Genomic DNA, 57,671 nt, shown 5'->3' with positions numbered 1-57,671 from the left:
TCCCATTTTGTTTGTACAAGCAACTGAGTAGAAATTTTTACACATTGATCGTATTTTTAACATATCTTTACTTGTAGTTTCAACGAACATATTTAGCTCGAAGCTACACTTTTACACCATTATCACCAAATCACTCACACTTTCTGGTGACCATCGATATTTTTTTATCGGTTGTGTTTTTTTAATTTCTAATTTTGATCTAATATAACACTATATATTACGTTTAATTTAAGTAATTTAGTCAACTTTCATTTGGGGGACAACGTGAGCACTTATTTTGCACAATTACTCGCCGTCAAATTAAAACAAAACAAAAAGTCGTTCAAAATGGCGATGCTAGCGTTGCTTCTGTTTCCCTCTGCTCAATTGATGGCTGAAACTCAAAATAAAGCAGTATGGTATCGTTATTATGATCAAAAAGGCGTAGCCAATATTAGCAGCAATGTGACCCCAAATCATATCCGCTATGGCTATGAGGCTTTGGATCGGAACATGCAAGTGATTCAGCGTGCTCGTCCCTATAATACTGAAACCGATATTAAAAAAGCACCACAACGTGCTGCTCAAGCACGTCAGAGTGAGTCGGACCAGCGTCTAAAAAAAGCCTATACCAACAGTCAAACTGCCACCATTAAGAGAAATAACACTTTAGCGCACATTAAAAAGCAAATTAGCTTTCAACAAGAACAACTCAAGCAACTCCAAACTGACCGTATTAGTTTTAAACGTCAGGAAATGGAGTATTTACGTAAAGTTAAGCCTGTACCACCACAACTGAAAACCAATTTAGACAATAACTTAAAAAATATTGAATTAAAAAAAGACATGATTCAATCTTTACAAACAAGCTATCGAAATACCCAAGCAGAATACGACAGAATTATTCAACGCCTCAGAGTCCTAGAATAGGGTCGGCTTTCTTTGCGTTGTCATTTTGACATTAAAATAAGGACAAATATGCATGCACATTGCACAGCGTATCGCATTCATTTTTAATCAACAACCTTTGCCACTTCTTCGGATCAGTACACTTGGATTATGTGTATTTCTTGCTGCCTGCCAAAAAAATGAAACAGAAAATGTTGCTCCAACACCAGAAAAAATAGAATTAATTCAACAAGATTTAGTTACCATCCAGCAAGGCAGTGCCATCAAAAAAACTGCCTTTACAGGCACCGTGCGTGCGGTCAATCAAAGTAGTATTCAATCGCAAGTCAGCGCCACTGCCACATCCGTGAATGTGAAAGTGGGTGATGCAGTGCAACGTGGGCAAACCTTGGTTCGTCTGAACAATCAAGACAATGCTGCACGCTTGGCGCAAACACGCGCCAATTTGGCCGCAACCCAAGCTCAAGCCAACCAAGCTCGGAATATGATGCAGCGAAAAAAACGCCTGCTCGATCAAGGTTTTATTTCACAGGTTGAATATGAACAAAGTCAGTTGGACTATCGTGCGCAAATTGAAAATGTGCGGGTACAACAAGCCAATGTAGATATTGCACTCAAAGCCGATCAAGACGGCACGATTACAAGCCCTATACGTGGCGTTATTACTCAGCGTCAAGTAGAACCAGGGCAAACTGTTGCTGTAGGACAGACTTTATTTGAAGTGGTCGATCCTTCACGCTTAGAAATTCAAGCCAAATTACCAAGTGACTTACAGGCAGCCCTGAAAGTGGGACAAAAAATTGAATATCAATTGCAAGGTCACAACAACACACTCAATGCCCAGATTAGTCGTGTTTCTCCTGTTGCAGATTTAGCCAGTCGTCAAATTGAGTTTTTTGCCACTCCATTAGAAGCCCTCCCCTCACTCAGTATTGGTGCTTTTGTAGATGGTCATATTTTGGCAAGCAATCAAATTTCAGGGCAAATTATTCCACTTAACACCATCCACAATATAGAAAACAAGCCTTATGTATGGGTTATTCGTGATCAAAAAATTGCACGTATAGACGTTACTGTTTTAGAACAACGCTATAGCGACAATACCGCTGTGATTCAAGGCTTACAACCCAATGACTTGGTCAGTCGTGTTAGCTTTCAGCCTGATCAAATTCAGCAACCTGTAATCATTCAAAAACAGCCGCAATAGTTCGCAAATATTGTATTGAATCTGTCCAATAAATAAAAAATCAGGATCGTTGTTATGTGGTTTACCCGAGTTAGTGTCAAGTACCCTGTTTTTACCATCATGATGATGTTTTGTCTTATGGTGCTTGGCTTGGCCTCATGGCAACGTATGGGTGTAGAAGAATTTCCTGATGTCGACTTCCCTTTTGTGGTGGTTTATACCAGCTATCCGGGCGCCTCACCTGAAACAGTCGAGTCTGAAATTACCAAGAAAATGGAAGATCAGATCAATACCATTTCTGGACTAAAACAACTAGTTTCACAATCTAGTGAAGGACTGTCTACCATCATTGCCGAATTCAATTTGGATGTTCCTTCAGCAGTCGCGGCACAAGATGTACGTGATAAAATTTCTTCAGTCAGTGCAGAGTTTCGTGATGAAATTCAAGACCCTGTGGTAGAGCGATACGATCCAACAGCCAATGCGGTCATGTCGATTGTATTTGAATCATCACAAATGTCTCTGCGGGATTTGAGCTCCTATTTAGATCAACAGGTTGTGCCACAACTGCGTACCGTGTCAGGCGTGGGCACAGTCAATTTACTGGGCGATGCACAACGACAAATTCGGATTGAGGTTGATCCACAAAAATTAATGAGTTTTGGCATAGGAGTTGATCAGGTCATCAATACCCTTAAAGCTGAAAATATTGAGGTTCCTGGCGGCACGCTCAAGCAGGCCAACAGTGAGTTGGTGGTCGAAATCCAATCCAAAGTTATCCACCCATTGGCTTTTGGCGATTTGATTATTGCCAATAAAAATGGCGCACCGATCTTTTTAAAACAAGTGGCGACCATTCAAGACAGCCAAGCCGAGTTGGAAACCAGTGCATTTTTAAATGGACAAACTGCCGTTGCAGTCGACATTTTACGCAGCTCCGACTCCAACGTCATTGAGGTGGTGGATAACACCTACAAAACTCTGGATCGCATTCAAGAGCAACTCCCTGCGGACATTACCGCAAAAGTCGTGGTGGATTCTTCTAAAGGCATTCGTGGCAGTATTCGTGATGTCGCTCGTACGATTATTGAAGGTGCCATACTTGCAGTCCTGATTGTACTGCTGTTTCTAGGTTCATTTCGTTCTACAGCCATTACAGGGCTGACCTTACCCATTGCCCTACTGGGTACACTAACCTTTATTTGGGCATTTGGTTTTACCATCAACATGATGACCTTGCTGGCGCTCTCGCTCAGTATTGGCTTATTAATTGATGATGCGATTGTGGTGCGTGAGAATATTGTACGTCACGCCGATATGGGTAAAGATCATGTTACTGCAGCTTTAGATGGCACCAAGGAAATTGGCTTAGCTGTTCTCGCTACAACCTTGACCATTGTAGCGGTATTTTTACCCGTTGCATTTATGGGCGGTATTATTGGGCGTTTCTTTTATCAGTTTGGTGTGACGGTAAGTACCGCTGTACTCATTTCCATGTTTGTCAGTTTTACCCTAGACCCAATGCTATCAGCACATTGGGCAGAAAAAACCAATCCATATAAAAAACCAGGTCGTATAAAACGCTTCCTCAATTGGATTTCCAACAAGCTGGATAACTTAAGCGCACATTACGAAAAATTATTAAAACTGGCACTACGTTTTCGGGTCATCACCTTATTGATTGCTGTAGGCTCTTTGTTCGGCGCGCTCGGATTATCCAAACTGATTGGCACTGAATTTGTTCCTGTACCAGATAAAGGTGAAATTCGGATTAAATTTGAAACCCCTGTAGATGCCTCTTTGGAATATTCACAGGCCAAGCTACAACAAGTGGATTACATTGTCCGTCAACACCCCGAAGTTCGTGCAACTTATGGCGTTATCAATAGCGTAACAGATCGGGGGAAAAACCATGCTAGTTTACGTGTTACCGTTAGCCCGCGTAATGAACGCCAACAAAGCCTGACTGATCTCAACAATGAATTCCGTCAGCGTTTGCAAAGTGTTGCAGGCATTAGTATTACCTCGGTGGCTTCTGCAGACGAAACAGTGTCGGGTGGTCAAAAGCCCGTGATGATTTCCATTAAAGGCCCAGATTTAGCCGAACTACAAAAAATTTCTGACCGTTTTATGTCCGAAATTGCACAGGTAGAAGGGATTGTCGATTTAGAAAGTTCACTGAAAGCGCCTAAACCTACGCTTGGTGTGCATATAAATCGTGTCTTAGCCAGTGATTTAGGATTATCAGTCAATCAAATTGCCAATATTATCCGACCACTCATCGCTGGGGATAATGTTACGACATGGCAAGATGAACGTGGTGAAACCTATGATGTGAACGTGCGCCTAGCCGAAAACCAACGCAGTCTGCCAAGTGATGTACAAAGCATGTATTTGACTTCACAAAAAACTGATTCCAATGGACAAAGCATTCTAGTGCCTTTGGCGAGTGTTGCGAGCTTTGAAGAAAGCCTCGGTGCAGCACAAATTAACCGAAGAGATTTAGCTCGTGAAGTTTTGGTAGAAGCGAACACCGCAGGTCGACCTGCAGGTGACATTGGTGCCGACATACAAAAAATTCAGGATAATTTTAAGCTCCCTGTGGGCTATAGTTTTGACACCCAAGGTTCCAATGCCGATATGGCCGAATCTGCGGGTTATGCACTGACAGCAATTACACTTTCCATCGTATTTATTTATATTGTTTTAGGCTCGCAATTTAACAGCTTTATTCACCCCGCAGCAATTATGGCTTCTTTACCGTTGTCGCTCATTGGTGTGTTCTTGGCGCTGTTTATTTTTAATTCCACCATGAACCTATTTTCTATTATTGGCATTATTATGCTGATGGGACTGGTGACCAAAAATGCGATTCTACTGATTGATTTTATAAAGAAAGCCATGGATCAAGGTGAGTCACGTTATGACGCTATTATTGCGGCAGGTAAAACCAGACTACGCCCTATTTTAATGACCACTAGTGCCATGGTAATGGGGATGGTACCCCTCGCACTTGGACTAGGTGAAGGCGGTGAGCAAAGTGCACCTATGGCACATGCTGTTATTGGTGGTGTGATTACGTCTACACTACTGACCTTAGTTGTTGTACCCGTGATTTTCACTTACTTAGATGACTTTAAAAACTTTATGCTGCACCAAACCCGCAAATTGCTTTCATAGCATCAAACGACATTGACGCATAATGGAGGGGCTAAATTTTAACGCAAGCTTAGCCCCATTTTTATTGTATAATCTGGCTCTGAAAAAATTCCATTTTAACGCTTCTTTATTTAGGACAGTTTCCATGCGCGCGAGTCGCTTTTTATTTGCTACGTTAAGAGAAACCCCAAACGATGCCGAGGTGATTTCTCACCAACTGATGTTACGTGCGGGTATGATTCGTAAATTGGCTTCAGGTTTATATACTTGGCTGCCAATGGGTGTGCGTGTGCTAAATAAAGTTGAAGCAATTGTTCGTGAAGAAATGAACCGCTCAGGCGCTTTAGAAACCTTTATGCCTGTTACACAACCTGCTTCTCTTTGGGAAGAGTCAGGTCGCTATGTGCAATATGGCCCAGAATTACTGCGCTTCAATGACCGCCATAACAACCCTTTTGTACTTGGCCCAACCCATGAAGAAGTAATTACCGACCTAGCACGTAATGAATTAAAAAGTTATAAGCAATTGCCAATTAACTTTTATCAAATCCAAACCAAATTCCGTGATGAAATTCGCCCTCGTTTTGGGGTGATGCGTTCACGTGAATTTATGATGAAAGATGCATACTCTTTCCATAACGATCAAGCATCTTTACAAGAAACTTACGATGTCATGTACGACACTTACTGTCGTATTTTTACACGTTTAGGTTTAGATTTCCGCCCAGTACAAGCCGATACAGGCTCTATTGGTGGTTCAGGCTCGCATGAATTTCATGTTTTGGCATCGAGTGGTGAAGATGATATCGCTTTCTCTACCGAATCTGATTACGCAGCAAACATTGAAATGGCAGAAGCTATTTTAGTGGGTGAACGTGCGGCAGCAACACAAGAACTAAAAGTTGTAGATACACCAAATCAAAAAACCATTGCCGATGTCACTGCATTTTTAGGTGCAAACAGCAATCAGTCTATAAAAGCACTTTTGGTGCAAGGTGTTGCCAATGAATCAGGACAAGTTCCTGTAATTGCTTTATTCTTACGTGGCGACCATGAGCTGAATGAAATTAAAGCAGAAAAACACCCACTGATTGCAGCTCCACTTACTTTTGCAACAGAAGCACAAATTGCAGATTTAGGCTTAACTGCAGGTTTTGTTGGCCCACAAGGTTTACTTGAAAAAGGCATCACGGTGATTGTCGACCGTGCTGCATCAGTACTTTCAGATTTTATTGCGGGTGCAAACCAAATTGACCAACATGCAACAGGTGTAAACTGGGAGCGTGATGCGCAATATACTGAAGTTTATGATTTGCGTAACGTCGTTGAAGGCGATCCATCTCCAGATGGTAAAGGTACCTTACAAATTAAACGTGGTATTGAAGTCGGTCATATTTTCCAGCTTGGCACTAAGTATTCAGAAGCTTTGGGCTGTAAAGTTCTTGGTGAAGATGGTAAGCCGTTTACCGTAACTATGGGATGTTATGGTATTGGTGTTACCCGTGTGGTTGCCTCTGCCATTGAACAAAACTTTGATGAAAAAGGAATTATTTGGCCTGCTGCCATCGCACCATTTGAAATTGCGATTGTGCCAATGAATGCACATAAATCACCACGTACATTAGAAGCAGCAGAAGCACTTTATGCTGAACTTCAAGATGCGGGTTATGATGTCTTACTAGATGACCGTAATGAACGTCCTGGTGTGAAATTCTCTGACCTTGAGCTTACAGGTATTCCGCACCGTATTGTGATTGGTGAGAAAGGTTTAGATGCAGGTACTTTTGAATATAAAGGTCGCCGTGATGCTGAATCTAGCAACCTGACGAAAGAAGAATTACTCATCAAAATTGCTAAAGAAGGTTAAACACTAAGCATAAAAAATCCCGCACAAGTTGCGGGATTTTTTTCATTTGAGATTAACAGAATTTCATACCACCATAACAGTTAGGGGTGACGTTCTGGTTTTGTAAAACCTTATCCGTTAATGTAATCGTAGCAGGGTTCTGAGTAGTATATTGCCCCACATTAATATTTAATTTTTTCTCTACAGGTATTCCAGCTAAAGATCCTAACGCAGCAAAAAAACCAACATCAATTGGTTCAGATTTATAAAGTAAATAATCACTAATTGCTTCAGCTACTTGTGGTAATACCGCAGAAATATCAACCTTATCTGTTGTTGCTAAATATCCCAGTTGTATAGGTTCTTTAAAAGACATCCACCACCCTTGTTGTGCAACATCGCCCTGATCAGCCCCCTGCCAATGCACAGGTTTACTTTGCAAAGATAAATAGCCCCCCGTACCATTGAGTGGAATATTGTGAATCATATTTAAAGCTTGAACAAAAGTAATATCCATATTAAGTTCATCCAAACTCGAACCTGCTGCCATTTTAAAGAATGAGTGCGTACCAACCGTACCTAATAAAGCCGGGAATTCCACATAAAGCTGGTCTTTTGAGAAGTCAGGAGTTCCCTGAACACTACCTGGTAAACTCTTACCCGACTCTGCAGCAGCTAAAGGAATAGAAGGAATAGATGAGCGAATACCACTCACTTTGGCAGCAGTCATACGTTGACCCGTAACCACCGTTTCTGGCATAGTAAAATCTACTTTCATAGAAGGAACTGTAATCCCTGTATGCCCTTCTGTTCTAACACCATTTGTAAATGGCTTACTATCAAACTGTCTTGTTTGCCCCAAAGCCTTTAAACGACCAGAAATAATTTCATCCTCGGTCATACCAAATGTCGCTTGCTCAGTAAATGAATGACCTTGAGTTTGTGCCATTTTCATATAACCACTAAAACTTTTAATCCCGTCATTTGGGTTTTGTACGTTATCTGTACCCAAAGTTAGTAGACCTAAAATTTCTTCAGCACCTAAACGAAAACCAACCACTTCACGTGTTGACGCACTATTTCCACTAATTGCAAACTCAATAAATGGATTGGTAATTTGCGCACTAGTACCCGCACGTTCACCATTAAACTCTGGACTACCTGTTGAATCATGGGACTTATTCAAACCACTTAGTGCAATATTAGAAATATCAATATCACATCCCGCTTTACCACCAATCGCATTATTTACACCACCACAACCTAATTGTAGTGTTTTAATGTTGGCATTAAGCTCCATGAGTGCATCAACACTCAGTTTATAAAAGTTTAACCCTTGTGATTGATCTGTCGCAGTCATCAGATTCAAAAGTGCCTGACCTTGTACATGAGATAACTGATCATCATTTAAAGCCTGCATCGCTTGAGCAGAATTGAATGAAAAAGCTGTACTTAAAATAGATGCAACTAAAATCGGTTTTTTCATTTTATTTCTATCCTTTAGCGTGGCGTAATGCCCAATGTACTGCGCATGGTTCCACCTGTAAGCGCGACAGATGCGATTTTCTGCATATTGCCATTGGTAGACATTGCAAAGTCTGTTTTAAAGGGTTGAGCAATATCATTTTTATAATTAAATTTAACTTGATTGTCTAAAGTAACCGTATCTGCACTAACGACGACTTTTCCTTTAACACCTAAATGCCCTTCCATACGATTCAAGTTAATTGAAGAAGTTTGAACAGTTTCATGATTCACTTGATCTTCATTAATCAAACTAAAATAACTACCTAAATTATTCGGATCTGCCTGTTCTGTGCTATCTAGACTTCTAAACTTAAAGTTCGCATCAAAAGACAAAAAATTTGAGTTCGGATTAGTAGCGGTTGGATCCATTCCAGGAATTACCAACAATTCACCATTTCCATCTAATTTAAACGCAATTGTGGTTAACACATCATCTTTCTTAGAGAAATTGTCGTAGGGTACAAAGCTACCGCATTTCGTTGATTCTGTGACGCAATTGTATTTTGAACCTGGTAATTGCCCAATCGCTAACTCTGCTTTTGCTGCAACCAATAAATGATCTGCACGAATATAAATCCCATCATCTTCATAACCAATCACACCGTCGGACTGAATTAATGCATCAATATTTCTTAAACCAGCATAATAGTTAACAGTTTCTCCTGCATGCAGGCTGTTTTGCCCATCAATTAGGATAATAGAAGTGGTACTGGGCAAGCCTGTTTTTGAATCTATGCCATAACCTTCGGTAGAAACCATGGCGTTATAACCAATTCCCGTTTTATTCGTTCCATCATAAGGTGACAAATATTGTTTACCCGACAAGGCCACATTGGCATTTAAATTATAAATTGGAATTCCAATACCCCAAGAACCACCATCCCCTGTCAATTCATTTAAAGAGTTATCAGAAATAATTCTCGCTTTGGCCGCAATAGACTGAAAGTCCATACCACGAACAGCAATGAGTGAGAACTGATCACCTTCAAGCTCACTCGATAGCAACTGGTTTAAAATAGGACTGGTTGCACCAATGGTATTTTTAATATTTTCATTGACTAAAAAATTGAGATTTTTCGCTTGTACGGTATTAATATAAATATCGCCAAAATCGATATAGGCATTTTTATTGTGTAAATTACCTTGTGCATCACGGGTAGTTAGCGGTCTTAAATTCGAAAACTCAACCGCATAACTGCCTTTTCCTGTGTGCCCAATTTCTAAAGTTGTTGGTAATTGTCCTGCGGTCAAACCTGTCGTATTTTGATTGGTAAAATCAGCAGATAAGCCCAAATGCAAACCACCTTGCCCCACCACAGTATCGTAGCCTGTAACTGCGGTATTTTTAGTTTCAATTACACCATTGACCTTATTCGAAACGTCAAAATTGGCAACATTTTTTTGCTGCCCATTAAAAAACAATTTCGCATTGCTCACTGCACCAGATGCACCAAAGCGAATTAAATTTTTATCATCATAACGCAAGTCAATATTGACCCCAGGATTGGTTGCATTTTGTCGGCTACTTGCAACATCACTCAGGTCTTTCACTCGTCCAAGATTAACAAAATGGTCGGTGGTACCATTTTTAGTGGTAAAGACCAATCCCTCATCGGCATCAATATACATATAGCCGTCAGTCGCAAAATTAAAGTTAAAATCATGCAAAGATAATTGATGCTTACCTAAACCATGACTAATATTGGCATTCTGTAACTGGAAGTTTAAATGTGCCGTTTCATTTTGATTGAATAAACCTGCTTTGGTTTCTAATAATACTTTTAAAGGTGATTTCGTTTCTAAGCCGAACTGACCCAAACTTTGTGTTTCTTTAGTACAACTATTTCCGACACAGTTCTTTTTGACTAAGTTTAAATCTGCAGTCGCTTGAAAAGCGTCAATACTCGCATCTATACGCACACCTGCGCCAACATCAGTTTTCCCCACATCTAAAGCAAGCTTACTGATAATAGGCTGGTTATTCTGTCCTTGAATTTCTACATTATGTAAGCCTAAACCCTGTTGAGTTCCAGCCACTAAATCAGGATCATACCAATTGACTTGATTAATCGTGGCTTTAGACATTTCATGGGTGATTACAATACCATCTTGCCCACTTACATCAGACAAATGCTGGTCTGTGATAAGCTCTAAAGCATACACTTGTTGCGCACAAAGTACGCTCAATGTTAATAAATTCAACTGCATTATTTTTTTCATTTTTATTTCCCTATACTGTACTTAATCCTATATTCAACAACGACTTGCTGCTGAACCTGTACAGTTGTAGCTAAATATTTTCACATTGCCAGACATGTGCATATTGCCGTGAATATTTAAGCCCATAAATCCTTTTTCGGCGCCCCGATCAAACAATGGTACATCCAAAGATACCTCACTACCGATCGTTCCATCTGCTAAAATTTGTTTTGAATTATATTTCTCATAAACTGTTGAATTTGCATAACCCTCACCTTCAAGTTTAGAACCTGTTTCAATCGCCATGGTTGCAAAACCCAAATTTCTTATTTTCAACGGCTTATCATCATAAAACTTAAGCTGCATAGCCGTTTGTGGGTCATTTTTATGATTAATAATAGTCGTGCCATCTAAAGAAAACTTATCAATTTGTAGGGTGCCTTGAATTTGCTTAAATACCAGCCATTTTTTATTACCGTTATTATCTTCATGGTTATTGGGTGCAATCGCTAAACGACAGAGCACATTATTGTCAGCACAATTTTCACTATAGCGATAATAAACTTCTGTAGGTTTAGTCCCGCCATTAAATTTTGAAATATTGCTGAGTTCTAAATTTTCAGCATATTCATGGTTTAACGACAACGTCCAACTGAGATCTGCACCCCCTTGACCTGTTGCTTGGGTTAATTCATGATTTTCCAGTGCAATTAAATTGGCATGGGTCAAAGGACTACACATCAATGCAATACAAGACAGTTTTTTCAACATGATGATTCTCCTTTTATAGACCTGTTGTTTTAAATTTAAGGTGCTGAATCAGCACACCATCTATTGCAACTGAACCTAGATTCTTAGCAGTACCATCTACACCCTTAAATACAACACCTGTGGCATTATCATGATCCTTGGCACGCAACATATTATTTGGCAAGCGTTCTACAGTACCAATTGCAATACTACTATGCGTCGCATTACGTCCTTGATACATCGCAGTACTGTCATTGACATTGGCTTTTAGCGGTGTGCCACAGCTCACCACATTACAGGTTGAACCTGTAAATGCTGTAGAACCTAAATACCCACCCTTTCCGTCTTCATAATTTTGATAAATTTTATTGTAAATTTCAGGAACATTCGGAATACGTGTGACTTCCAGCACAATATTATTGCCCTCAGAACCAACCACAAAAGGCTGATACATATTCCCTAAAACTAAATTGACATTTGGACTATATAAGTACAAACCCTCTGTATCATGAAAAACTGGTGCTAATGAACCATCTATTGCTGGTGTGACCGCCGTTCCATCCAAAGTATCTGATTTTGCTGCTGTACTAATGCGGATCCCTTTACTATCTAAGTTTGAATCTGTGAAACTTAAATTCGCAGGATTATCATTAGTATTTAAACGCAATACACTTGCCATACCCAATGTTTGATGATGATTTGGATTATCAGAATCTAAAGTCTGAAATAGTCGAGTCTGCGAACCATTTAAACTTAAACCATTGGCAATAAACTGAGTACGCAAACGGTACTCTTTATCTAAACCAGATTTTGGCGCCCCAGTGCTTGGATCTACCTCTGCGCTTGAGTTCAACTGACGTGAAAAAATATCAGTCCAAAAACCCAATTTAATATTATTATCACTTTCAGTTGGCGTTGTAGTTGCGAGCGGTGCCTCTAATGCTAAATAACCAACATCTTTTTCTATATTTTTAAATTGTTTTACTTTTTCTGTGCCTGCACGGAATAACCATGGATTGTCTGCGGAACCCCAGTTAAAGCCCTGATTGCTATAACGGCTACTTAATGAGTTATCACTTTTAGATAATGCTAAACCATAAATAAAAACATCTGCTTTGGTTCTATTATGCGTTATATTTGCTTGCTGATTTACAGTATCACGTATTACTTGATTCGCATGCAATTCAACCTGTTTTAATGCATACACCTCTGCCAATGCTTTCGCATTTTTTACGGCGATAGGTGTCGCATCAATTGTTAGTTTTGCATTTACACGGCTAGTTAATTCATTCTTCCACTGATCAACATTATTTAAATCATTTAAAGCTGCATCACGCGAACGCTTCCTCTTTTCATTAGGTAATAAAAACCAATTCGCTCCCACATTATAAACTTCATTATACCAATAATCGTAACGTTGTTTATAAAGGGTTCCCGCCTGATCACTATACTCATATTCACGATAAGTTTTTTCATTTTCAACTTTCTTTGCTGCAAATGCTTTATCAAACTCACCCTGATAAACACGATTATATTCTGCAGTTTCCGATGTCTTATACACTGCTTTATGTGAATTATCATATTGATTCGTATAAGCAATTTTATATTTTTCTTCAAACTGCTTATTTTGAATATATTGATAATTCTCCCCCGTCGGGATAATACGAATAAAGCCCGTATCATATTGACTTGGGTTTTCTAAGCCACGTGTATAGCTCGACCCTGTAGAAAGATCGTTCGGTTGCTGGAACACCATCTTGAAGTCATCAAGAACTAAAGCAACCCCTTCGCCTGTGGTATTTGACAAAGAGTCATCGGAAAGTGCTTGTAAAGCATAACTCGGGTTCGCTAAAAGTAAGCCTATAGCAGTGGCTAAGCAACGCTTACGAAAAGGGAAAGTAATTGCGTGTTCAGTCATCTCGACCTTCCTTTTATCTGATGCTCCGCATCTTTCTTTTATTTATCTATAGCTTGGCTATTTATTTGAGTGTTTTTATCCTTAAAAACGTGATTATGCCAAACCATTCTCAAATTTAATTATGCTGAATATTAATACAAATGCAAAAAAAACTGGCTAAACAGCACAGCTTTCCGATGAATGAAAAAAGCGAACCTTTCGGCTCGCTTTCTTTTAATCTGAATTAGTCTATCAGTTATGCTTTAGGTAAAGTCACACCTGTTTGCCCCTGATACTTACCACCACGGTCTTTGTACGAGGTTTCACAAACTTCATCTGATTCAAAAAATAGCATTTGCGCCACGCCTTCGCCAGCGTAAATACGTGCAGGCAAATTAGTCGTATTAGAGAATTCTAAGGTGACATGCCCTTCCCACTCAGGTTCTAACGGAGTGACATTGACAATAATACCGCAACGCGCATAGGTCGACTTACCCAAACACACCGTCAAGACATTACGCGGAATACGGAAATATTCAACAGTACGCGCTAAAGCAAAAGAGTTTGGCGGAATGATGCACACGTCTGATTCAATATCGATAAAACTTTTTTCATCAAAGTTTTTTGGATCAACAATTGCTGAGTGAACATTGGTAAAGACTTTAAATTCACGCGCACAGCGCACGTCATAACCGTAGCTAGACACCCCATAAGAGATGAGTTTTTCGCCATTTTCGTCAAAACGCACTTGGTTTTCAGCATACGGTTCAATCATGCCGTGTTTTTCGCTCATTTCGCGAATCCAACGATCAGACTTAATTGCCATTTATTTTCTATCCAAAATATGAATGTTTAAACTGTGCTGTACTTTAACTGAAAACCAGATTAATGAAAACTAGCTACTTTTAAAGCGCCAAGATAATTTAAATTTCCGCCATTTCCCATTTACAGGCACACTAATCCTAAGTAGCTTCTAGCTATTGAAATACTTATAAGGCAACAATAACTGTTATTTTTCAATTCGCACTTAAAAAATACGATTATGATCTTTTTCAGCTTTAGGCAGTTTTTTTGCTATCTGTTGGGCAATCGCAATATAACTGTCTGCAGCATCATCGCCAGCAATTACAGACGGCGTGCCCGCATCGACATTTTCACGAATACTCACATTTAAAGGCAAACGTCCTAGCAACGGAATGTCATATTGTTCTGCCAGTTTATCGCCACCGCCCTGACCAAAAATTTGCTCTTCATAGCCACAGTTTGAGCAGATATGCGTCGACATATTCTCAATCACGCCCATAACAGGAATTTGCACCCGATTAAACAGTTCAATCCCTTTCACGGCATCCATTAATGCAACATTTTGCGGTGTCGTCACAATGACTGCACCCGTTACTGGAATACGCTGCGCCAGAGTCAATTGAATATCACCCGTGCCTGGCGGCATATCAATCATCAGCACATCCAAATCAGGCCATAAGGTCTGATTAAAAAGCTGCATTAATGCGCCAGTCGCTTTGGGCCCACGCCATGCCACAGGTGTATTATGATCACCCGTTAAATGTCCGATGGATAAAACTGGCATACCAAAAGCATCTAATGGAACAAACTGCTCGGCCTCAATCATAGGGGTTTTGCCCGCATTACCCAGCATGGTAGGAATGCTTGGGCCATAAATATCAGCATCCAATACCCCAACTTTTAAGCCTAATTCTTGCAATGCTAAGGCCAAATTCACTGTCGTGGTGGATTTTCCTACCCCACCTTTGCCTGATGACACCAAAATCACGTTTTGAATACGTGGATGTTTTGGCACATCACGCTGTTGTGGTGCAGCTTTTTGAATAGGTGGATTATTCGGATCTGCTTCTTGCACTGAGCTTTGACCCGCAGCATCGACCACTGGTGGTAAATTAGAAGATGCAGTCTGAGCTTGAGTAGATGATGAACAGCTTTCTCCCTCAGCATGTTGATGACCACAGCTTTCTTGCTTTGCTTGACCCGTTTTTTGCTGAATCACATGCATATTCAATTCTTTAATGCCACATTTTTCCAAAGCATCGGCCAATTCATCATGTATTTGTTGTAAATGTGATTTTTCTTCAGGATACGTATTGATGGTGATTTGTAAAATTTCACCCTGCACATTCACTTGGGAAATCCGATCTTTTAACAACTGCTGAGAATGTGGCAGCACGTAACTTTGCAAAATCTGCTGAATCGCTTCTTCATTCACCGACTGAGATGGTGAAAAAACCGATTTAAGTGAAGAAAGCCAAGACATAGATTTACTCCAAAGTTTGGAAATACCGCGATTCTGATAGTGTAACGATAATTCGGTACAAGGTTAAGCCATGCTGTAGCTGAAAATATTTAATTCCGATTGAGTAACTTGGTTTTTTGTCTTATTTTTACTCAAACTCAGACTAAGTTCTTGTTTATGCATTGTGTTTGGTGTTGTAAATGGATTTGAAAAGAATTCATGGAATCCCTTGTGCATCTATAGGCTATCTAAGGTAAAATTGCCCGAATTGCATCATCCATATTTGAGAGAGTGATATCCGTGCGTCAAATTTTAGTCACCAACGCCCTACCATACGCCAATGGTCCGATCCATATGGGTCACTTACTCGGTTATATCCAGGCAGATATCTGGGTTCGCGCCATGCGTGCAATGGGACATGACGTGACTTATGTCTGTGCGGATGATGCGCATGGTACAGCAATCATGCTGCGTGCTGAAGCCAACGGGATTAGCCCTGAACAGCAAATTGCCAATGTGCAGCAAGAACATATTCGTGATTTTGATGGGTTTGGTGTGCATTTTGATCATTATGATTCAACGCATAGCGATACCAACCGCGCACGTGCCAGTGAAATTTATGTCAAAAACCGTGATGCAGGCAATATTGCCGTTCGTCCTGTCACGCAATTATTTGACCCTGAAAAAGGCATGTTCTTATCTGACCGTTTCATTAAAGGCACATGCCCAAAATGTAAAGCGGAAGATCAATATGGTGATTCTTGCGAAGTCTGCGGCACAACCTATAACGCAACTGAGCTGATTGATCCGAAATCTACCTTGAGCGGTGCGACGCCTGTAGAAAAATCGTCAGATCACTATTTCTTTAAATTGCCAAATTTTGGTGAGTACCTGCAAAAATGGACCCGTGATGAAGGTCGCTTGCCTGTTTCAATTGCCAACAAATTAGATGAATGGTTTGAAAATGGTTTAAACGACTGGGATATTTCACGTGATGCACCCTATTTTGGTTTTGAAATTCCAGATGCACCAAACAAATATTTCTATGTCTGGGTAGATGCGCCAATTGGCTATATGTCGAGTTTTGAAAACTACGTTAAAACCAAACGCCCTGACTTAAATTTTGAAGATTACTGGAAAAAAGACTCAGACAAAGAGGTGTATCACTTCATTGGTAAAGACATTGTCTATTTCCACGCCCTATTTTGGCCTGCAATGTTAGATGGTGCGGGTTATCGCACACCAACAGGTTTATTCGTAAACGGTTTCTTGACTGTCAATGGTCAAAAAATGTCGAAATCTCGCGGTACATTTATTAAAGCAGAAACCTATTTACAGCATTTAAACCCTGAATATTTACGCTATTACTTCGCATCTAAACTATCTGACAAAGTTGAAGATTCTGACTTAAATCTGGATGATTTTGTTCAGAAAGTAAACTCTGATCTTGTAGGTAAAGTGGTGAATATTGCTAGCCGTTGTGCCAAATTCATCAACACCAAATTTGACAATAAATTGTCTAATGCCTGTGCAGAGCCTGAACTGGTACAAAGTTTTATTGATGCAGGCGACTCAATTGCTCAAGCATACGAAGCGCGTGAATTTTCTACTGCTATTCGTGAAATTATGGCATTGGCCGATAAAGCCAACCAATATATTGATGAGAAAAAGCCTTGGGCTTTAGCCAAAATTGAAGGTGAAGAACAGCAAGTACATGATGTATGTTCTGTAGGGATTAACCTGTTCCGTCAATTGGCCATTTACTTAAGTCCTGTGTTGCCAACGCTTGCAGCACAAGTACAAGATTTCTTAAAACTGGATAGCTTCGATTTTGCATCACGCCAACAGATTTTAGTGGCGCATGAAATTGCACTATTCCAACCACTCATGCAACGTGTAGACCCGAAAGCTGTGGCGGCTATGGTAGATGCATCTAAGGATTCTTTAGCTGCTGCTCCTGCTGAAGCACCAAAAGCTGAAAAGAAAAAGGAAAAAGCCAAACAGAAAAAAGCAGAGCCAAAAGTAGGTGAAGCAGAAATCATTGGAATTGAAGACTTTCTGAAAGTCGATTTACGTGTTGCAGAAGTTTTAGATGCTGCAACTGTTGAAGGTTCTGATAAGCTTCTTCAACTGACTTTAAATGTTGGTGAAGCTGAACCTCGTAACGTGTTTAGCGGTATCCGTGAATTTTATGCACCTGAAGATTTAAAAGGCAAATTGGTGGTAATGGTCGCTAACCTTGCTCCACGTAAGATGCGTTTTGGTATTTCTAACGGGATGGTACTTGCTGCAGGAAATGGTGAAGGTGTCTTTGTTATTTCAGCAGAATCGGGTGCTAAACCGGGGGATAAAGTGTCTTAAGATTTCGATCTTAGATAAAAAGCCTCTACTGATGTAGGGGCTTTTTTGTTTCCCTCACCCCGCCCCTCTCCCTTAGGGAGAGGGAGAATCCATTATTAAATGAATATTGGGATGTTCCCTCTCCTTTTAGGAGAGGGTTAGGGAGAGGATGTGTTGTACCACCGCCCTATACTCTGATTTAAGATGTAGGCATTAACTTACTTTAAAAACCAAATCTAGGGAAAAACAGATCAAACCATCTGCTTTAAATCACTTCATCCCAAAAATTAACTTTAAGCCCAAAACTGTCATCACTGCCCCTGCAATACGGTCAAATACGGCCTTAAATTTAATATATGCCTGACGTGGCTTTTCTGCAGATAATGCCACTGCCACCAATGAGCACCACCCTGCATCAATAAAGAAACACAAAATTGGCAGTACCACATAAAAATAGGTTGGAATTTCCTTGGGCAATAAAGCGGTAAAAATACTGGCCAAGACAATTGCAATTTTAGGGTTAGATAACTGCGTAATTAAACCAGTGGTAAACGCACGGCGCAGCGACATTTGTTGCCCATGCGCAAGATTAGTTTGAATAGGTGCTTTGGCATGCTTCACAATTTTATAAGCCAAAAACAACAGATATAAGCCACCACAAATTTTCATTACTAAATAAGCTGAAGGTACAGCCAATAAAATTGCCTGCAAGCCTAAAACAGCCAATAAACCAAAAATTGCAGCGCCTGTGCCTGTACCCAAAGCAGTAAACAAGCCATGTTTACGTGAAATAGCAATTGAGTTTTTTGCCACATAAATAAAGGTTGGCCCCGGACTCATCGCACCGAGCATTAATGCCGCTGCAATTGACCCTAAAATAAGTAAAGACTCCAAAACCAACACCCAACCAAACTCAATCAATTTGGCTATTTTACGGTTTTTCTCTTTTTATTTGTACTATTTGGTATATTTTTTAAATCAACAATATGAATAAAATGCTGAAAATTCAAGCACACTATCATCAAGTCCGCCATCAGCAATCCGATCAATCCATAAAGACAAATAGCCTAGTTCTATTGTTGATGTCTTTTTATCAAATCTGCTGATTATAATAGCAAGTCATTTTTTCCAGCCTTGTTTATGTTTGATGCCATCGCCCAAGAAATTCCATTACAACGCATTTATGTTCATGGTCGTGAACTTTGGATTAAACGGCTAGATTTGGTGCATCCTCACATTTCGGGTAATAAATTCTATAAATTAAAATACAATTTTTTGGCAGCACAAGCCGAAGGTTATCAGCAAGTGCTGACTTTTGGCGGTGCGTATTCTAATCATATTGCAGCAACTGCCTATACAGCACAGCTTTTTGGCTGGAAAAGTATTGGGATCATTCGTGGACAAGAATTGGCGAACCGTGCTTTAAATCCAACTTTAAATTTAGCGCAACAAATGGGGATGCAATTTGAGTTTGTTTCACGCGAGCGCTATCGTCAAAAAAACCAAGCTGAATTTTTGCAGCAGTTACAACAGTCTTATCCGAATACTTATATTATTCCTGAGGGTGGCAGCAATAGACTTGCAACTCAAGGCTGTCAGGAAATTCTAACCGCAGATGATCTACACCAGTTTGATCTAATTTGCTGTGCTGTCGGTACAGGGGGAACCCTTGCAGGTTTAATTGAAGCGAGCCTTCCCCATCAAAAAATTCTGGGTTTTTCCGCACTCAAAGGTAATTTTTTAACACAGGAAGTACAACAACTCACCAGCAAAAAAAATTGGCAAATTACCGATGAATTTTGCTGTGGTGGCTATGCCAAAACCACGCCTGAATTACTGGCCTTTATTCGAGCGTTTGAAAAAGAACAGGCAATTCCACTCGAGCAAATTTATACAGGAAAAATGCTTTTTGGATTAAGTAGCATGATACAACGTGGCGAATTCAATGCAGGTGAACGTATTTTGCTAATTCATACGGGTGGTTTACAAGGTAGACACATTGACCTACCTGATTTAAACCAAACAGCTGAATAACCTGTTTATCTGATAATTTAAGCCTGAATAGGTTTATTATCATTCAAGGCAATCAGACCTTTAATTAAACGATAAACATGCCAAATAAATACCACTAAAATAATGAAATAACCGATCAAAACTGCAGTTAATAGAAAGCCGACAATATAACCAATCAGGCTGTACCAAAAGGTTTTAATTTGCCAATCCACATGGCTTTCTAACCTCGTACCACGCATTTCATTACGTTTAACATAGTTCATAATAATCGCAATTAAACTGTTAGAACCCATTTAAAGTGTCTATATTCTCACCAATAAAAATGTCTAGTTTATGATGGTTTTTATCACCATGGACTGGATATAAATATAGATGCTGATCACTATGTCTGACAAAGAAATTCAACGACTTGCAGTTCTGCAAGACGTTCGAGATCATCGTATTACCCAGGTCCGTGGTGCTGAAATCCTCAATCTTTCAACCCGTCAAATTACCCGGTTATTACAAAAGCTCAATCAAGATGGTGTCTCAGGTATGGCACATGCCAGTCGTGGTCAACCAGGTCATCGTCGCCATGATGATTTATTAAAATCAAAATGTCTTTCCATTATTTCTGAACATCTGCTTGGATTTGGACCCACCTTGGCCCATGAGAAGCTCAGCAGCATGTTTGACCTAGATATCCCGGTAGAAACGCTTCGGCGCTGGATGACTGCAAATGACCTCTGGATTCCGCGACCCAAGCGCCTTAAACGTCCATATCAGCCACGTTATAACCGGGATTGCTTCGGTGAGCTGATCCAGATTGATGGCTCATATCATGACTGGTTCGAAGGACGCGCTGCTAAGTGCTGTTTATTGGTGTATATCGATGATGCCACTGGAAAGCTGTTGCATCTGCGCTTCTGTGAGGCGGAAACGACCTTCGATTATATGCTTTCGACTAGAGCCTACATTGAGCAATACGGCAAGCCTCTGGCCTTTTATAGCGATAAACACTCGGTCTTCCGAGTGAATCAGAAATCGAGCCAGGACAGCAAGATCACGCAATTTGGGCGGATTCTGAATGAGTTAAACATTGATATTATCTTTGCCAACTCACCACAAGCAAAAGGACGTGTGGAACGTGCCAACAGGACACTTCAGGACCGTCTGATCAAGGAGATGCGCCTGGAGGGTATCAGTTCGATTGCCGAAGCAAATGCCTGGCTGCCCTGCTTTATTGAGCAGTTCAATCAGAAGTTCGCCAAATGTGCGCGAAACTCAAAGAATTTACATCGACCATTAACCGAATCTGATGCTGAGCTGGAGGATATTTTTACTTGGCAGGAACCGCGTAAGGTCACGAAGAACCTGACCATCACTTATGACAAGTGTATTTATATGCTTGAGCCAACAGCACTGAATCACAAACTTGTTGGGCAATACATTTCATTTCTGGAGTACCCGGATGGCACTGTAGCCATCATGCACGAAGGCCGAAAGCTCAATTACAGCATCTTCAATAAATTGGCTGGGCTACAGCAAAATGAGATTGTTGAGAATAAAAGATTAGGCTCAGTTCTGGCGCATATCCAGCAACAGCATGAAGAGTTGGAAAAACAAAATAAACGTTCCCGCCTCAAGAAAAGTATGCCGAGTCGTAAAGCTCAGAAAGCTGTTATTGAACAAAGAAATTTAAATCCTGTTCTTGACTCTTGCAGTTAAAAACAGGACATTTTAAATGGTTTATCGCATAGACATTTTAATTGGTGAATAACATAAACCTGTAATACCTACGACAAAACCAACCAAATATAGAATATAGGTAATCAGGTTATATTGTTTCAGTTGATTTAATTCAATTGTTTGTGTCATCGGTAATCCCCCCTAAAAATAATAGGATCTAAAAGTAGAATTTTCTCTTAAGATACGAGCAGGAGATTCTGCATGAAAACATCTAAATTTACTGACAGTCAGATCATGTCCATCTTGAAACAGGCAGAATCTGGCACACCTGTAGCGACCCTTTGCCGTGAACACGGCATGAGTAATGCTACCTTTTATAAATGGCGTGCCAAATATGGTGGTATGGATACATCATTAATGGCTCGACTGAAAGAGCTAGAAGCCGAAAATACCAGACTTAAAAAGATGTATGCGGAAGAGCGATTAAAGGCCGAAATCATCCAGGAAGCGATGGCAATGAGCAGCACTGCTGCGCAAGGGTAAAGCCATCTTGCCGGCGTAAGATGGCACAACAGGCAGTTGCCCAGCATGCCATTAGTATTCGTTTGGCTTGTAAAGCATTTGGCATTAGTGAAACCTGCTACCGCTATCAAGCCAAACTCAGCGATGACAATGCACTCATTGCTGAACAGCTCATTGAACTCACTGAGGAAAATTCCGATTGGGGCTTTGGTTTGTGCTTCTCGTATTTACGGCATGTTGAGAGTTGCTGCTGGAATCACAAGCGGGTTTACCGCATTTACTGTGAGTTGGCACTGAATCTGCGTATTAAACCGAGAAGAAGACTAAAACGGCATGCGCCTGAACCATTGAAAGAACCAATCCGAGAAAATCAGGTTTGGTCATTAGATTTTATGCATGATCAGCTTTCCGATGGTCGCAAGTTTCGATTATTGAATGTGATTGATGATTACCGCCGCGAAGGCCTAGCCATTGAAGCAGGGTTCTCATTGCCCACAATCAGGGTTATTCGTACGTTGAATCAATTGCTGGAGTGGAGAGAAAAACCGTTAGTGATCCGATGCGATAATGGTCCCGAATTTATCAGTCACGAATTTGTGCGCTGGGCTACTGAGCACGGTATTCGTATTGAATATATTCAACCGGGTAAGCCACAGCAGAATGCGTATATTGAACGCTATAATCTGACCATACGTTATAGTTGGCTGAGCAAGCATTTATTTGATACTTTGGATGAAGTAAAAGATTATGCAACAAACTGGTTGTGGCATTACAACCATGAAAGACCACATCAAGCTAACAAAGGAAAGCCACCTCTAATGGCTGCTTAACCTCTACTTTTAACTTCGGTTATTTATGGGAGGATTACCACCCGAGCCAATATCAAAAACATCTACCCGATTTGATGAATAAGAGGTCGCATACAAGCGATTATTATGCACATGCAAATCCAGTAAACGGTTCCAAGCTTGTCCTAGACTTGGAATATTCTGTGCATGAATTGTACTGAGGGCTCTTTTAGATTTTAAGTCATAACGTAAAATGCTGGCTTGGCCACCATCGTTCGCAATATACATAATATCTTGATGTACCACCATCGCACGTGGTGTCCAGCTTTCAAAACCAAAAGTTTGCGCTGTGAATTCTGTTGCCACATCTGCAAGGCGAATTTCATTGATTAATTTTTTGGCTAGGCTTGCATCTTGTGGGGGTGTAGGCTGAATTGGATGAGAAGGTGCTGGTGTTGGGTTGGCAGGATTTACTTCTGTAGATACAGAATCACCGCCGCCGCCACACCCTGCTAGACCTATACTTAAAATCACAGCAAGGCTTAAACGTGTTTTATTCATAAATTTCCCCAAGAAACACAGTCACGACACAACAAACATGTCAAAAAATAAAATTTACTTTGGAGAAGCAAACACAATTAATCAACTATAAATTACTGTTTTTTTTATCTAGTTTTTAAAACAACCCCATCACATAAACAAAACCTTATTGCACAAATTACCACCATCTCCACGTAAAGTGTCTACATCACGACAGTGATCTATTTAATTGATAATCATTTCATGTTTTATAGGCAATACTCACGTTCCAAACGCATTTCAGTATTGAAAATGCGACATCCTCAAACGATAAAGTCTATAATAGTCCGCTTTCATTTTCTCTCGGTGCGACATGGCAACTGCAAATCAATATGATGTTTTGGTATTAGGCGCGGGCGCATCAGGGCTGATGACCGCCTACATGGCTGCACAGCGTGGTCGCAAGGTATTAGTGCTGGAAAAAGCCAATAAAGTGGGTAAAAAAATTCTAATGTCAGGTGGTGGAAAATGTAATTTCACCAATTTAGAGGTCGAACCCAACCACTACATTTCACATAATCCACACTTTGTGATTTCAGCATTAACCCGTTATACCAATTGGGATTTTATTGGCTTAGTCTGTGAATACGGCATTGAATATGAAGAACGCAAACATGGGCAATTATTTACCTTAAACGGCGCCAAAGAAATTTTAGCCATGCTATTGGCAGAATGTGAAAAAACGGCCTTAGTCGATATTAAAACCAATGCTGAAGTCAAAGCCGTGAATGCTGTGGATGATCAGGGCTTTCAGGTTGCCACAACTCTAGGCTACTTTCAGGCCACTTCAGTGGTGGTGGCTACAGGAGGTTTATCTATTCCTACCCTTGGTGGTTCAGGCATCGGTTATGAAATTGCCAAACAATTTGGCCATCATGTTTATCCAACTCGTGCAGGTTTAGTGCCTTTTACATTCTCAGACAGCTTTAAAGAAGTCACCACGCGTTTAAGTGGTAATGCTGTAGATGCAACCTTATCAAACTCACTGAATAGTTTTACCGAAGCCTTATTATTTACCCACCGTGGTTTGAGCGGGCCAAGTGCTTTACAGCTTTCCAATTACTGGGATGTCGGTCAAAGCTTTAAAATTAACTTTTTGCCCTATTTAGAACTCTATGATTTTCTAAAAACGAAAAAACAAACTCAGGCGAAAGTTTTACTGCGCACTTTATTGACTGAACTCCTACCTAAAAGTGTAGTAACCGAATTACAGCAACTGATTTGGTCAGAGCTTTCTGAAACAGCAATTGGAAATATCAGTGATGAAAAACTTGAACACATTGCAGCGCGTTTAAATGCCTTTGAAGTCAAACCATCGGGTACAGAAGGTTACCGCACAGCCGAAGTCACTTTAGGTGGCGTAGATACTCAAGAGGTGTCTTCAAAAACCATGGAAAGTAAAAAACAAAAAGGCCTATATTTTGTTGGTGAAGTTTTAGATGTGACAGGACATTTAGGTGGCTATAACTTTCAATGGGCATGGTCATCTGCGCATGCCGCTTCAGAATATGTCTAAACGCATACATCGAAACATTTGAACCTATGAGATATTCACTATTTGAATTGTATTAAGTTAATCTATTTCAAGACAAAAATTCAGTAAATAGCAAAAAAGCCAGTTCAATATGAACTGGCTTTTTAAACTTAAAATTTAGATCAAGTATCCATGATTATTCAAGATAATCTGTACGGAATAATACCAATTTTGGCGTATTCGCTAAGCGTGCTTCCGCTTGTTGCATTTTTGCCACAGCATTTTGTTGATGCAGTGGTAATTTTGCCGAAAATTGAGGCTTCAAAGTACTACGTAACTTATTTAGCATGTTGATTTCTCTCATTATTGTCATCCTTACGCGAATTGTAAGACTTAAATATTTCAACTCAGTTAAAACTGAATTTTTTATTTAGACCTTATCCCTCATCTCACCTTTTTAAGCTTCTTTTGCTCATGAACTTTCATTCATTTTATTTAGCCAATCCTAGCCAAATTTGATTAATTTTTAACATAATTTAAGAGCTTGGTCTATCCTCTTTTAGATGATTTTTCTCAATATTTTCAGTTGGTTTTTCTGGTGCTTCCGGTTTGGCAAAAACAAATTTATAAGCAGCAACAAAAAAGCCTATGGTAATACCTGCAATCACAATCGGTGCAAAGAATTTATTAGGTGCTTGTTTTGACATGCTGCACTCCTGTATCAACCTATTTTTTCTATTCAGGGAAATCCATCCATAAAACAAAGATCGACCAGCACGGGTCTGATCGATCTTAATCATTCAACGAAACTGCTGAACAGGTTATTTCGGGTCATTATTTGGTGTTTGATCCACATCAGGTTCTGCTTCACCTGTAGAACCAAAAGGTTTATTTACAGCTGGATGTTCTGGATCAACTTTCAAACTGTCTGGCACCGCATGATCTGTGGCAGCTTCAGCAGGTGCAGCGGTATCATTATCAGCTACAGTACTTTGTGCTTGCGTTGCCATCGGTGTCATTACAGTTGTAGATGGCGCTGCGTTTTGTACTTCTGTTTCACGCAATGGATTTGGTTGATTCGCCTCTCGTTTGGCTTTATCAATCAAATCAGTTAAGACACGCTCTGCAGGTTGACGACCACCTAGACCGAAAGCCAAAGCAAAAGCCACAGCTACCGCACCTAAAGTTAAGCCAAAGGCCAAGTTCACGATAGAGTCAGCAATACCCATCGCACGTAAGCCCATCGCCACCACTAAGCCCATAATGAGAATACGGACCAAGTTCGCTAACCAACGTGAGCTATTATATTCGCCACGTTGTACCACTTTGGCCACCAAATTTGCTAGCCAGAAGCCAATTACCAGAATAACAGCACCCAACAGAATGTCGGCACCAAACTGGATGAACATGGCAATCAAGCCACTGACTTGCTCAAAGCCCAAGCGATTTGCTGCTTCAGATACAGCAAACAACATGGTAAAGAACACAATCAGATAACCGACCACGCATGAAATTTTAGTTGTGCCTAAAAAACGTTGTAGGTCAAGTTTGGCAGGAATTTCATCTACACCTGTACCTGCAACCACTTCTACCACAATATTGGCAACAAAGCGTGACACCACATAGGCTAAAATAAGAATCAGACCCGCAGCAATAATATGCGGAATCGCATTCATAATTTCATACAACATGGCTGTTGCAGGTTGCGAAATAGCTTCTATGCCGAGTGCTTCAAAACCAATGATTAAAGCTGTGATAATAACTAAGGCAAAAACAAATGAACCTAGCAATTTAGGTAAATTTGAATTTTTAAAGATGCCCACTTTTTCAGCATGCTGCTGTACATTCAGGCTTGCCAATAAACCTTCCACAATGCCACGTACAATTTTTGCAAGAATATAGCCCACAAAAACAATCACGCCGGCTATGAAAATATTCGGTAAATAAAGTACAACTTCATTCACCATATTTTGCACAGGGAAGAGCAAACCGTTTAAGCCTAAAATCGAAAGTACGATTGGCAAGAACAGCAATAAAATCAACCAATAGACAATTTCACTAATATTTTGGCTTAAGCCACTCACGCCCACATCAGAACTGAGTTTTTCATCCAGTTGAGTGCGTGCCAACAGCTTTTGCATGCCAACTCTGACTAAATTCGCTAAAATCCAGCCAATAAAACCCACAGCAACCGCTGCCAATAATGAAGGTATAAACAGCAAGAACTGCTGAATCATATTACTGAATGGGCCGCTGACACTGGTCAGATTCAGTACATTGAGCGCACCAATAACCGCAATAATTAAAATAACCCAGAAGATGACCCGCGACACAATCACTTCAATATTTGAACGATGTCCCGTTGCATGTGCCAGCTTCTGATCTGTACCCATTTTTTGCAGGACTTTTTTAACGCCCCCAGCCACGAGTAATGCCACAATCCATCCTACAAGCAATATTGCAACAGCCGCCAGAATCGGCTGAAATTGCTCCCAATAATACATGGCATCAAAACCTCTACCATGTAGGTTCCCATTAAAATAATCATTCATCGTCTATAGTCCTCATGGTGATTACGCTGATTTTCTAAGGACCATTTGCAACTGTCCCGCAGCGTAAAACTGCTTTTTATCGATTCAAATTATTGAGTAAAGCTCTATTCACCATAGAATTTGCATATTTTTTATTCAACCTTGGGATGCAGAATCGCAACAATTCTACAAAGGAGTGTCAATAAAACTTGCGAAAACCCACAAAAAAGCCCTGCATAATGCAAGGCTTCAATGCTATGGGTCTGTTTTTTCAACTCATGTAACTCATCGCTACTGATCAGTTGCGGTGGCAGTATCACTGTCCACTGCTCGAGCTTCATCCCCTGCTGTACCTGTTGTTGTACTATTGGGTGTCGCTTGTTGAACTTCAGGATTAGGATGCCCAGGCGGTGCATCACTTGGACTCGGTTTGCGGTCCGCCATCATGTAAATCAGCAATGCCAATAAAAAAATACCCACCAATATCAGCATAAACACTGGAATACGTTTTTTACGGGTGATTTCCTCAGTGGAACTTACATGAGGTGGTTTATTAAAATCATGTGGCATGTTCCCCTCACTTAAAATATTTATCTGGTGAATTTTTATACTAACAAGCTGCTGCAATGCTTTGTGTCACAAAGCATAGTGAGATGGTGAATAGATGTAATAAATGTGAAGTACCGATACTCACTCATCACCCCATGCAGACAAATCTGCCTCAAGTGTGGAAATGCGCTATAATCATGGCCCGTTTTTTGTGTATTTAAAGCTTTATGGCGTATCGTCAACAAAGTGTATCGCTTGATCTTGACACTGACGTCACTCATCAATGTGCCTTGCACTATACCCGTGATGGGCATCTGATTGGTATTATTGAATTTAGTAAACCAAGCTATCTCTTAAAATGGAGCGATTTGGAATATTTCCGACGTCGTACTGAAGAATTTTCGGTGATGCCTTTTCCAGATTGCATCAATGCCATGATTATTGATATTCGCAACATTGCTGCCTTTTTGGACAATGATGTGCCAATTTTGCCATGGCGCATGCTGGAAGAAGAATGTCCTGTGCGCTTGGTCGTACCGCAAGAGCGTTTAGAACATTATGCTGGTTTTTTTGAACCAACTTGGCTCAGCAGCGATGTAGACAGCGCAATTCAGGAAATCCGTGAATATATGGATATGTTTGTGCATTAATTTTTTTAAAGTTGAGCCACACAAATATCAAAAAACCTCATCTGCCAAACAGTAGATGAGGTTTTTTGTAGATGATGAAATAACTTGAACAACCATGTTTTAGCGAATGGTGAAAATACACTTATTTTCAAAGCTCGCTTTAGGCAACCATAGCCATTGTTTATAACGCACCTGATCTATACCAAAGCTTCGCATTTTTTCACGCGTATAGCGCCAACCTACACAGTGCTCAAATTCATCATACTGTGGCGCTTGCCCTGCAATTGTGGATGCTTGCTGCACTTTAATTTTCTGAAAAAAAGCCTTTTCTTTCGCACGAATTGGGCCAATGTACTCGTTATATATTTGCTCCATTTCCGCACTTTCAATTTGCATTTTTTGCAAACTACCGCCATGCCAACCGAGCTGACTACGTAAGTTTAAATATTTCACTTTTCCCGCAGGGAAAACATAATTGGCACATGAAGAAAAGCAATACTGCCCGACTTCAACATTCAGTTGATGGTCATAGACCAAATTGCCCAAGTCCATTCCTAAACCAATTTCACCACCACGGCTATTGATTTTCAGTGTATCAACCTGACCTGATTGCTTTAAGAGTTCTGCTGCACGTGTATTGACTTCCGCGCTCAGTGGTCCATCATAAATTAGGGTTTTACCCTGTAGCGCTACCTGTGTTTCTACAGTTGCAGACTGCGCAGCACTTGCAGCAGTCCATATCAGTCCTGCACATGCGATATATTTAAAGAATTGCATCACAGCCTTACCAATAGTTTTCTACGGCAATATTACCTTCCCCACGGCGATTCATGGTCAAACCTCGTGCTTTTAAAGCTTCTTTAGTGTCATCGACCATTGCAGGGTTACCGCATAACATCACATGACTACTTGCAGGATTCAACATTGCCCCTGCGGCTTTTTCCAAAGCACCGTTGGCGATCAACACAGGTAAGCGTTCATTGAGCGCTGCATTCGGATCACGGGTGATAATGGGAATAAATTTAAAACCTGAGTGTCCTTCCCCAAAAGTTTCGGCAATCTGGTGAATTATATCGACATAGGCCAGTTCAGATTCGGTTCGCACACTATAAACCAAGTAAATATTTTGATATTTCGACCAAGTTTCAAAGTCTTGTAGCATTGATAAAAATGGTGCAAGACCTGTACCCGTTGCAAGCAGCCATAAATCCTGTGGCGTAGGCAGTTGGTAACGTGCCAAAGTTAAAAAACCGTAAGGTATTTTTTCTAAATATAACTCATCACCCACTTGCAAATGTTGCAAGTTCGAGGTGAATGCACCCTCTGGCACAACAATTGAGAAAAACTCCAAGGTTTCATCAAAAGGTGATGACACCACAGAATAAGCGCGCACCACCAATTCATCGCCCACTTTTAAACCAATACGTGCAAACTGTCCTGCAGTAAATTTGAAATGTGCAGGGCGAGTTATGGTAAAACTAAACAAGGTATCGGTCCAACGATGCACCGAAAGCACTTTTTCTAAAGTAAATTTTTCAATTGACATGATTTGAACGTGGCGTGAAAGACTGTGCTCATGTTAGCATGTCAGGATAATTTATTAATATTTTTTAAATGTTAAGGCTTGATTCATGCGCATGACTTTACGCCAGTTGGCGGTTTTTGTAGCAGTTGCCCAGGAAGGGACCGTAACCAAAGCCAGTGATGCAGTTAAACTGACCCAAAGTGCTGCAAGTATGGCCTTAGCAGATTTGGAAGATGGTTTAGGCGCTCCACTATTTGACCGCTTAGGTAAGCGTTTACAACTTAACGATTTAGGTCGTTTTTTATTACCTCAGGCCTTAGAAATTTTAGGACGCTGTGAAGCCTTTGAACAGGCAGCCAAAGGCGAACTCCAAAGTATCGATTTGCGTTTGGGCGCAACCCTGACCATTAGTGACTATTTAATGCCAGATTTAATGGCAGACTTTTTGCAAATTCAGCCACAGGCACATTTACAGTTACAAGTAGGCAACACACGCCAAATGATTGAAGCCGTCAATCAGTTTCAGCTCGATTTAGCACTGATTGAAGGCTCATGTCATTTACCACAATTACAATGTATTCACTGGCGTGATGATGAACTTGCCGTGTGCTGTGCGCCAACACATCCTTTAGCACAACTTAAGCGTGCCTTAACCACAGCAGATTTTGAAGATGCTGAATGGATTTTACGTGAAGAAGGCTCAGGCACACGTGAAGTTTTTGACAATGCGATTTTAAAAGATTTGCCTGATGCCAATATTCGTTTGACCTTGGGGCATAACGAAGCGATTTTAAAAATTGTCGCAGGTGGCATTGGTATGTCTTGTATTTCACGACTGGCAATTGAGCCTTTGCTTGAGAAAGGTCAATTGGTGATTTTAGATACGCCATTTTGGCAACTCACTCGCCCACTGTTCATGTTAGTACATCGTCAGAAATATCAAGGGCCTGGCCTAAAAGCATTTATGAAGTTTTGTGAAGCGAAATAGTTCACACAAGAGTACCGATCAAGGCATTGCTGTCCCACAATTTTTCACAAGAGGAAGCTCATTTGAGCTTCCTCTTGTTTTATGGGTATTTTATCGGGTGAAAATAAAGCTTTTAAAGCTCTTCTTTCAAACAAATTCACTTGAATTATTCTGAGTAAACGTTGAACTGTCCAACCTGTTTTTCCTAAATGTCGAGCGAAACTCACCAATAAATAGGCGATCATCGCAATCCAGATTTGTGTCTGAATTGCGTTCCTGCTGCGGCCTAGAAACGCTTTTAATTTGAGATTCTGCTTAATCGCCTTAAAGAACAGCTCAACTTTCCAACGATCTTTATAAATCGCCGCAATGGTGGAGGCGGCTAAATGAAAGTTATTGCTGAGAAAGCTAAAGTGCTTGCCACTTTGCTGATCTCTATATTCAATTCTTCTTAACACTGGGGCTTTTCTTTTTAGGGCATGTGCGCTATTTAGCTGAATGGTTTCATCTTTTAGAATACCTTTGGATTCAAGCACTGGATGTTGCTGGATCACCTGATACACAGATTTAGGCCTAAAACGTGTGACAAATCCAATGTTTTGAGCAGTCAGATTTGCATACCATTGGTAATCGACATAGCCTTTATCAAAAACTACAATGCTGCCAGCAGGAAACTGGAATTTGCGGCCTTGTACCATGTCATTTTCTTTGCCATTTTCAACTGCAACAAACTCAGGAATATCATTGCTGTGATTCAATCCTATACTGAGTTTCATGCTGGCTTTTGAGTCGTGAACTTTGGCCCATTCACATAAGGAAAGCGACAGGTCAATATGACTGGCATCCAAGGAATACAAGGGATTCTTAAAGCGAAATTTATGAGCTACTTTTGAGTGTTCATAGTATTTAAGCAACTTGTAAAATAGCTGTTGATACAAGGTAGCAGGCTGCTGCTCATTGATTCGTGCCAGCGTGCTTCGGGGAATAGACTTTGCTCCGAGATGACTTAGCTTTTCCTGTTGGCACTCCAAATTGGATTGAATATCTCTCAGACTTTGCCTACAAGAGAATTGAGACATCAATATGGCAATAAACTGATCCCACCGGGAAGCCGCTCTAAATTTCTGTCCAACATGGTGTACTTTAGCAAGTTGTTCAAAATCCTGTCGCACAACAGGTTTAATTAGCTCATGAAATACGGTATTCTGATGTGACAAAACCTGAATCCTGGTCGTTAAAGTGTTTGTTTGCACTCATATTTTAACTGTTAGGACTCAGGTTTTTTTATTTAAAGCAAACTATGGGACAGCAGTGCCGATCAAGGTACTCTTTTTTTAGCGATTAAACTGACTCTCACATGGTATGCCGTCACCATCACCGTCCATTTTAGTATTTGGACAATTTCGTATAAAAAATAACGCTTCTTCGTATGACGTCATTTGACTACAGTGCTCACGCCCATCACAAGTAAAGTTCTGTTCGACAACTGGAACTTCTACTGCTTTTTGTACTGATAAAGCTTCGGGCAGACTATTTTGCCAAGCTTGATACTTATTAAATACTGCATAAGCCAAGCCGAATATAATCAATATACCAATATAAGTAACAAAATTGGATGAGTTATTTTCAGACTTCTGCTGTCTTTTATGATTCTGCTTTGTCGTATGAATTGCCCTTGATTGAGGTGTATGCCTTTCGACTGCAACCTTAATATCTAAACGGACAATATTATCTGCTTTGAACTTGCCATTTTCTTCTACTTTACGAAATTTTAGATTTTCTCCCACTTTTAGTGGAATATTTTTATTGGGAATATCTTTAATATGAAAAAACAAATCTTTAGGTTCTCCTTCTATTTGAATAAAACCAAAGCCTCGTTCTTCGTTATAAGTTTTTATTTTCCCTTCTAAAAACATAAATTACTCTTTTCACGTAAATTTTTAATTATTGTACAAAAAAAGAGACTAAAAAGCCTCTTTTTTATAGCAGCAAAACTTAACGCTTCAGATTGGATAACAATGCCGAAGTAATTGAAGTATTCACAGCCACTGCTTTGGCTTTTTTTGCTTTTTTGGATTTATCTTCTACAGGTTCAATGTTAATCGCTTTATAGCGATCTCCATTTTGAACCACATTAAACTTTACTCGGTCATTGCGCTTTGGTTCAGCCTCTGCTGCAGGAAAATCTGAAATATGAAAAAATACTTCGCCTTCAGGTGCGGCAATAAAACCGTAGCCTTTTTCGGCATTGTATTGCTTGATTTTCCCTTGATATTGTTCAGATTTCATGGCTTGACCTTTTGCTGGATGCGCTTTGTTTAAGTATATTAGATCTGTTGCGTAAATCCAAAAAGTTCATAGCTCTTAAATAAATTGACGCTAAAAACCTTTGATCTGACAACATAATGACTGCATTAATAATCGAATACATTTAATTTAAAAGAATAGCGACCACTTAAAGGAAAAAATTACTCCACTTTTTATACAAGTGTTAACCAAATGTTCAAATTTAGAACAATTAAAACCTTGTACACCTGCCCAATATAAAATTAAATAATTGATAAAATTCATTTACTTAAGACCTAAAAATAGTACGTTTACTCTAATCAACTGCGATTTATAACTTATTCAGTTCATATATTCTGCGAAGTTGAGCATTTACTCTTTTTTTAAATATGTTACTTTTCCTGCACTTTTTGTTACATAAAGCATCAGGGAACGACCATGAAGCTCAATAAAATCTATTCGGCTATTTTACTTAGTACTCTCCCACTTACACCTGCGCTTGCTGCTGGTTTAGACCGTTCTGGTCAATCTATTGCTGCATTTTTACAACCGGGTAATTATGCAGAAGCTGGTATTTCAATTTTAGATCCCAAAGTTCAATCTAATCAATTGAAAGTAAAGGATATGGCAGAAGATTATTATTTCCCTTCTGCTGCGATTAAAGTACAAGCAACTGAACACATTTCTATAGGTCTTTTATATGACCAACCATTTGGCGCCGAATCTCTCTACCCTTCAAATAATCCAGTTTTTGCCGCGAATGGTGAAGCAACCCAAGTAGAAGTTGAAACACACAATCTCACGGCTTTAATTGGTTACCAACCTACAGAAAACTGGAATTTCTACGCAGGTCCTGTTTATCAAACCGTACAAGGTACAGTATCTTTACGTGGACTTGCGTACGGGGGTGCTTCTAAACTTGGCAGCTACGACATTAATTTAAAAGAAGATGAAGCATACGGTTGGCTTGCTGGTTTTGCTTATCAAATTCCTGAAATCGCGTTAAAAACTGCGGTTACCTATCGTTCAGAAATCAAACATGAGCTTGATACTACTGAAACTTTTGGGTTTGGTGCAATTCAACGACCAAATGCACTCACTGAAGTTGTAACTCCGCAATCAGTAAATATTGATTTTCAAACAGGTGTTGCAGCCAACACTTTAGCTTTTGCCAATATCCGTTGGGCACATTGGGATCAATTTGCGGTCACACCAAAGTTTTTAAATGCAGCTTCTGGCAATAACCTTATTGACTATTCAGATGATCAATGGTCTGCAACCGTAGGCGTGGGTCGCAAGTTTAATAGTCATTGGTCTGGTTCTGCTTCTGTAGGTTATGACTCTGGTGCGGGTAACCCTGTCACCACTTTAGGTCCAACAGAAGGTTATTGGAGCGTTGGCTTAGGTGGTCAATACATCCCAGCAGAAAACTATTTTATTCAAGCTGGCGTAAAATATTTTTGGTTGGGTGATGCCACTGCACGTACGGGTACAACAGACGTTGGTGAATTTGAAGACAACTATGCTTTGGGTTATGGTCTAAAATTCGGCTACCGCTTCTAAATCAATGCACTGTTAAAACCGCATAAATAACAAAGGGCATCAAATGATGCCCTTTGTTATACTCAGCTTCAGATTAAGCTGGAATATCACGTACAGAAGCACCACGAATTGCTTCTTTTAATGCTTCATAACCATTAATTGCAGGAAATTGTGGGAATTCTGCAATCACATTTTCAGGTGCATCAAATAAGAAACCATGATCCGCTTCACCTAGCATCGTGGTGTCGTTATATGAATCACCTGCAGCAATTACACGGAAATTTAAACCGTGTAAGGCTTTAACAGCCTGACGTTTTTGATCAGGTTGACGCAATTTATAAGCGGTAATCATGCCATTTTCATCTGATTCTAACTTGTGGCAGAAAATTGTTGGCCAACCCAATTGCTTCATCAACGGATGTGCAAATTCATAGAACGTATCTGAAAGAATAATCAATTGGAAGTGAGTGCTAACCCATTCAACAAACTCTTTTGCACCTGGGAATGGTCCCATATCTGCAATCACGGCTTGAATATCATTCAAACCCAAGCCATGCTGTTTTAGAATATTTAAACGCTGGGTCATCAACACATCGTAGTCAGGAATATCACGTGTAGTTGCTTCAAGTTCTTTAATGCCAGTTTTTTTAGCAAAGTTAATCCAAATTTCTGGAACTAACACACCTTCAAGATCAAGACATACGATTTCCATGGGTTCTCCCAAAATACCTGTAAAAATTTTTCCCTATCATAGCCGAAGATTTGGTATTTGCCTTGTTCTTTTTTAAATCTATTTCATTCATAAGCATTTATTTTTTAGTGATAAGACCTTTTTAGGAATTCCATTAAAATAATTCGCTCAAGAACAAAGATTAGCCCTCAAGCCGACTGCAGGAAGATTTATGCGCACCATTCCCACCATAGACATTGTTGATGCACTCGCGACTGAATATGCCGATAAATCACCGAGTGACATTTTAAAACTTGCCTTAAGTCAGCAAGGCGAAGTCGCGATTTCATTTTCAGGTGCGGAGGATGTAGTGCTGATTGATATGGCATCCAATTTAGGTGTGCCATTTCGTGTATTTAGTTTAGATACAGGACGTTTGCATCCTGAAACCTATCAATTTTTAGAAACTGTACGCAAATATTATAATATTGAGATCGAAATTTGCTTTCCTGAAACTGAAGCAGTGCAACAATTGGTTCAAGAAAAAGGCTTATTTAGCTTTTTTGAAGATGGGCATCAAGAATGTTGTGGGATTCGTAAAGTTCAACCTTTACGTAAAAAACTGGCAACACTAGATGGCTGGATTACAGGTCAACGTAAAGACCAAAGTCCAGGTACACGCCAAGATATTCCTGTCGTACAAGCAGATGCAGGATTTTCAGGCCCTAACAAGCAATTAATCAAATACAATCCACTGGCAAACTGGTCAAGTAGTGACGTGTGGAATTACATTCGCATGATGGAAATTCCATACAATCGTTTGCATGAAAAAGGTTTTATTTCAATTGGCTGTGAACCTTGCACCCGCCCTGTTCTTCCGAACCAACATGAACGTGAAGGCCGTTGGTGGTGGGAAGAAGCAACGCACAAAGAATGCGGTCTACATGCTGGAAATTTAAAATAACACATCTATTACTACAATAAAAATCACAGTTTTACTGTGATTTTTATTGACTTGCGATGGCGCAAAAATCACTATATTTGTTTGATAAAAAAGATATACTGAATTAAATCTTATATAACTCTAAAAACCTTGTTCAGATAAGAACAAGCGTAGAAATTGCAGTGAGGCAATCCACAATATGCGTCCATTACACCCTATTGATTTTATTTTCCTATCACTCGAAAAACGTCAACAGCCCATGCATGTGGGTGGATTATTCTTATTCCAAATTCCAGAACATGCACCAGCCACTTTTATTCAAGACTTAGTTGCCGACATACGTGAATCCAAGTCTATGCCAATTGCACCATTTAATAACAAACTGAATGGCTTATTTTGGGATGAAGATGAAGAATTCGATCTTGATCATCATTTCCGTCATATTGCCTTGCCTAAACCAGGGCGTATTCGTGAATTATTAACCTATATTTCACAAGAACATAGCTCACTGATTGATCGTGCTAAACCACTCTGGACTTGCCATATTATTGAAGGTATTGAGGGCAACCGCTTTGCAATGTTCTTTAAAATTCACCATGCCATGGTGGATGGTATTGCAGGGATGCGTTTGGTGGAAAAATCCCTCTCTCACGATGAAAATGCAAAAAGCATTGTTCCGCCTTGGTGTGTTGAAGGGCCACGCGCCAAACGCCTAAAAGAACCTAAAGTGAGCCGTTTAAAGAAAATTTTTGGTGGGGTCAAAGGTCATGTTGAAGCAACCCCTCGCGCAGTTTATGAAGTATCACAAACTGTTACTAAAGATATGGGACGTAACCCTGACTATGTTTCTAGCTTCCAAGCACCAAGCAGTATTCTCAATCAGCGTGTAAGCGCATCACGTCGTTTTGCCGCTCAATCTTTTGAATTTGCACGTTTGCATCGTATTGCCAAATCATTGGGTGTGACCATCAATGATGTTGTTCTTGCAATCTGTTCAGGTGCGCTACGTGAGTACTTACTTGGTCAATACGCACTGCCGAAAAAACCCCTGATTGCAATGGTGCCTGCGTCTATTCGTGATGATGATTCAGAAGTTTCTAACCGCATCACCATGATTTTAGCCAACTTGGGCACACACAAAGAAGACCCGCTTGAACGTTTAAAAATTGTGCGCCGCAGTGTACAAAATGCTAAACAGCGTTTTAAGCGTATGAATGCCAATCAAATTATGAACTACAGTGCCTTTGTATATGGTGCTGCAGGTATCAATATTTTGTCTGGCATTATGCCAAAGCGTCAGGCCTTTAACTTGGTCATTTCTAACGTGCCAGGCCCACGTGAGCCTTTATATTGGAATGGTGCGAAGCTAGATGCGCTCTATCCTGCTTCAATTGTGCTAGATGGACAAGCTTTGAATATCACTATGACCAGTTATTTAGACAAGCTGGAAGTTGGTTTGACCGCATGTCGTCATGCATTACCGAAAATGCAAAACTTATTGCAGCATTTGGAAGATGAAATTCAGCGTTTTGAACAGATTATTGATGCACCTGAAGGTGTAAATAAAATTGTAGATTGATCTTTGAATAAGGCTTGCTAAAACTCACTCAATCTTCACCTTCAACCTGAAGGGCTTTCCCAATATTCGGAATGGATTTGAGTGGGTTTTTACCCTGTATTTCATATAACATCAATATGTTATACGACGCATAAAATGAGTTAAGGATAGATTTTACAATCAATTAAGGGGCAATTTATGCCCCTTATTTTTGAATACTACGACACTGTTTTAATAATTGCTGACAAACTGCGCTAATCATTGCTGTGGTAATTTGAGTTTCTTTACCTTGCTCATCCAAAATATAACCGTTATGTGTCACTTTACGATCTAAGACTTTCAAACTTTTTTTAATCACTGCTTCACTCATACCCATGACATACCTCATTTGCTAAACCGAGGGAGATGTTCGGTTTTGGCTACTGACTGTGTATGCTTAGTATTGAGAATTCGCTCAAAAAAGTAAAATTTCAGATGTAACAACTGTTTAGTGATATCCTGTTACAATTTCAGCTCAGAATGATATCGTATTGCTCTTGCGTATATAAATTTTCCACCTGAAATTTAATCACACGACTAACAAAATGCTCTAAATCCGCGACTGCTGGCGCTTCGGCAGTTAACAATCGGTCAATCACCGATGGATGCGCAACGACAGTAAAGCCACGTTGTGACTCAAATGCACGGGCATATCTTAAAATTTCTCGAAAAATTTCGTAACACACTGACTCAGCTGTTTTGACATATCCTCGCCCCTGACAGGTTGGACAGGCTTCGCACAGTAAATGTTCTAAAGATTCACGGGTGCGTTTACGGGTCATTTCGACCAAACCCAATTCAGACACTTGGGTAATTTTGGTTTTGGCATGGTCTCGTTCAAGCATCCGCTCGAACTGACTCAAGACTTCATCTCGGTGCTGCACTTCCTGCATATCAATGAAGTCAATAATGATGATGCCACCCAAATTACGCAAACGTAACTGGCGGGCAATTACCTGCGTGGCTTCCATATTGGTTTTAAATACGGTGTCTTCTAAAGTCCGCCCACCAACATAAGAGCCTGTATTCACATCAATGGTGGTCATCGCTTCAGTCTGATCAATCATCAGATAACCGCCCGACTTTAATGCCACACGGGTTTGCAGAGCTTTTTGAATATCTTCTTCGACATTGTATAAATCGAACAGTGGCCGCTCGCCAGGATAATGAATCAGACGATTGTGCATATTCGGCACAAATTCATCTACAAACTCTTTTAATTTGGCATGAATTTCACGTGAATCGACATAAATTTTGGCGGTATTGTCATTGGCTAGATCACGAATCACGCGTTGTGGTAAAGGTAATTCTTCAAAAATTAAAGAGGGTACGGCAATACTGATTTGTTTACGCTGAATGTATTCCCACAGTTTTGCCAAATAGCACATGTCTTGCACCAAAGCGGCTTCATCTACCCCTTCGGCTGCTGTACGGACAATCACTGAGCCTGGAAGTTTATGCTCTGCCTGAATGCTTTCTATGATGCCACGCAGACGCTCTCGCTCTTCGCTCGACTCAATGCGTTGTGATACGCCAATATGACTGCCATACGGCATTAAGACCAAATAACGCGAAGGAATGGAAAGATCAGTACTCAGTCGGGCGCCTTTAGTACCCAGCATATCCTTCATGACTTGTACCGTGAGAATTTGCCCTGGTTGCAACAACTCAAATACATTGGGTGTTGGCTGGCTACGTGGCCAAATCATGTCATTAATATGCAAAAAAGCAGTACGTGATAAACCAATATCGACAAAAGCAGCTTGCATACCTGGCAGCACACGCACGACTTTGCCTTTATAAATATTGCCCACCAGACCACGCTTGGCAGTACGTTCAACGAATAATTCATTGACCGTGCCGTTTTGAATTAACGCCACCCGACACTCCATCGGTGTGACATTAATCAACAACTCGTCAGACATAATAAAACTCAAAACATTATAAAAATTTTTGTGCAGCAGTTAATTTAGTGCCTTAACTGTCTGTAATAACTGTACGGTTTCATGCAAAGGTAAGCCCACAACATTACTGTAGCTACCTTCTATACGCGGAATATAACGTGCTGCAATGCCTTGAATTGCGTACGCTCCCGCTTTGCCAATCGGCTCACCTGTTGCCCAGTAACTTTCCATATCATCTAGGCTAAGCGATTGAAATTCAACCTGTGTACTTACCACTATACTGGATTTTTTCTGTTTTGTACCCACACAAACTCCTGAAAAAACATCATGTTTTCGACCAGAAAGTTGTGACCAAATGGCAAAGGCATGTGCTTTGGATTCTGGCTTGCCCAAAATCTGCCCATCTACGCCTAGACTGGTATCGGCAGCAATCACAATAGCATCAGGAAATAGCTGTAAAACTGCGTCAGCTTTGGCACATGCCAACCGCTCAACATACGCGGCAACATCTTCGCCCGCCAAAATAGATTCATCAATGTCAGGACTGTAAATTTCAAATTCCAGCCCAAGCTGTTGCAGGAGTTCCCGACGGCGCGGTGAACTTGAGGCAAGAATTAAATGCGCCATTTTCGCAAGAAATAATACAGCACAGGCCAGAGCAAAATACTACTCAGCAAAGGTTGCCAATGACGGGCAAATGGGAACTGAATCCCACCCATGACTTGCATCACCCAAATCAGGGCGAGGTGTGCCAAAATTGCGATTGCACTGATGACCCATAAATTTGCAAACGTCATAATACGGCGTTCACGAGTCAGGAAACGTGCCACAAAAGTAATCACCACAAAACTCAAGGCATTCATGCCCAAAGGTGCATCGAGGAGCAAGTCTGCAAACAAGCCTGTACCAAAGGCAAACCAGATGCCACACCATGTTGGTTGCCCAAGCACCCAAAACAAGGTCACCATCAACATAAACAATGGTCGCCAACCCGAGCCTGTATAAGACAGCGGATACACCATGAGTACAGATGCAGCAATTACAGAAAAAATAATCGGAAATAGTGGATCTTTATTCTTGTTTTGTCCGAGTCGGGTTTGTCCAATTTTAGCGATTGGCATTTGGCTGCTCCTTCGCTAAAGATTCTGAGAATAACACCACTACATGATGCCCACCTGCCAATTGTGCTGCAGGCACGACATCAATTTGGGCAAACTCACCTGAATTATGACGGCTAATTTTAGCAATGCTTCCAACCAAATAACCTGCTGGAAAATGCTCGCCCAAGCCAGAGCTATAGACTTTCTCTCCAACCTGAATATTGGCACTGGTCGGTACATATTCCATTTTTAAACGACCAAGGTCACCCGTACCAGACACAATGGCACGCATACCAGTATGTTCTAGACGTACAGAGAGTGAATGTTCTTTGTCTGAAAGCAGCATGACACGGCTACTATGCGGATAAACAGAAATAATCTGCCCCATAATTCCCTTATCATCTAAAACAGTTTGTCCGACTTTTAACTGATTTTGAGAGCCACGGTTAATCACAATAATATGTCGCAAAGGGTCAGCATCGGTGCCAATCACTTCGGCAATTTCCATGCGTCCATCAATGATTAAGGGTGTATCGAGCAACCCACGCAAGCGGGTATTTTCTGCAGAAAGTTCAGATAATTTTTGCAGGCGGACTTTAGCCTGTAACAACTCTGCCTGCATCGCGGTATTTTCACGACGCAACTGAGCTTCAGACTTACTTTGTTGACTTAGCCATTCTCGCGACAATACAGGATAGCTTGCAAGGGCATAAATTGGGTTATATGCCGCATACAAAACATCTCGTGCAGGTTGGATTACATGCGGAACACGCCAGTTAAAAAACAGGATGACCAAGCAAGTAATGACCGCAATAATAAAAGAGCGAAAAGATGGCGGTTGTCTGGAAAACAGATTTGTTTGCACCGCCGAATCCTATGTATTAGCCAACAAATAACATATCGTGGTTTGGATTATCAAAGAATTCCAGAACCTTGCCACCGCCACGGGTCACGCAAGTTAATGGTTCTTCTGCTACCACCACAGGTAGGCCTGTTTCTTGTGCCAATAGCTTATCTAGGTTACGTAACAATGCACCACCACCTGTCAGCACAATACCACGCTCTGCAATATCTGAAGACAATTCAGGAGGCGTTTGTTCCAATGCAGATTTCACTGCGGCAACAATGCTTTGTAGCGGATCAGAAATCGCTTGGGTGATTTCATCTGAAGTAACCGTAATGGCACGCGGCACACCTTCAGCCAAGTTACGACCACGAACTTCAATTTCCAGTGGTTTAGCACCTTCATCTGGCAATGCCATGCCCACTTCTTTTTTAATGGTTTCTGCTGTGGTTTCACCAATCACACAGCCATGCGCCTTACGCACATAGTTAATGATTTGCTCATCAAACACATCGCCACCAATACGCAATGAATCTGAATACACGCAACCCTGTAATGAAATAATGGCGATTTCTGTTGTACCACCGCCAACATCGACCACCATAGAACCACAAGCTTGCTCAACTGGCATACCCGCACCAATTGCAGCGGCCATCGGTTCTTCAATCAGGCGGACATCACGAGCACCCGCATTGAATACCGCTTCACGAATGGCACGGCGTTCTACCAAGGTAGATTTACATGGCACACACACCACTACACGTGGTGCAGGTGGGAATAAGCGCTTTTCATGCACTTTACCAATAAATTGGTTAAGCATGGTTTCAGTCACTTCAAAATCAGCGATTACACCATCTTTCATAGGGCGAATTGCAGAAATATTTGCAGGGGTACGACCCAACATTTGTTTGGCATCAAGACCGACTGCGGCAACAATTTTCTGTGAACCGCTGTGACGAATTGCCACAACCGTCGGTTCATTTAATATAATGCCTCGTCCTGGCGCATAAATAAGTGTATTTGCTGTACCTAAATCAATGGCTAGGTCTGGCGAAAACAAGCCAATTAGTCGTTTTAGAATCACGGAGTCGTTCTCGATTAAACTTTATGTGGACGCAAGTTGGCAACTTTAACTAAATGTGGTGCGTTGAACAAGTCAATCGCTTATTATAACGCACGATATTTTGAAATTTTTTATTAATACTGATTTTAGGTGATGTTATGTCTACCTCGGATGCTCAGCATTCTGCAGATTTAAATGCACAAACAGTTTCAGCAATTGCCAATCTTGCCCGTCTTAAACTCAATGATACGCAATCTGCTGAATATGCTCAAAGTCTAAATAAAATTTTAGGCATGATGGAAAGCTTAAAAGGCATTAATACTGATGACGTAGAGCCTTTAAAAAGTCCATTTGACCACCCGCAACCATTACGTGAAGACGTGGTAACTGAACAGAATCATCGTGAACAATATCAAGCTGTTGCTCCTGCAGTTCAGGATGGCTTGTACCTTGTTCCACGAGTGATTGAATAATTTATTCGGCTGTTACATTTTGACTTCATAAAAAGGTAAAAGAATTTTTCTCATGACAGATTTACATCGCTTATCGATTCGTGAAATCTCTGAGGGTTTAGCGGCAGCCAAATTCTCCTCTCGCGAACTGACTGAACATTATTTAAAACGTATTGCAAAAATTGATCCTCAAGTACGCTCTTATGTGACTGTGACCAATGAAGTTGCATTGGCTCAGGCAGATGCTGCCGATGCCTTACGTCAGGCAGGTCAAGCAACAGCTTTAACAGGCGTGCCTGTTGCGCACAAAGATATTTTTTGTACTCAAGGCATTAAAACCTCTGCGGGTTCAAAAATGCTGGATAACTTTATTTCACCTTATGATGCAACCGTGGTTGCACAAGGTAAAACAGCAGGTTTGGTCACTTTAGGTAAAGTGAACATGGACGAATTCGCAATGGGTTCAACCTCTGAAAGTTCATTCTACGGCGCAACCAAAAACCCATGGGCGCTAGATCACGTACCAGGTGGTTCATCGGGTGGTTCGGCAGCCGTTGTAGCGGCTGACCTTGCTCCTTTTGCTACGGGTACAGACACTGGCGGTTCAATTCGTCAGCCTGCATCATTCTGTGGTTTAACTGGTCTTAAACCAACCTATGGACGTGTTTCACGTTACGGCATCATTGCTTATGCATCTTCTTTAGATCAGGCAGGCCCGATGGCGCGCTCTGCAGAAGACTGTGCTTACTTAATGAATGTGATGGCAGGTCACGATGCCAAAGACTCAACCTCTATGGATAAAGCGGTTGAAGATTATGTAGCGAACCTCAATGCGACAGCGCTTAAAGGCTTACGTATTGGTATTCCAAAACAATACTTCAATGTGGCTGGTTTAGATGCTGCAGTCAAAGCACGTGTTGAAGAATCACTGAAAAAATTAGAAGAATTGGGCGCAGTTCTTGTTGAAATTGACCTCAACATGACTGAAAGCTACGTCCCGACTTACTACCTGATTGCTCCTGCAGAAGCATCATCTAACCTTTCACGTTACGATGGTGTGCGTTATGGCTACCGTGCAGAAAATCCGCAAGATATTTTAGACCTTTACAAACGCTCACGTTCTGAAGGCTTTGGTGCAGAAGTACAACGTCGTATCTTGATTGGTACTTATGCCCTTTCTGCAGGTTATTACGATGCCTACTACGTGAAAGCGCAAAAAGTTCGTCGTTTAATTCAGCAAGACTTCTTAAAAGCCTTTGAGCAGGTAGATGTAATTGCAGCACCGACTGCACCAACCACTGCATACAAAATTGGCGCATCTTTAGACCCTGTTGAAATGTATTTGGGCGATATTTACACCATCGCGGTGAACTTGGCAGGCTTACCAGCAATTAGTGCACCTGTTGGCTTTGACCAAGACAACTTGCCTGTTGGTTTACAACTGATTGGCAACTACTGGTCTGAATCACAACTGTTATCTGTGGTACATCAGTACCAACAAGCGACAGACTGGCATAGCAAACGCGCGGCAATTGCTGAGGAGAATGCATAATGGCGAGCAATCAAAAGAAAGCGAAATCAAACCTAATTGATGGCTGGGAAGTCGTGATTGGGATTGAAATTCACACGCAACTTGCAACCAATTCTAAAATCTTCTCAGGTTCATCCACCGAGTTTGGTCAAGACCCAAATACACAAGCCAGCCTTGTTGATTTAGCCATGCCGGGTGTACTGCCTGTTTTAAATAAAGAAGTGGTAGATTTAGCGATTCGCTTCGGTTTAGGGATTGATGCTTATATCGATCAAGCTTCTGTCTTTGCACGTAAAAACTACTTCTACCCTGACTCGCCTAAAGGCTACCAAATTAGCCAGATGGACAACCCAATTGTCGGTTTGGGTCATATCGACATCCAACTTGAAGATGGCACGACCAAACGCATTGGTGTAACCCGTGCACACCTTGAAGAAGATGCTGGTAAGTCGATTCACGATCAGTTTGAAGGCATGTCAGGTATTGACCTCAACCGTGCAGGTACGCCTTTGCTTGAAATCGTATCTGAACCCGATATGCGTTCGGTTGAAGAAGCCGTAGCGTATATTAAAGCGATTCATACGCTAGTGCGTTGGTTAGGTATTTCTGACGGCAACATGGCAGAAGGCTCATTCCGTGCTGACTGTAACGTGTCATTACGTCGTCCGGGGCAACCTTTCGGTACACGTTGTGAATTGAAAAACCTGAACTCATTCCGTTTCATTGAACAAGCGATCAATGTTGAAATTGAACGTCAAATGGAAATTTTGGAATGGGATGGCACCATTGATCAGGAAACACGTTTGTTTGACCCGGTGAAGATGGAAACGCGTTCGATGCGCTCGAAAGAAGAAGCGAACGATTACCGCTACTTCCCTGATCCAGACTTATTGCCTGTGGTTATTCCAGATGCGCAAATTGAAGCAATTAAAGCCACCATGCCTGAATTGCCTGCGGCACGTCGTGCACGTTTTGTAGCAGACTTTGCTGTGACTGAATACGATGCTCACGTTTTAACACTAACTCGTGAAATGTCTGAATTTTACGAAGTTGTGGTTGCTGCAGCAGGTGGTGCGGCGCAAGGTAAAATTGCAGCAAACTGGGTGATGGGTGAATTCTCAGGTGCACTCAATAAAGCAGGTTTAGATTTAGCAGACTCTCCTGTATCTGCCAAGAAACTTGGCGGTATGATCGCGCGTATTGTGGACAACACGATTAGCGGTAAGATTGCAAAACAAGTGTTCGGCTTTATGTGGGATGAAGGCAAAACTGCAGACGAAATTATTGCTGAAAAAGGCTTGAAACAGGAAACTGATACAGGTGCGATTGAAGCGATTATTAAGGAAGTGCTTGCTGCCAACGAAAAAATGGTTGAAGAATATAAGTCTGGTAAAGACAAAGCCTTCAACGGTTTAGTCGGTCAAGTGATGAAAGCGTCTAAGGGTAAAGCCAACCCTGCTCAAGTGAATGAATTAATGAAGAAATTGATTGGATAATTTATTCGATAATTAATTGATTTTATGTTATAAAAACCTCGCTTAATGCGGGGTTTTTTATATTTAAATCTTGTGCTATCACAGATAAAATGAGGGGGATAACAAAATGAAAAGAGCAATAAGCCTGATATTGAGTTGCGTTGTATTCACAGGATGTGCTACTTCATCCAAGAACCTTACAGTATCAGCAATATAGCTGTGATCAGCTAGGACAAGAGGCTAGCAACATTCAAAACAGAGTAGCTGAAATTGGCGGTTCAGTAGATTCTCGTGCAACACGTGACAAATGGGTAACAGGTGCAGGATTAGTACTTTTTTGGCCAGCACTCTTCTTTATTGGAGGAAATAAAGCTCAGGAAGCAGAGTTCTCAAGATTGAAAGGAGAATACGAAGCTGTGCAAAAGATGGCTGTACAGAAGAATTGTTTAACATCTCCAGCATCGAAGTAACTCTATTTAATAGAAGCTTATTTACATTAATAAGCTTCTATCAATTATAACTATAGCCATCTGCAACTTTTCCCAAAACTATGTGCTTTCAACATCGGTTGGCATGAACAACCTACTCGGGAAATTTATAGCTATATCCAACCTAAAGGCTATTTATTACGTGGCGAAGCAGTGAATAAAGAATTTGAGAAGTTATATCCAAATGAGACTGTAAATTAAATTGTGTAATTGCCTGAATTTGCTATGTTCATATTCACAACGGAGTCAGGCAACATGATGAACGAACAAAAACTAAAAGACCTTGCAGCAGAATTTGCTAAAGGAATCAAAACAGAAGACGATCTCAATCAATTCACCCGATTGTTGACTAAACTCACTGTTGAAACGGCTCTCAATGCCGAACTTACCGAACACCTCGGACATGAAAAGAATGCTCGTAAGAACGGTTCTAATGCCCGTAATGGCTATTCCAGTAAGACCCTCCTGAGTGATGATGGTGAGATTGAAATCACCACACCACGAGATCGTGATGGCACATTTGAGCCACAACTGATTAAAAAGAATCAGACCCGTATCACGCAAATGGATAGCCAAATTCTATCCCTTTATGCCAAAGGCATGACCACCCGTGAAATCGTGGCTACTTTCAAGGAAATGTACGATGCCGATGTATCTCCAACGCTTATTTCCAGGGTGACAGATGCTGTTAAGGAGCAGGTTGCTGAATGGCAAAACCGTCCATTAGATGCGATCTATCCTATCGTCTATATGGACTGCATTGTGGTCAAAGTCCGTCATAATGGCAGTGTTATCAATAAGGCTGTATTCCTAGCCTTGGGCATTAATCTTGATGGACACAAAGAACTGCTCGGTATGTGGATGGCGGAGAATGAAGGCGCTAAGTTCTGGCTGACTGTCCTGACTGAGCTTAAAAACCGAGGGTTGCAGGATATTCTAATTGCCTGTGTGGATGGACTAAAAGGCTTTCCTGATGCCATTAACAGCGTATACCCGCAAACCCATATCCAGCTGTGCATTATCCATATGCTGCGTAACAGCTTGAAATACGTATCATGGAAAGATTACAAGGCGGTCACTCAGGATTTAAAAGCCGTTTATCAGTCACCTACTGAAGAGGCAGCCTTGATGGCCTTGGATCAATTCGCCCAAACATGGGATGACAAGTACCCACAGATCAGCAAAAGCTGGCGTACACACTGGGAGAATCTAAATACCTTCTTTGCTTATCCAGCCGAGATACGCAAAGCCATCTATACCACCAATGCGATCGAATCATTAAACAGCGTAATACGTCAGGCGATCAAAAAGCGTAAAGTCTTTCCAACGGATGATTCTGTACGTAAAGTGATTTACCTGGCAATTGATGCAGCGTCTAAAAAGTGGAATATGCCTATTCGCGACTGGCGTTTAGCCATGAGCCGCTTTATTATTGAATTCGGTGACCGCTTAAGCAATCACCTTTAAATTTATGAAAAGCAATTACACAAAATTATTTACAGGCTCATCCAAATCTTATTTAATTTTATCTCCCATTCCCACAGCGAGAGGAAATATCACACCCTCAATCGAATATTAAAATTACCAACAAACCTTCTATTAAAAACCGAGGTCTTTACAAACATTTTCCTTATCTAAACCCTTGAGTAGTACACGATATTCTTTGGTTTCAGCATCAATTTTCTTTGGATTAAAATGTCGATTGGCTTGGTTTAAAGCAATAACATCTTGATAGTACTTACGAACATCTACACACAAAATACGGATTTGTTCGCGCTCATCGCCCCTGAGTCTGGCTCGAGTCATCTTTTCCTCTATAGCACGATTAGAATCTAGCCCCAAATAATAACGCTCTGTCACATAATCATGCGCAGTGGCTTGTTTCAGGCTTTTGGCAGAAACATTAAAACTAAATAAAGCCAATGCGCTGAATCCTGAAATTTTAATTGTGCTATGCAGCAAATGTTTTAACTTCATAACTGTGGATGCTCCGTGGATAGTCGATTCCAAAACCAATGAATACGGCCTTGTGTATCAAGCAAAGTATGTGTCTTAATCTGCTCATGCATGACATTGCTGCCCCAACAGGCATTTGCACTATTTCGGTTGTTATGCAGATATATTTTTTCAGTCGTATCATCAATTTTTTGTGGCGGAATATAGACCGCATAGCCTGCTGGAATCCATAAATCTGCCACAACTAAAGTTTGTTGTTTGCTGTCATATATCCCAACAGAAATCACCAAGTCCAAATAAGGGTCGCAAGAGACAAACAAATGCGGAAAATTATGCCCTTCTAAATCTGTGCAAATTGTAGGAAATAAAGTCCGATCTTGCCCTGAGGGTGCGGTGTCTAAATATGGATTGGCATAGGCTGCAAATTTTCCGTATTTGTATTCACAATAACTGACGATATCGTAATCATTTTCAATCTTGATACTTTTGCCCTGTCCAATCAAATGCATACCAAAAGCTGCTGCCAATTCTGGTGTGATTTTGAAAGGTTGATAAACAATTGATTGTGTAACCTCAGGAAAATCAAGTTCTGTGATCACACCCCATTTGGTTTTTTTCTGATTTTTTGCTCGAACCCGAATGGGTGCTAAACAACTTAAATCAGCAACTGTCACAGCTTCGGTCTTGAGCAAAGTTCTCTGAATTATTTTATTCAATGCAGTGAAATGTGGCTTGCCCCGTTCATTAAAAAAATACGGTGTCACGCTTAAATCTACCGTATTTTCATCGACCATCTCATTCAACAGCATGCGTGAAAAATAAGTCCCCGTATCTACACGCTGCTCTGTGTTTTCTTTTTTCATTTTGCTTTCTTTTAAATGACTCAATTCATTTGAAAACCCAGCTTATAAAGCTGGGGTTGGTTATTTCATTTGATTTAACATATTTTTTGCGCCTGCATGATTATAATTTTTGGCTAAATTCTGCAAAATGCGCTTGGCTTGTACTTCCGCGTTTGGAAAACGACCGCGATAACTCGACACACTGGTTAAACAACGTGCCACCAGCATGCCAGATTCTGTATAAATACGTGTGCCCTCTGCACCTTGTAATTTGCCATAGTTGTAGGCACGTTGTGCATTGTTACAGGCATTGACCTGATTACGACCACTATTGATGTCTCGGCGTGCTGCGACATATAAACGCATTTGTTGTTGCTGTGGGGTTTCTACAACACGTGCGGCAGTTTTAACTGGTGGGCTCACAACTTCTTTCTTTTCCTCAGGCTTTTCTTTTTCTTCTACCTTTTTGTTAGTAATGTTTGCTTTGGCGGGCGTTGTTGTGGCCTTGGTTGTTTTGGAAGTGCTTGCGACACGGTAAAAACGGCGCGCTTCATCTTCAGTCATCATTTTTGTGACTAAACTCACCACACGGGCTTCACCACGTTGTTCAAGTTTTCTTTCAGTAACAGGCTCAATTGAAACAATCCAACTTCCCCCCTGACTGCGTACACAACGGTAAGCACCAATGCCCTGTTTGACATCTCTGTAGGTATTCAGTAGTTTTTTCGACCATGCATTTTTAACAAGACTCATTGAGCTTTTGTAGGCAAGCGTTAAACGTCCATTTTGCGACTGGCAATAGCTGCCCATATATTTACGCGGCACCATAGATTCAGCAGGTTGATCTTTACGCTGCGGTCCCCAATAGTAGACATATTCTTTGGCAGCACCACTGGGCTGATTTAAATTTTTCTGAACAATCAGTTCTTGGGGAGATGCAAAATGCTTAACCGAATTTGGGCTAAATTGATCAACTGTTGTGCAACCAAATAAGAGGCTGCCAATCCCACCCATCAAAAGTATTTTTTTGCAGGTCACGTCTCAATTCTCAATTGTTTTTATATGAATGAAAATATATGAATTGGCTGAAAATAACAAATCCAACACATTGTTTTTATGGTCGATTAATCTTGAATTAAGTTGAGCTAAGTTAAATATTTTGAGCAAAAAATACAACCCATCACAGTTTTTTATAATTTTGTGCCACAACACCTGTATTATTTTCATACATTTGTTCAGATAAGTGCACAGCATTTCTGCGACTTATCTGAACAGGTCTAGAGCTACATCATTATGGATCTAAGGTCGATTCAAAAGCCTTTAAACGCTTATAGATAGATAAAAGCTCAATAATTGTTGGCCAAGATGCAATCAGATACTGAAATGATTCACGTACTTTGCCAAATACGTTGGAAATTTGCATCATCAAACCTAAAGTAATTGCACCTGCGGCAATACTTGGGAATAACACAAATAAACCGTAAATATTGTCCAATTGCATGTACCAAATGCGTACCAAGTTAAAATAGGCATAGTGGAAATATAAACGGAAATAGTTAAAACGTACTTTGCTAAACAATTCTTTTAAACTGAGTGGGTCAGCACGTTCGGCATGATCTTCACCATAAACCAATTCTTTACGATAAGCCGCCTCAACTTTCTGGTTATTAAATTCCAGACCTGGTAACTTCGCACCCACCACAATTAACACCAATGTACCAAATACCGCCCACCCCACTGCAGCCCAAACCAGCGCATAAGGAATTTCCCCCACTATAGGCAATGCTTTGACATGCACAGACAAGCTGAATAAAACAGGTAAAAAGGCCAATAAAGTCATAAAGGCTTCTACCAGATTGACTCCTAAAGTTTCCATGGTTCTAGCAAAACGCATGGTGTCTTCTTGAATACGTTGTGATGCCCCTTCAATATGACGTAATTTTTCCCAGTGTGCCGTGTAAAAATTATTCATGGCTGTACGCCAACGGAACACATAGTGACTCACAAAAAATAGATTAAAGACCATTAAGGTCACAGCCACCATCGCCACATACAAAAAGGTCAAAACACCTGCATAGAGTTCATTGACATCGCCCCCGCCACTGCTCAGCATTTTTTGAATCAGATCATAGAATGGGTTGTACCAAGCATTCACCACCACATTGACTTGAACGCCAAACCAAATATTGAACAAAATAAAGGCTGAACCCCATACAGACCAACGCTGCCATGGGTGATTTGCTTTAATTTTCCAGAAAATAGCAAACAGCGTCGTTGCCACAAAAAACCACAGATAAAACCATAAAAAAGCAGGTGACCAAAAACGGCTGACACCAATGGGTAATTCGGCCTCTGCATATCCTTGCGGGAAGCCAATCCAACTACCCCATGCGCTACCGCCCGAGTACCATAAAGCCAGATTGATCGCGAACCAAACAAGCAATGAAATAAAAAACCACTTTGGATTTGGAAAAAATGACTTAAACATGCAGACAAAAAGCCTTTATTTTTTAAATTGGAATGTAAAACCCAGTGCCTTCACCACTTAAAAAAGCGTGAATGGATACTTTAACTTTTATACTTTATACGCTGTTTTTTCAGCAATAATTTTATTTTTATGCTGAAAACTGTAAATTTCATCAATCGGCTATATTTTACTGCGCTGTTCATTTGCCATTCATCTAAGAAATTACATCAAATTTCAATTTCTTATATTTTTAAAATGTCAAATTATGAAGTATTGGGCAAATTTATTGCGATTTTTTGACCAACAATTCAAGTACAAAATATTTAAACCCGACACAAATTTACGATTTTGTGTAGATTATTCATCAATTTACTATATAATACGGTTGATTAAAAATAACTCATTTAGGGTGCGGTATGGAATCTCCAACAGAAAACATTGCTATTGAGCTACTTGAACCTATTGTTCTACGTAAAGAAAACTGCGCACCAATTGAATTCGAGCAAGGTACAATTTTAAAAGTTTTATTGGTTAATCCTAACTCCTACTTGGTTACCGTAGACGACGAATTTAACTTTACTGTCTCTTTAGAAGATGAAAATAAGGTGTGGCGTAAACTTTAATTACTGAGTCGCCACAAACTTTAATGATTGAATGTACGCAAAGCACATTCAATCATTAGATAAAGCTTGATAAATACGCTACTGCTTTCATGGCTTATAAAAACTAAACTTTCATTACACCTATCAATCACAGCATCCTTTTAATTTTTCAGAAGTCCGCTTCGGGTATGGCTCTCTGAAAATGTTGCCTAAGATTCAGTTTTCAATCCTCTGTATATCATTGTAGATTTTGCAACAATCTCATCAAAATCACCTTTATATTGGGCAAAATGAGATAAAAATTAGCTTTAAATTTTCATCTTATTTTCTCTATAAAAATCAATAAAATATACCAATTAATCAAACCAAAACAACAACAGCAATGACTTTAAATTCACTTTTACAACTAAGCAAAACCAAAATTAATCAAAAATTATGATAAGATCATGCTTCTTGTAAAACACATTTTTTTATAAAGATGAATTGCTTAAGCAATTTTTACTGTCTTTTGTGTATTTTATTTTTCTATTTTTTTAATTCACATCCTATTTTGACAGGGTCTACCTGATCTCTAAATTTAGGATTGTATTTGCTTATTTTAATAATGCGGATATTTAAAAATCCTGAATTGTGACACTCAAAATTGGAGAGGTAATTAAGAACTCAAAACTAATGGAGATAGCAATGGATCGAATTGCAATTATTGGCGCTGGCCCAAGCGGCATGGCCCAATTAAGAGCGTTTCAGTCAGCAAAGGCCAAAGGTCTACAAGTTCCTGAAATTGTATGTTTCGAAAAACAAAATGATTGGGGTGGACTCTGGAACTATACTTGGCGCACAGGTATAGATGAACATGGCGAACCTGTCCACGGCAGTATGTACCGTTATTTATGGTCAAATGGCCCTAAAGAAGCGCTAGAATTTGCCGATTATACTTTTGATGAACATTTCAAAAAACCAATCGCTTCATATCCGCCACGTGCAGTACTGTGGGATTACATCAAAGGTCGTGCAGAAAAAGCACAGGTCAAAGATTTAGTCCGTTTCAATAGTGCCGTTCAGCACATTGCCTATGATGAAACAACACAAAAATTCACGGTAGATGTTGAAGATTATGCACAACAACAGCATTATTCAGAACAATTTGATTATGTTGTTGTTGCATCTGGACACTTCTCTACCCCACGCGTTCCTGTTTATGAAGGCTTTGATCAATTCCATGGTCGCATTTTGCACGCACACGACTTCCGTGATGCGCTGGAATTTAAAGGCAAATCTGTATTATTGGTCGGCAGCAGCTACTCTGCCGAAGACATTGGTTCACAATGTTATAAATACGGCGCCAAGCAAATTTACAGTTGCTATCGTAGCAAAGCCATGGGCTTTAAATGGCCTAAAAACTGGTCTGAAAAGCCACAGTTATTGCGTGTAGATGAAAATACTGCTTATTTTGGTGATGGAACATCGGCCAAAATTGATACCATTATTTTATGCACGGGCTATTTACACCACTTCCCATTTATTGAAGATGACTTGCGCCTCAGAACACATAACTGTCTTTATCCGCAGGGTTTATATCAGGGCGTAGTGTGGGAAAAAAATCCTCGCTTGTTCTATTTGGGCATGCAAGATCAATGGTACACCTTCAATATGTTCGATGCGCAAGCATGGTTTGTCCGTGATGTGATTATGGGCAAAATTGCTTTGCCAAGCACGGTAGAAATGCAAAGTCATACGCAGACCTTACATGAAAAAGAACAACGCTTAATGAGCGATGAACAATCTGCACGTTTTCAAGGGGATTACATCAAACGCCTGATTGCGCAGACCGACTATCCATCTTTCAATATTGATGCAGTACACGATATTTTCATGCAATGGAAAAAGCATAAAAAAGAAAATATTATGGGCTTTAGAGATAAAGTTTATCGCTCAGTGATGACAGGAAAAATGGCTAAACCGCATCACACACCATGGCTTTATGCACTAGATGATTCTTTGGAAAGTTATCTAGAAGATGAAGCTCAACGTGAGGCAATGTAAGGCTTAAACACAAAAAGCCATCACCCTAGACCGTAAAAAATCAAAAAAACCCCATACGTTATGCGCATGGGGTTTGTTGTTTAAGGATTTATCTAAATATCTAAACTTAATTGCTGTTCAAATTATAAATCTGACTTGGCACGTTTTAAGGCCTGTTGCCAACGCAGTAAATGCTCAGCCCGTTCTGCCTCTTTCATGTGAGGTTCAAACACTCGATCTAATTGCCAAGATGCCGAAATTTCAGATAGGTCAGAAAATACGCCTGCTCTTAAACCAGCCATAGCAGCAGCACCCCAAGCGGTAGATTCCAGCATTTTAGGACGCAACACAGGTACATTTAAAATATCGGCTTGGAATTGCATCAACATATCATTTTGACTGGCACCACCATCGACCCGCAATTCTTTCAGAGGATGATCTAAGTCCGACTGCATGGCAGTGAGTACATCCGATACTTGAAATGCAATGGATTCCAATGCCGCACGGGCAATGTGCGCCTTATTGGTACCACGTGACATGCCACATAAAAGTGCCCTTGCTTCGCTGTCCCAATGTGGCGCACCAAGCCCTGTAAATGCAGGGACTAACACAACACCATCGCTAGAAGTTACACTATTGGCGAGTTGTTCTACATCGCTACTTTTTTGAATAATCCCTAAACCATCCCGCAGCCATTGCACCACTGCCCCTGCCATAAAGACACTGCCTTCTAGGGCAAAATGGGTTTCATTTTGACATTGCCATGCCAGAGTGGTGAGTAACTTATTTTGGCTAAACTGCACCTGATTGCCTGTATTGAACAACATAAAACAGCCTGTACCGTAGGTATTTTTTGCTGTACCTACCTCAAAACAAGATTGTCCAAATAAAGCTGCTTGCTGATCACCCAAAATACCTGTGATTGGAATATTATCACCCAATAAGCCAGTTGCGGTGTCTGCAACATAACTGTCTGATGCAATAATTTTAGGTAAAACTGATGCTGGAATTTGAAACAGTTCCAGTAAGTCTTCATCCCAAGTTTGATGATGTAAGTTCATCAACATTGTTCTTGAAGCATTACTTGCCTCAATGACATGTTCAGCGCCTTGGGTTAAATTCCAGATTAACCAACTGTCGATGGTGCCAAAGGCCACATGCCCTTGTTGTGCCAAAATTTTCAGCCCATCGACATGCTCAAGTAACCAAACCAGTTTGCCTGCGCTAAAATACGGATCTATACGCAAACCTGTTTTTTCCTGAATCAATTGCATTTGGTTATTTTGAATGAGCTGATGACACCAGTCTGCAGCACGTCGATCTTGCCAGATAATTGCAGGGGCCAGTGGTTTTCCCGTGCGTTTATCCCACACTACAGTCGTTTCACGTTGGTTGGTCACGCCAATTGCACGAATATCTTTGGCTAAAATTCCTGCTGTAGCCAAAGCCTGTTGCACCACTGCAATTTGATTTGACCAGATTTCTTGGGCATCTTGCTCTACCCAGCCTGAATGTGGCGTCTGAATGTGGGTTTCACGTTGTGCTGTAGCCTGAACTTGTCCGTGTTCATTGAAAATAATAGCGCGACTGGAAGTCGTGCCTTGATCGAGTGCTAATAAATAACTCATATTTTTTATTGTGTTTGGCTTGAAAAATAAAATATTAGCGCAATTATGTAATTAAGCGCATTGAAATGTGTAATTGTGCAGAAAATACATCGTAATTTTTGCCAGCTATGCTATGATTGCGTTGTGATATGGGGGTGTTATTGGCTTCGACGCTGATGATGAAGCTCATAGATGCATGCCGAGAGCGCATTTTCTCTCGTAAATAAAATTTGCATTAAAATAGTCGCAAACGACGAATCTTACGCTCTAGCTGCCTAAGGGCAGCTTGTCCGCTTCACTGAATACTTGTGGTCAGTGAACCCGACTGAAGCGCACGCACACAAGTCCGTATAGAGCCAAGCCTCGGGGCTTTATACCAAACTTAGAGGATCGCACTTTTAACCCTGTTCGTCGGGTCTTTAAGTGTTAAAACAATAGACGATATCTAAGCATGTAGTATTCTCGAGTGTAGTGTTGGCGGACGCGGGTTCAACTCCCGCCACCTCCACCATATACCTAACAAAACATGGCAAAATATGCGTGTTTTATTAAGATAAAGGCTTGAATCTAAAGGATTTAAGCCTTTTTTCTTGCCTAAACATAACTAAACATAACTAGCTACAGTGTACATATACCGTGTACATTGCACATTTTATTGAACTCACTGGTGTACAAGCCATGAAAAGAAATGAAATAAAACGCGGTCCTATGTCGGATACAGTCCTAGCCAATCTTGAACCTGAATTAAAAGAATATCGGGAGCTAGACGGCAACGGCTTATATTTTCGTACACTTTACATCGAATGTTTAGTCTAAAGGCACAGCCGAAGTTTGTTTGATCTTTTGCATTGGAATTTCGGTTTTAATATTTTGTACTGAATTTTCTCTCTTTAAATGCTTAATCTGTAGCTGCCGATATTCTTCAATATTTGACACCACAATCTTCAATAAAAAGTCACAGTCTCCCACCATTAAAT

Annotated in this window: 52 protein-coding genes, 1 other RNA gene and 2 pseudogenes (1 of these 55 only partly in view); 23 read left to right on the top strand and 32 right to left on the bottom strand. The window is 40.5% G+C overall.

What is annotated here, in order from left to right; translation table 11 throughout:
- The first annotated feature begins 327 nt into the window (after window positions 1-327).
- From ACNS8M_RS03775 to ACNS8M_RS03760, 4 genes are all read left to right on the top strand, one after another.
- A complete protein-coding gene (locus ACNS8M_RS03775; RefSeq protein WP_419225321.1) occupies window positions 328-909 on the top strand; it encodes a hypothetical protein in 582 nt (193 codons plus the stop codon).
- A gap of 52 nt (window positions 910-961) precedes the next feature.
- Window positions 962-2,095, top strand: a complete 1,134-nt coding sequence (locus tag ACNS8M_RS03770) for an efflux RND transporter periplasmic adaptor subunit (RefSeq protein WP_419225158.1) — start codon at window positions 962-964, stop codon at window positions 2,093-2,095.
- 54 nt (window positions 2,096-2,149) lie between these two features.
- On the top strand, window positions 2,150-5,254 hold the full coding sequence (locus ACNS8M_RS03765; RefSeq protein ID WP_419225156.1) for an efflux RND transporter permease subunit: 3,105 nt from the start codon (window positions 2,150-2,152) through the stop codon (window positions 5,252-5,254).
- A 124-nt stretch (window positions 5,255-5,378) separates the two neighbouring features.
- The gene (locus ACNS8M_RS03760) at window positions 5,379-7,100 is read left to right on the top strand and encodes a proline--tRNA ligase (RefSeq protein ID WP_419225155.1); all 1,722 of its coding nucleotides are present in this window, start codon (window positions 5,379-5,381) and stop codon (window positions 7,098-7,100) included.
- Window positions 7,101-7,152: 52 nt separating this feature from the next.
- Here ACNS8M_RS03760 and ACNS8M_RS03755 read toward each other — a convergent pair whose 3' ends face one another.
- The 6 genes from ACNS8M_RS03755 to apbC form a co-directional block, all read right to left on the bottom strand.
- Window positions 7,153-8,565 (bottom strand): hypothetical protein, encoded by a 1,413-nt coding sequence (locus ACNS8M_RS03755; protein WP_178867159.1) that lies wholly within the window; start codon window positions 8,563-8,565, stop codon window positions 7,153-7,155.
- A 14-nt stretch (window positions 8,566-8,579) separates the two neighbouring features.
- Window positions 8,580-10,826 carry a DUF6160 family protein gene (locus ACNS8M_RS03750; RefSeq protein ID WP_419225154.1) on the bottom strand — a complete coding sequence of 749 codons (2,247 nt, stop codon included), beginning with the start codon at window positions 10,824-10,826 and terminating at the stop codon, window positions 8,580-8,582.
- A gap of 33 nt (window positions 10,827-10,859) precedes the next feature.
- Window positions 10,860-11,576 carry a hypothetical protein gene (locus ACNS8M_RS03745; protein ID WP_178867163.1) on the bottom strand — a complete coding sequence of 239 codons (717 nt, stop codon included), beginning with the start codon at window positions 11,574-11,576 and terminating at the stop codon, window positions 10,860-10,862.
- Window positions 11,577-11,589: 13 nt separating this feature from the next.
- Window positions 11,590-13,473, bottom strand: coding sequence for a hypothetical protein (locus ACNS8M_RS03740; RefSeq protein WP_178867165.1), 1,884 nt, complete (start codon window positions 13,471-13,473; stop codon window positions 11,590-11,592).
- A 235-nt stretch (window positions 13,474-13,708) separates the two neighbouring features.
- Complete coding sequence (dcd, locus tag ACNS8M_RS03735) at window positions 13,709-14,278, bottom strand: dCTP deaminase (protein ID WP_004975507.1); 570 nt, start codon at window positions 14,276-14,278, stop codon at window positions 13,709-13,711.
- Between the two features lie 201 nt (window positions 14,279-14,479).
- A complete protein-coding gene (gene apbC, locus ACNS8M_RS03730; RefSeq protein WP_168460569.1) occupies window positions 14,480-15,739 on the bottom strand; it encodes an iron-sulfur cluster carrier protein ApbC in 1,260 nt (419 codons plus the stop codon).
- Window positions 15,740-16,018: 279 nt separating this feature from the next.
- Between apbC and metG the strand changes: the two genes are divergently transcribed.
- A complete protein-coding gene (gene metG / locus ACNS8M_RS03725; protein ID WP_419225153.1) occupies window positions 16,019-18,079 on the top strand; it encodes a methionine--tRNA ligase in 2,061 nt (686 codons plus the stop codon).
- Window positions 18,080-18,328: 249 nt separating this feature from the next.
- Here the strand turns inward: metG and ACNS8M_RS03720 are convergent, their stop codons facing one another.
- A complete protein-coding gene (locus tag ACNS8M_RS03720) occupies window positions 18,329-18,952 on the bottom strand; it encodes a LysE family translocator (RefSeq protein ID WP_286429118.1) in 624 nt (207 codons plus the stop codon).
- 246 nt (window positions 18,953-19,198) lie between these two features.
- On the opposite strand from ACNS8M_RS03720, the gene ACNS8M_RS03715 reads away from it, so the two are divergent.
- A complete protein-coding gene (locus tag ACNS8M_RS03715) occupies window positions 19,199-20,092 on the top strand; it encodes a 1-aminocyclopropane-1-carboxylate deaminase/D-cysteine desulfhydrase (RefSeq protein WP_419225152.1) in 894 nt (297 codons plus the stop codon).
- A gap of 17 nt (window positions 20,093-20,109) precedes the next feature.
- Here the strand turns inward: ACNS8M_RS03715 and ACNS8M_RS03710 are convergent, their stop codons facing one another.
- Window positions 20,110-20,364, bottom strand: a complete 255-nt coding sequence (locus ACNS8M_RS03710; RefSeq protein ID WP_419225151.1) for a DUF4870 family protein — start codon at window positions 20,362-20,364, stop codon at window positions 20,110-20,112.
- Between the two features lie 79 nt (window positions 20,365-20,443).
- Between ACNS8M_RS03710 and ACNS8M_RS03705 the strand changes: the two genes are divergently transcribed.
- Window positions 20,444-21,778, top strand: coding sequence for an ISNCY family transposase (locus tag ACNS8M_RS03705; protein WP_419225150.1), 1,335 nt, complete (start codon window positions 20,444-20,446; stop codon window positions 21,776-21,778).
- Window positions 21,779-21,799: 21 nt separating this feature from the next.
- Here the strand turns inward: ACNS8M_RS03705 and ACNS8M_RS03700 are convergent, their stop codons facing one another.
- The gene (locus ACNS8M_RS03700) at window positions 21,800-21,928 is read right to left on the bottom strand and encodes a hypothetical protein (RefSeq protein WP_419225149.1); all 129 of its coding nucleotides are present in this window, start codon (window positions 21,926-21,928) and stop codon (window positions 21,800-21,802) included.
- Window positions 21,929-22,000: 72 nt separating this feature from the next.
- On the opposite strand from ACNS8M_RS03700, the pseudogene ACNS8M_RS03695 reads away from it, so the two are divergent.
- Window positions 22,001-23,091 (top strand): annotated as a pseudogene (locus ACNS8M_RS03695) (IS3 family transposase).
- A 9-nt stretch (window positions 23,092-23,100) separates the two neighbouring features.
- Here ACNS8M_RS03695 and ACNS8M_RS03690 read toward each other — a convergent pair.
- A complete protein-coding gene (locus ACNS8M_RS03690) occupies window positions 23,101-23,610 on the bottom strand; it encodes a hypothetical protein (RefSeq protein WP_419225148.1) in 510 nt (169 codons plus the stop codon).
- 331 nt (window positions 23,611-23,941) lie between these two features.
- On the opposite strand from ACNS8M_RS03690, the gene ACNS8M_RS03685 reads away from it, so the two are divergent.
- A complete protein-coding gene (locus ACNS8M_RS03685; RefSeq protein ID WP_419225147.1) occupies window positions 23,942-25,144 on the top strand; it encodes an NAD(P)/FAD-dependent oxidoreductase in 1,203 nt (400 codons plus the stop codon).
- A 154-nt stretch (window positions 25,145-25,298) separates the two neighbouring features.
- Here ACNS8M_RS03685 and ACNS8M_RS03680 read toward each other — a convergent pair whose 3' ends face one another.
- The 4 genes from ACNS8M_RS03680 to ACNS8M_RS03665 all read right to left on the bottom strand — a co-directional run bounded on the left by ACNS8M_RS03680 (window position 25,299) and on the right by ACNS8M_RS03665 (window position 28,203).
- On the bottom strand, window positions 25,299-25,466 hold the full coding sequence (locus ACNS8M_RS03680) for a hypothetical protein (protein WP_168419198.1): 168 nt from the start codon (window positions 25,464-25,466) through the stop codon (window positions 25,299-25,301).
- A 172-nt stretch (window positions 25,467-25,638) separates the two neighbouring features.
- Complete coding sequence (locus tag ACNS8M_RS03675; protein ID WP_168419219.1) at window positions 25,639-25,809, bottom strand: hypothetical protein; 171 nt, start codon at window positions 25,807-25,809, stop codon at window positions 25,639-25,641.
- 114 nt (window positions 25,810-25,923) lie between these two features.
- Entirely contained in the window at window positions 25,924-27,654 is a 1,731-nt protein-coding gene (locus ACNS8M_RS03670) for a mechanosensitive ion channel (RefSeq protein WP_168460558.1), read from the bottom strand.
- A gap of 270 nt (window positions 27,655-27,924) precedes the next feature.
- On the bottom strand, window positions 27,925-28,203 hold the full coding sequence (locus tag ACNS8M_RS03665) for a hypothetical protein (RefSeq protein WP_168419217.1): 279 nt from the start codon (window positions 28,201-28,203) through the stop codon (window positions 27,925-27,927).
- Window positions 28,204-28,409: 206 nt separating this feature from the next.
- Between ACNS8M_RS03665 and ACNS8M_RS03660 the strand changes: the two genes are divergently transcribed.
- Window positions 28,410-28,832, top strand: coding sequence for a hypothetical protein (locus tag ACNS8M_RS03660; protein WP_168419216.1), 423 nt, complete (start codon window positions 28,410-28,412; stop codon window positions 28,830-28,832).
- 99 nt (window positions 28,833-28,931) lie between these two features.
- On the opposite strand, the gene ACNS8M_RS03655 is transcribed toward ACNS8M_RS03660, so the two are convergent.
- Together ACNS8M_RS03655 and ACNS8M_RS03650 are read right to left on the bottom strand one after the other, a co-directional pair.
- The gene (locus tag ACNS8M_RS03655; protein WP_419225146.1) at window positions 28,932-29,588 is read right to left on the bottom strand and encodes a hypothetical protein; all 657 of its coding nucleotides are present in this window, start codon (window positions 29,586-29,588) and stop codon (window positions 28,932-28,934) included.
- A gap of 7 nt (window positions 29,589-29,595) precedes the next feature.
- Window positions 29,596-30,357: a ferredoxin--NADP reductase gene (locus tag ACNS8M_RS03650; protein WP_419225145.1), complete on the bottom strand. Its 762-nt coding sequence runs from the start codon at window positions 30,355-30,357 to the stop codon at window positions 29,596-29,598.
- Window positions 30,358-30,442: 85 nt separating this feature from the next.
- Between ACNS8M_RS03650 and gigC the strand changes: the two genes are divergently transcribed.
- Complete coding sequence (gigC, locus tag ACNS8M_RS03645) at window positions 30,443-31,324, top strand: LysR family transcriptional regulator GigC (RefSeq protein ID WP_168419212.1); 882 nt, start codon at window positions 30,443-30,445, stop codon at window positions 31,322-31,324.
- A gap of 44 nt (window positions 31,325-31,368) precedes the next feature.
- On the opposite strand, the gene ACNS8M_RS03640 is transcribed toward gigC, so the two are convergent.
- From ACNS8M_RS03640 to ACNS8M_RS03630, 3 genes are all read right to left on the bottom strand, one after another.
- A complete protein-coding gene (locus tag ACNS8M_RS03640) occupies window positions 31,369-32,520 on the bottom strand; it encodes an IS4-like element ISAbe18 family transposase (protein WP_419225076.1) in 1,152 nt (383 codons plus the stop codon).
- Between the two features lie 117 nt (window positions 32,521-32,637).
- Window positions 32,638-33,219, bottom strand: coding sequence for a cold shock domain-containing protein (locus tag ACNS8M_RS03635; protein ID WP_194557780.1), 582 nt, complete (start codon window positions 33,217-33,219; stop codon window positions 32,638-32,640).
- Window positions 33,220-33,298: 79 nt separating this feature from the next.
- Window positions 33,299-33,592: a cold-shock protein gene (locus tag ACNS8M_RS03630; protein ID WP_168460552.1), complete on the bottom strand. Its 294-nt coding sequence runs from the start codon at window positions 33,590-33,592 to the stop codon at window positions 33,299-33,301.
- Between the two features lie 435 nt (window positions 33,593-34,027).
- On the opposite strand from ACNS8M_RS03630, the gene ACNS8M_RS03625 reads away from it, so the two are divergent.
- Window positions 34,028-35,152 carry an OmpP1/FadL family transporter gene (locus tag ACNS8M_RS03625; RefSeq protein ID WP_419225144.1) on the top strand — a complete coding sequence of 375 codons (1,125 nt, stop codon included), beginning with the start codon at window positions 34,028-34,030 and terminating at the stop codon, window positions 35,150-35,152.
- 73 nt (window positions 35,153-35,225) lie between these two features.
- Here the strand turns inward: ACNS8M_RS03625 and thrH are convergent, their stop codons facing one another.
- A complete protein-coding gene (gene thrH / locus ACNS8M_RS03620; protein ID WP_131261537.1) occupies window positions 35,226-35,843 on the bottom strand; it encodes a bifunctional phosphoserine phosphatase/homoserine phosphotransferase ThrH in 618 nt (205 codons plus the stop codon).
- A 190-nt stretch (window positions 35,844-36,033) separates the two neighbouring features.
- On the opposite strand from thrH, the gene ACNS8M_RS03615 reads away from it, so the two are divergent.
- Both ACNS8M_RS03615 and ACNS8M_RS03610 read left to right on the top strand, forming a co-directional pair.
- Complete coding sequence (locus tag ACNS8M_RS03615) at window positions 36,034-36,765, top strand: phosphoadenylyl-sulfate reductase (protein ID WP_131261538.1); 732 nt, start codon at window positions 36,034-36,036, stop codon at window positions 36,763-36,765.
- A gap of 178 nt (window positions 36,766-36,943) precedes the next feature.
- A complete protein-coding gene (locus ACNS8M_RS03610; RefSeq protein ID WP_419225143.1) occupies window positions 36,944-38,323 on the top strand; it encodes a WS/DGAT/MGAT family O-acyltransferase in 1,380 nt (459 codons plus the stop codon).
- 184 nt (window positions 38,324-38,507) lie between these two features.
- Here ACNS8M_RS03610 and ACNS8M_RS03605 read toward each other — a convergent pair whose 3' ends face one another.
- From ACNS8M_RS03605 to ACNS8M_RS03580, 6 genes are all read right to left on the bottom strand, one after another.
- Window positions 38,508-38,678: a PA1571 family protein gene (locus ACNS8M_RS03605; protein ID WP_096901775.1), complete on the bottom strand. Its 171-nt coding sequence runs from the start codon at window positions 38,676-38,678 to the stop codon at window positions 38,508-38,510.
- 133 nt (window positions 38,679-38,811) lie between these two features.
- A complete protein-coding gene (gene rng / locus ACNS8M_RS03600) occupies window positions 38,812-40,266 on the bottom strand; it encodes a ribonuclease G (protein ID WP_168419206.1) in 1,455 nt (484 codons plus the stop codon).
- Window positions 40,267-40,305: 39 nt separating this feature from the next.
- Complete coding sequence (locus ACNS8M_RS03595) at window positions 40,306-40,872, bottom strand: Maf-like protein (RefSeq protein ID WP_419225142.1); 567 nt, start codon at window positions 40,870-40,872, stop codon at window positions 40,306-40,308.
- Window positions 40,860-41,366, bottom strand: coding sequence for a rod shape-determining protein MreD (mreD, locus tag ACNS8M_RS03590; protein WP_178318225.1), 507 nt, complete (start codon window positions 41,364-41,366; stop codon window positions 40,860-40,862). The genes ACNS8M_RS03595 and mreD overlap by 13 nt, the downstream gene beginning before the upstream one ends.
- Window positions 41,353-42,210, bottom strand: coding sequence for a rod shape-determining protein MreC (gene mreC, locus ACNS8M_RS03585; RefSeq protein WP_168419203.1), 858 nt, complete (start codon window positions 42,208-42,210; stop codon window positions 41,353-41,355). Before mreC ends, mreD begins: the two co-directional genes overlap by 14 nt.
- A gap of 16 nt (window positions 42,211-42,226) precedes the next feature.
- Complete coding sequence (locus tag ACNS8M_RS03580; protein WP_096901763.1) at window positions 42,227-43,273, bottom strand: rod shape-determining protein; 1,047 nt, start codon at window positions 43,271-43,273, stop codon at window positions 42,227-42,229.
- Window positions 43,274-43,410: 137 nt separating this feature from the next.
- Here ACNS8M_RS03580 and gatC point away from each other — a divergent pair, with 137 nt between their 5' ends.
- From gatC to ACNS8M_RS03555, 5 genes are all read left to right on the top strand, one after another.
- Entirely contained in the window at window positions 43,411-43,725 is a 315-nt protein-coding gene (gene gatC / locus ACNS8M_RS03575) for an Asp-tRNA(Asn)/Glu-tRNA(Gln) amidotransferase subunit GatC (protein ID WP_168419202.1), read from the top strand.
- A 52-nt stretch (window positions 43,726-43,777) separates the two neighbouring features.
- Window positions 43,778-45,256: an Asp-tRNA(Asn)/Glu-tRNA(Gln) amidotransferase subunit GatA gene (gene gatA, locus ACNS8M_RS03570; protein ID WP_286429147.1), complete on the top strand. Its 1,479-nt coding sequence runs from the start codon at window positions 43,778-43,780 to the stop codon at window positions 45,254-45,256.
- Window positions 45,256-46,731, top strand: coding sequence for an Asp-tRNA(Asn)/Glu-tRNA(Gln) amidotransferase subunit GatB (gene gatB, locus ACNS8M_RS03565; protein WP_419225141.1), 1,476 nt, complete (start codon window positions 45,256-45,258; stop codon window positions 46,729-46,731). Before gatA ends, gatB begins: the two co-directional genes overlap by 1 nt.
- A gap of 140 nt (window positions 46,732-46,871) precedes the next feature.
- Window positions 46,872-47,180 (top strand): hypothetical protein, encoded by a 309-nt coding sequence (locus tag ACNS8M_RS03560; RefSeq protein ID WP_419225140.1) that lies wholly within the window; start codon window positions 46,872-46,874, stop codon window positions 47,178-47,180.
- A gap of 276 nt (window positions 47,181-47,456) precedes the next feature.
- The gene (locus ACNS8M_RS03555) at window positions 47,457-48,665 is read left to right on the top strand and encodes an IS256 family transposase (protein WP_419225320.1); all 1,209 of its coding nucleotides are present in this window, start codon (window positions 47,457-47,459) and stop codon (window positions 48,663-48,665) included.
- A 132-nt stretch (window positions 48,666-48,797) separates the two neighbouring features.
- Here the strand turns inward: ACNS8M_RS03555 and ACNS8M_RS03550 are convergent, their stop codons facing one another.
- From ACNS8M_RS03550 to sbmA, 4 genes are all read right to left on the bottom strand, one after another.
- Window positions 48,798-49,175 (bottom strand): hypothetical protein, encoded by a 378-nt coding sequence (locus ACNS8M_RS03550; RefSeq protein WP_419225139.1) that lies wholly within the window; start codon window positions 49,173-49,175, stop codon window positions 48,798-48,800.
- Window positions 49,172-50,017 (bottom strand): hypothetical protein, encoded by an 846-nt coding sequence (locus ACNS8M_RS03545; RefSeq protein ID WP_419225138.1) that lies wholly within the window; start codon window positions 50,015-50,017, stop codon window positions 49,172-49,174. Before ACNS8M_RS03545 ends, ACNS8M_RS03550 begins: the two co-directional genes overlap by 4 nt.
- Before the next feature lie 60 nt (window positions 50,018-50,077).
- Window positions 50,078-51,034, bottom strand: a complete 957-nt coding sequence (locus ACNS8M_RS03540) for a hypothetical protein (protein WP_419225137.1) — start codon at window positions 51,032-51,034, stop codon at window positions 50,078-50,080.
- Between the two features lie 253 nt (window positions 51,035-51,287).
- Window positions 51,288-52,484 (bottom strand): peptide antibiotic transporter SbmA, encoded by a 1,197-nt coding sequence (gene sbmA / locus ACNS8M_RS03535; RefSeq protein WP_419225136.1) that lies wholly within the window; start codon window positions 52,482-52,484, stop codon window positions 51,288-51,290.
- Between the two features lie 395 nt (window positions 52,485-52,879).
- Here sbmA and ACNS8M_RS03530 point away from each other — a divergent pair, with 395 nt between their 5' ends.
- Window positions 52,880-53,086 (top strand): hypothetical protein, encoded by a 207-nt coding sequence (locus tag ACNS8M_RS03530; protein ID WP_004975391.1) that lies wholly within the window; start codon window positions 52,880-52,882, stop codon window positions 53,084-53,086.
- Between the two features lie 663 nt (window positions 53,087-53,749).
- Window positions 53,750-55,108: an NAD(P)-binding domain-containing protein gene (locus ACNS8M_RS03525; RefSeq protein WP_419225135.1), complete on the top strand. Its 1,359-nt coding sequence runs from the start codon at window positions 53,750-53,752 to the stop codon at window positions 55,106-55,108.
- Window positions 55,109-55,230: 122 nt separating this feature from the next.
- Here ACNS8M_RS03525 and glpK read toward each other — a convergent pair whose 3' ends face one another.
- Window positions 55,231-56,715 carry a glycerol kinase GlpK gene (glpK, locus tag ACNS8M_RS03520; RefSeq protein WP_419225134.1) on the bottom strand — a complete coding sequence of 495 codons (1,485 nt, stop codon included), beginning with the start codon at window positions 56,713-56,715 and terminating at the stop codon, window positions 55,231-55,233.
- 130 nt (window positions 56,716-56,845) lie between these two features.
- Here glpK and ssrA point away from each other — a divergent pair.
- Together ssrA and ACNS8M_RS03510 are read left to right on the top strand one after the other, a co-directional pair.
- Window positions 56,846-57,205: a transfer-messenger RNA gene (ssrA, locus tag ACNS8M_RS03515) on the top strand.
- Between the two features lie 167 nt (window positions 57,206-57,372).
- Window positions 57,373-57,483: pseudogene (locus tag ACNS8M_RS03510) on the top strand (DUF4102 domain-containing protein); the annotation flags it as partial.
- Window positions 57,484-57,501: 18 nt separating this feature from the next.
- On the opposite strand, the gene ACNS8M_RS03505 reads toward ACNS8M_RS03510, so the two are convergent.
- Window positions 57,502-57,671: the 3' portion of an Lrp/AsnC ligand binding domain-containing protein gene (locus ACNS8M_RS03505; protein WP_228278941.1), read on the bottom strand. 76 nt of this gene lie beyond the right edge of the window; 170 of the gene's 246 nt are visible here — the last part of the coding sequence; its start codon lies beyond the right edge, outside the window; the stop codon is at window positions 57,502-57,504.

This window comes from Acinetobacter sp. A2, from assembly GCF_048537555.1.
In the GTDB taxonomy this organism is placed as follows: domain Bacteria; phylum Pseudomonadota; class Gammaproteobacteria; order Pseudomonadales; family Moraxellaceae; genus Acinetobacter.
Note: the sequence above shows the minus strand (reverse complement) of the source record. Positions and strands in the feature narration are given on the sequence as shown.

Bases quoted from the DNA above. Each gene is read 5' to 3' on its own strand.
- ACNS8M_RS03715 (WP_419225152.1), top strand. From the start codon at position 19,199: ATGTTTGATGCCATCGCCCAAGAAATTCCATTACAACGCATTTATGTT.
- ACNS8M_RS03625 (WP_419225144.1), top strand. From the start codon at position 34,028: ATGAAGCTCAATAAAATCTATTCGGCTATTTTACTTAGTACTCTCCCA.
- ACNS8M_RS03670 (WP_168460558.1), bottom strand. From the start codon at position 27,654: ATGAATGATTATTTTAATGGGAACCTACATGGTAGAGGTTTTGATGCC.
- dcd (WP_004975507.1), bottom strand. From the start codon at position 14,278: ATGGCAATTAAGTCTGATCGTTGGATTCGCGAAATGAGCGAAAAACAC.
- rng (WP_168419206.1), bottom strand. From the start codon at position 40,266: ATGTCTGACGAGTTGTTGATTAATGTCACACCGATGGAGTGTCGGGTG.
- sbmA (WP_419225136.1), bottom strand. From the start codon at position 52,484: ATGTTTAAGTCATTTTTTCCAAATCCAAAGTGGTTTTTTATTTCATTG.
- ACNS8M_RS03605 (WP_096901775.1), bottom strand. From the start codon at position 38,678: ATGGGTATGAGTGAAGCAGTGATTAAAAAAAGTTTGAAAGTCTTAGAT.
- ACNS8M_RS03775 (WP_419225321.1), top strand. From the start codon at position 328: ATGGCGATGCTAGCGTTGCTTCTGTTTCCCTCTGCTCAATTGATGGCT.
- ACNS8M_RS03685 (WP_419225147.1), top strand. From the start codon at position 23,942: ATGGCAACTGCAAATCAATATGATGTTTTGGTATTAGGCGCGGGCGCA.
- gatB (WP_419225141.1), top strand. From the start codon at position 45,256: ATGGCGAGCAATCAAAAGAAAGCGAAATCAAACCTAATTGATGGCTGG.
- ACNS8M_RS03755 (WP_178867159.1), bottom strand. From the start codon at position 8,565: ATGAAAAAACCGATTTTAGTTGCATCTATTTTAAGTACAGCTTTTTCA.
- ACNS8M_RS03595 (WP_419225142.1), bottom strand. From the start codon at position 40,872: ATGGCGCATTTAATTCTTGCCTCAAGTTCACCGCGCCGTCGGGAACTC.
- ACNS8M_RS03665 (WP_168419217.1), bottom strand. From the start codon at position 28,203: ATGCCACATGATTTTAATAAACCACCTCATGTAAGTTCCACTGAGGAA.
- ACNS8M_RS03745 (WP_178867163.1), bottom strand. From the start codon at position 11,576: ATGTTGAAAAAACTGTCTTGTATTGCATTGATGTGTAGTCCTTTGACC.
- ACNS8M_RS03700 (WP_419225149.1), bottom strand. From the start codon at position 21,928: ATGACACAAACAATTGAATTAAATCAACTGAAACAATATAACCTGATT.
- ACNS8M_RS03675 (WP_168419219.1), bottom strand. From the start codon at position 25,809: ATGTCAAAACAAGCACCTAATAAATTCTTTGCACCGATTGTGATTGCA.
- ACNS8M_RS03740 (WP_178867165.1), bottom strand. From the start codon at position 13,473: ATGACTGAACACGCAATTACTTTCCCTTTTCGTAAGCGTTGCTTAGCC.
- ACNS8M_RS03750 (WP_419225154.1), bottom strand. From the start codon at position 10,826: ATGAAAAAAATAATGCAGTTGAATTTATTAACATTGAGCGTACTTTGT.
- mreD (WP_178318225.1), bottom strand. From the start codon at position 41,366: ATGCCAATCGCTAAAATTGGACAAACCCGACTCGGACAAAACAAGAAT.
- ACNS8M_RS03555 (WP_419225320.1), top strand. From the start codon at position 47,457: ATGAACGAACAAAAACTAAAAGACCTTGCAGCAGAATTTGCTAAAGGA.
- ACNS8M_RS03765 (WP_419225156.1), top strand. From the start codon at position 2,150: ATGTGGTTTACCCGAGTTAGTGTCAAGTACCCTGTTTTTACCATCATG.
- ACNS8M_RS03635 (WP_194557780.1), bottom strand. From the start codon at position 33,219: ATGTTTTTAGAAGGGAAAATAAAAACTTATAACGAAGAACGAGGCTTT.
- gigC (WP_168419212.1), top strand. From the start codon at position 30,443: ATGCGCATGACTTTACGCCAGTTGGCGGTTTTTGTAGCAGTTGCCCAG.
- gatC (WP_168419202.1), top strand. From the start codon at position 43,411: ATGTCTACCTCGGATGCTCAGCATTCTGCAGATTTAAATGCACAAACA.
- glpK (WP_419225134.1), bottom strand. From the start codon at position 56,715: ATGAGTTATTTATTAGCACTCGATCAAGGCACGACTTCCAGTCGCGCT.
- ACNS8M_RS03705 (WP_419225150.1), top strand. From the start codon at position 20,444: ATGCTGATCACTATGTCTGACAAAGAAATTCAACGACTTGCAGTTCTG.
- ACNS8M_RS03680 (WP_168419198.1), bottom strand. From the start codon at position 25,466: ATGAGAGAAATCAACATGCTAAATAAGTTACGTAGTACTTTGAAGCCT.
- ACNS8M_RS03770 (WP_419225158.1), top strand. From the start codon at position 962: ATGCACATTGCACAGCGTATCGCATTCATTTTTAATCAACAACCTTTG.
- ACNS8M_RS03650 (WP_419225145.1), bottom strand. From the start codon at position 30,357: ATGTCAATTGAAAAATTTACTTTAGAAAAAGTGCTTTCGGTGCATCGT.
- ACNS8M_RS03660 (WP_168419216.1), top strand. From the start codon at position 28,410: ATGGCGTATCGTCAACAAAGTGTATCGCTTGATCTTGACACTGACGTC.
- ACNS8M_RS03655 (WP_419225146.1), bottom strand. From the start codon at position 29,588: ATGCAATTCTTTAAATATATCGCATGTGCAGGACTGATATGGACTGCT.
- ACNS8M_RS03630 (WP_168460552.1), bottom strand. From the start codon at position 33,592: ATGAAATCTGAACAATATCAAGGGAAAATCAAGCAATACAATGCCGAA.
- ACNS8M_RS03615 (WP_131261538.1), top strand. From the start codon at position 36,034: ATGCGCACCATTCCCACCATAGACATTGTTGATGCACTCGCGACTGAA.
- ACNS8M_RS03760 (WP_419225155.1), top strand. From the start codon at position 5,379: ATGCGCGCGAGTCGCTTTTTATTTGCTACGTTAAGAGAAACCCCAAAC.
- ACNS8M_RS03610 (WP_419225143.1), top strand. From the start codon at position 36,944: ATGCGTCCATTACACCCTATTGATTTTATTTTCCTATCACTCGAAAAA.
- gatA (WP_286429147.1), top strand. From the start codon at position 43,778: ATGACAGATTTACATCGCTTATCGATTCGTGAAATCTCTGAGGGTTTA.
- ACNS8M_RS03690 (WP_419225148.1), bottom strand. From the start codon at position 23,610: ATGAATAAAACACGTTTAAGCCTTGCTGTGATTTTAAGTATAGGTCTA.
- apbC (WP_168460569.1), bottom strand. From the start codon at position 15,739: ATGTCTTGGCTTTCTTCACTTAAATCGGTTTTTTCACCATCTCAGTCG.
- ACNS8M_RS03550 (WP_419225139.1), bottom strand. From the start codon at position 49,175: ATGAAGTTAAAACATTTGCTGCATAGCACAATTAAAATTTCAGGATTC.
- ACNS8M_RS03545 (WP_419225138.1), bottom strand. From the start codon at position 50,017: ATGAAAAAAGAAAACACAGAGCAGCGTGTAGATACGGGGACTTATTTT.
- ACNS8M_RS03530 (WP_004975391.1), top strand. From the start codon at position 52,880: ATGGAATCTCCAACAGAAAACATTGCTATTGAGCTACTTGAACCTATT.
- ACNS8M_RS03525 (WP_419225135.1), top strand. From the start codon at position 53,750: ATGGATCGAATTGCAATTATTGGCGCTGGCCCAAGCGGCATGGCCCAA.
- ACNS8M_RS03710 (WP_419225151.1), bottom strand. From the start codon at position 20,364: ATGGGTTCTAACAGTTTAATTGCGATTATTATGAACTATGTTAAACGT.
- thrH (WP_131261537.1), bottom strand. From the start codon at position 35,843: ATGGAAATCGTATGTCTTGATCTTGAAGGTGTGTTAGTTCCAGAAATT.